Here is a 55,965-nt window from a genome sequence, read left to right on the forward strand (position 1 = left end):
GTTGATTTGGTAAAGGCTCAACACCTGAATCTATTAGGAGTTTGATCAGCGCTCTATTCCCTTTTTGTAAGGCGTCAGATAGTAGCTCGGGGTGTTCGCTTAAGCTGATACCGAACTGATTAAATCGATTGAGGTGAAGCATCAGCTGGTCGTTATTCAGATGGAGGGTATGCAGAATGGCCGGCATGCCATTCACCTCTGTGTTAGCAGGAACGCCACCCTTAAATAGTGTGGTGAGCAGTGTTAACGATTCGTTGTTATTAAGTGCGATAGCGACTAACTCTTCGGCACTCTTTTTTGCAGACTCTGGGTAGAGTTTGAGAAGTTGCTCAAGAATTGAAACTCGAGCGAGTTCCGTCGCTTTCTGAAGGGCGTTACAAGACTCAATATCTGAGCTGCTTAGTTTACCTGTAACCCCTTTCAGATCGGTTAATCGATCCTTCTCAATAATGGAGATCAGTTGAGTCGCTGGGCTTTTGAACAGTTTGCTAAGCATTGATGCCAAACATCCATGAATCCATTGCGATTGCGCTGTGGCGAATCTCATCGTTCATGTGTTGGAAATCGGTCCACTGGTCGCCTGCTGCACCCATTGCAAAGTAGAGTGGCAAGAGATGTTCGTCGGTTGGGTGTGCTGCCTGTGCGTAAGGGGCATTGGCTCTGTAATCGAGCAGCTTCGCAAGGTCATGACGTTCAATTCGACTCTTAAGCCACTCTGGAAAAGCGGTGACATAAGCTGGTTGGCCAGGCTGGCGCACATCACGTAGGTTGTGAGTTGTGCTACCAGAACCTACGATTAAGACACCAATCTCACGAAGTGAGCGCAGCGCGTAACCTATTTTGTAGAGCGATTTAGGTGTGCTGGTTCTTGGCATTGAAAGAGCAACAACAGGAATGTCAGTATTAGGGTATAGATGGCGTAAGGGTGCCCAAACGCCATGGTCTAAACCGCGCTCGCTATCGAGTTCAGCAGCTAACCCCTCAAAAGAGAGTAGTGATTGAGCGTAGATCGCCAGCTCTTTGTCACCTTTGACTGGATACTGAATGGCAAAAAGCTCATCCGGAAAACCGTAAAAGTCATGAATCGTCTCTGGCTGTTCACTCGCGGTCAGCTTAAGGCTTGAGGTAAACCAGTGCGGAGACATGATCAGAATGGCGCGCGGTGTTGGGTATGCCGCTAGTGCATCCAAACGCTCCTGTTCGGAACGGCCAAAAACTAGCGCATCCAGAGGTGAACCATGTGATAAATAAAAAGTGGGTAGTGTTTTACTCATTAATCTAAATCTAAGTTCTGGCCAGGTTTACGCTTCATCATCGGTGCATTGCCATCGCCAAGGCTTACAGCAGAAGGTTGACGACGCTTGCCCACATGCTTTTGATCGCGGGCACGATTCTTAACCTTCGGTTTGTTATCGGTCTTCCCTTTCTTGTCATCTTTTTTGCGCTTGGTACCGACACTACGGCCATTCTTACGAACCTTTTCAGGTCCTTTGTAGTGACCCTTTAGACCTTGGATAACACGCTGCTCAAATGTCACACGAAGATAACGCTGTATAGTCGCAGCAAGATTCCACTCGCTAGACATGATTAGGTTGATCGCCAATCCTTGACGGCCCTGGCGGCCACTTCGGCCAATACGGTGAACATACTCATCGCCCTTACGTGCCATATCGAAGTTGATGACCAGATCGACACCTTCGATATCTAGGCCGCGTGCTGCAACATCTGTAGCGACTAGGTGGTTGATTCGTCCCTCACGGAAGAGGTTGAGAATGCGCTTACGCTCTGGTTGCTCTAATTCACCATGTAGAACGCCGACACGCATCCCTTGCTTCATCAAACGCTCGCCAAGCTCCTCGGCGAATACGCGCGTGTTACAGAAGATAATGCCCTTGTCGTACTCTTCGTTTTCAGTAAGCCAAAGCACAATGCGCTCTTTGTGAGCAGGGTTGTCCGCCAGAATCATCTGTTGAGTAATAGTGTCGACGGCATCTTGTGCAGTAGCGAGTTGCAGTCGCTGTGGATCGTTCAAACCTACCTTGATGATTGATTCAAGGTTCTTATGGTTAAGTGTTGCTGATAGCAAAAGGGTCTGACGCTTCTCAGGACAGGCATCGATGATGTAGCCCATCTCATCTTTGAAACCCATGTCGAGCATACGGTCCGCTTCATCAAGCACTAGAAACTCAAGATCATCAAAATCCATCGTGCCTCGTTCGAGGTGCTCTTTAAGACGACCAGGTGTGCCAACAATAACTTCTGGGTTTTTGCGAAGGCGAGCCGTTTGGTTGCTCCAGTTCTCGCCACCACAAACGCTCTGAATTTTAACCTGAGTAAACGCGGCAAGATCTGAGAACATCTTCTCAACCTGCTCAGCAAGTTCACGCGTTGGTGCAAGTATCAAGCCACGTGTGCCAGAGCTCGGCTTTGGATTATCAATCAGCTTTTGCAGCATCGGAATGACAAACGCCAGTGTTTTACCACTACCTGTCTCAGCGCCGACAAGAAGATCTTTACCGGCAAGTGCTGCAGGGATGGTCTCTTTCTGAACGTCGGTTGGTTCGGTAATGTTAAGTTGATCGAGCGCCTTTAAAAGACGGTCGCTGATTTTTAATTCGTTAAACACTGGGTGTCCTCAATATTCTGTATGCGCGCATTTTATCAGAAGGAGGGAGTGTACGGCTTGAAAAATCTTGTAAATAGCTAAAGCAAATTGAACGATTAGTTTTAATTAATTTTATTAAAAGCATGTATTTCGATATCTTTTCTCTATCAAATGAATAAACGAGCTACAGGCTCACAGGAGTAAGAGATGAAAAATCGTGAAGGTTTAAATGTTCCAGAGGTGACGTTCCCAATTCGAGTGAATAACGAGTGGGCTAAAGTGACTTCAAGTGATCTTTTCAAAGAGAAGACTGTTGTCGTATTTGCGCTGCCAGGTGCGTTCACGCCAACCTGCTCAAGTACCCACTTACCTCGTTATAACGAGTTAGCACCTGTGTTTGCAAAAGAGGGTGTGGATAGCATCATCTGTCTATCAGTGAACGATCCCTTTGTCATGGATGCCTGGGCGGGTGATCAGGGTGCTGAGAATATCTTAATGCTTCCAGACGGTAACGGAGAGTTCACTGAGGGAATGGGCATGTTGGTTGATAAAGCTGATCTTGGCTTTGGCAAACGCAGCTGGCGCTACTCGATGCTGGTTAAAGATGGCGTCATTGAAAAGATGTTCATCGAGCCTGATGTGCCAGGCGACCCATTTAAAGTGTCTGACGCTGACACCATGTTGAAATACATCAATGCGAATGCAGAGCAGCCAAAACGCGTAACTGTCTTCACCAAACCGGGTTGTCCACATTGTTCGCGTGCTAAAAAAGCATTGAGTGAGGCTGGTTTCAGCTACGAAGAGATAAACCTAGGTGCAAAAGGCCTAAGTTACTCAACGCTAGCGGCTGTCACGGGGCAGGGAACCACCCCTCAGGTATTCATTGATGGTCAGCGAGTGGGTGGAGCTGACGATCTAGAGTCTTGGTTGGCTAATCGTTAACTGTCTCGCTCTGTGTTAACCACTCAGCTCATCAGAGCTGAGTGGTTGTTTTTTATGAGGAGAGTCCCAACTCCAACTCAGCCCCTTCAACCTGTTGCTCGATAGAGAGTGCGTTGTTGTAAAAGACTTTTAAGAATTGATCATGTTGAGTTTTTTCTACGATGCATGCCTGTTTAGCAGCCACAGCAGGGTTTGTGGTTTTGGAGATAAAGTGAATATCTCCAAAGGCGTAAGGTAATGCGGTTCCACAGGCTGCAACTGCATCATTGAATATAGATATGCTCGTTTCAGAGCCCGGAGTGCTGTTAGTCGGGGCAATAATCAACATGACGCTTCGGTCTGTTAATACCCCAAAATGAATCACCTTTGCGCGGGCTTCGATTTGTCTGTTGCCGAGTTGTCCTTTAACGAGCTGTTCTCTGCCATCAGCCATCAAAAGTCGCATCGGTTTGGATTTTAAATTGGGCGCGGCTGTGAATCGCTTTTGATCTGTAACCCATGTGAACCAGCCATCTTTTTCGGCATAAAATTTTGAGGCTTGTTTAACATCCTCGGCCATTTCTGAGTTGCGTTTGCGATTCCGCTCTTTTTCAGCTTCTCGTTTCGCTAGTTGCTGTTGTGCAATGCTCAGTTTGGGTTTTAATAATTTGGCATCGACAGGGTATCGGTGAATTCCCTCTTGATAAGTTTGCGACTCGATTTTAATTCGTTCAACAGAAACGGTTCCGTTGGGTTTTTGTGGTGCTGATTGGCATCCAGCCAGCATAGCGGTAATGACCACCAGATAGGCTAGCTTCATAGGTATATCCTGTCGGTAACTCGTTTTAGGTTGGGCTCAAAAAATACGCGTTCCGCGATTTCATCATGCTCAAGGCCAAGTGTGTGTTCTAGTGCTGCTGCACACAGGCTTCTTGAATCCAAAGTAGCCATCAGGTCGCGCCGCTCAAATAGGTCGCTCTTTGCCAATCCGGGCCAGTCAGCCAGTACCGCGCCACCATTAACGGCGCCACCCCCAATGAACATGCAGGTGCCGTAGCCATGGTCAGAGCCGCTGCTGCCATTCACTTTGACGGTTCTTCCAAACTCTGTGAGAGTAATAAATGTCGTGTTATCCCAGGCCTCACCGAGTGAATCTTTTAATGAACTGATACATAGATCCAGCTCAGTTAGCTTAGATCCTAAACGAGATCCTTGTCCTGCATGAGTGTCATACCCCCCTAGTCGAATCAATGCGGCGATGGGGCCATCCTTTTGTGATAGTGCTTTGCCGGCTTCTCGCGCTAACGCATTCGGGCTTCGATCATTGGATTGGTAGGTGTTTTTAGTCACCCTAGCGATCAGTTTTTCATTGGTGGTTTGCCACTGTTCTGAAAGACCTGAGTGAATTCTTTTTAAGAGATCGGAAGAGGGGTTGTAGGCGCCCTTTACATGAGCCGGATAGTAGTTGTCGATGCTGGTCGTTCCTCTTAGTAGAAGAGGGGTATCCAAGCTCATCGCCCGTCCACCGTAGTTGACTAAATCTAAGCCTCGACCTATCCAACCAGTGCTCTCAGTAAAGGGGGCTTTGCCAGCACCCTGTATGAAGTTTTGCCCCTCAAAATGGGAACGTTTGGTGTAAGGGAAACTGGTTGCATGGACTCCAAGTATGTCCTGACTCAGCATCAGTTTGTGCGTATTACGAAGCGATGGGTCTAATGCCCAATGACTATTGAGATCCAGAAGTGAGGTAGGTAATAACGATTCCCTGTGGCTCTCCAGAGCGCCTTCAGCTTTGGGTACTAATGCACTTAGGCCATCTAGACCGCCCTCCAGCAAGAAGACGACTAAGCGTCGATTTGGGTTGATGGAACGCGCCCAGGTTGGGACAGACGCAAGTGCTAATGAACCGCCTGTCAATTTCAAAAAGTCTCTACGTTTCATGTTAGACCTCCATCATCCAGCGGTTCACAGTTAACGCAATGAATTGCTCATGTCCCTGACCAAATTCCATCACCTTTGATTGATAGCTCAGAGGAACCTGTAGGTGATCCATAATCTCTTTAGGTTTGGCGGTAACAAAAGCTCTGTTCCAGACGGATTGAGCAAATCGCACACGCCTATCAAGGTGCTCTAGGCTTATCCACTCTCTAGATTTGAGAGGGAAACCGTTCGGCTGGCGCTCTTCCCAAAAACTGTTGCCGAGCTCTCTCATCGGTTTAACCACCTCGCGCCCCATCTGCCAAGAGGTAATGTCTTGGTGACTATCAAAATAGTGGGCATCAGCGGCTCTTACAATGTTGAATAGCCAATGGCTAGGCCATAGGACTTTGTTTTCTCCTTCACTCCAGGCTAGCTCTAAGAGTGTTGTATGTACTGCAAGCAGGTTGCCATTGGAGTTTTTCCAGCTATTTTCTAGTGCTTGAGTGACCTTTTTACTGGGTTCGTCACTGATAAAGTGCAGTGCCAGTTTATGACAGATGTACTCGCGCGTTTTATCCAGAGCGGCTAGGTCATTAGTAAACTCTTTAAGCGCAGAGCTGCCACGACCATATTTCTTACCCATAACCACTTTAGTTCCAGTGTCGGCTCGTTTTTTAATGTAGGGGTAATCAGCACTTTTCCACTCTTGATAGGCCCAGCGTGGGTTAAATGCATAGTCTCCCCATCCGGCCAGTATTCTTGCCGCGTTGTGAATGTCATCTTCTGTATAGCCTTGAGCAGGAGAGCAGCTATGCAGCTCCATGATTTCGCGGGCTAAATTGTCATTAAGACCGACCTGTTTGCCTTCTTGTCTTCGATGGCGTCCTTGCTCAGAATTGGGTGATACGTTATCGACATTATCGAGATAACGTAGCATCGAGTAGTGCGTGGTCGCATCATAGAGTAGATCAGCAAAGCTACCGTTCAAATTTTCTAAAATACGATGCTCGTAAAAATCACCCGCTGTGTAAAAAGAGTCATACGAGCCAATTGTGAAATGGTTGAACCAGAAGTGCCCAAGACGTTGTCTAACGGGGTCCTCACCGTATGCTCCATAGTGATTAAATTTGGCTGCATCAAACCACCTGAGGTCATATTTGAACTGAGCCTCATCCAACTTCTCTCTTAAAAGTCGCTCCTCATTTGCATGCTTTTTTCTGAGCGACTCCCTTGCTTCGTCCCAACGCCATACATTGATTAAGCGCTCTTTTAATCCTGGATCTAAATGGGCTGGCCACTCTTCGAAGGCTGGATCTGTACTCCGATTTGCAGCCGGCGATTTAAGTGGTTTGTTGTAACTCAGTTGATCAATTGCCCAATTAACGGGATCGTTGGGGATTGACGAGCCGAGGCGAGGGATAAACCCGACCCGCATTGTGTAGTTTAGTTCTGGTGATTTGGCAGACATAGTAGATCGCTCTTTTCATGAAACTTTAGATTAGTACATTTTCTGAGAAATAAAAGTAGAAGAAATCTATTGCTAGCTCTTACTCGATAGACGGGTCAGACTACTGATGGTTACAATACTTATTCAGTTTAGAAAGGTATGTTATGCAGCGATCAGTCGTAATTACAGGTGGTGCTTCGGGGATTGGTTTAGCGATTGCTGAGCGCTTTACTAAGCTGGGTGATAGGGTCTTTAACCTAGATATCAGCCAAGGTTCAGTGGGCGAGACGTTGATCTGCGATGTGACCGATCATCAAGCGGTAACTAACGCTGTTAATCAAATCGCTGCTAAGCACAGCATCGACGTTGTTGTCTCTAATGCTGGGCGTCACCTTTCGGCTAATATTGAGAATACGACCGAAGCGGATTTCATTTCGATGTTTGATCTGAACGTGAAGGGCGCTTTCTCCCTCGTTCAGGCTGCTGTTCCCCATATGAAAGCGCAGGGTGGCTCGATCATTTTTGTCGGTTCAGATCAATCTTCAGTCGCTAAATCTAACTCCTGTGCTTACAACATGACTAAGCACGCTCTGGCTTCACTCGCCAAAACCACTGCTATCGATTACGCCCAGTTTAATATTCGCTCCAATATTGTCTGCCCAGGTACGATAGAGACGCCGCTCTACACTAAGGCGGTTGAGGCATATTGTGCTCGCTCAGGTGCAGATATTGCTGAAGTGCATCAGGCTGAGGCAAATGAGCAGCCTATCGGGCGCATTGGGCAACCCAATGAGGTGGCTGCAATGGTCGCTTATCTTGCCAGTGATGAGGCTGGATTTGTTACTGGCGCTCTGCTGCCGATTGATGGCGGATATACTGCACGCTAATGATCAGAATTACCGATCCGCACCTTCATCTATTTAATCTTGTAGCGGGTGAGTATGGTTGGTTACAGCCAAACTCAGCTCCGTACTGGCCTGATAAATCAAAACTACTCAGGAATTTTGGTGAGTCTGATCTGTTGCTCTCTGATGGACTAAGCCTATCTGGATACACTCATATAGAGGCGGGCTTTAATAATTCAAAATCTTGGCTGGAAGTGGATTGGATTGAGTCCCAAGCAACTTTGCCTACCAAGACAGTGGGTTGTGTTGACCTCTGTGTAAGCCCTGATCAGTTTAATCAGCAGCTATCTGAATTGTCTAAACGCACTTCTCTTGTGGGTGTTAGACATATTTTTGATGATCAGATTGATACGATTCTTAGTAACCCAAATACGCAGCCCAATTTGCGAAGTTTAGAGCAGGCTGACCTTATGTTTGAACTGCAGTTTGATGTTGCTCATGTTGATCATGTTGAGCAGGTATTAAATCTATTTAAGCAGTTTCCGACCCTTGCAGTTGTTCTTAACCATCAGGGTTTCGGTTCATCTGCTTTGCCTGATGCAGAACGAGAGCATTGGCTTGCGGGGCTTGAAAGGCTCTCGGGATTAGCCAATCTAAAAGTTAAATGCTCTGGTTTTGAGATGCTAGATCGATCGTTTAGTGCTTCGACGGTTAAGCAGACAGTTGAATTGGTTGTTTCTATTTTTGGTGAGAGTAGGGTGATGGTCGCTTCCAACTTTCCGCTGATTTCGCTCTCTATGAGCTATAGCGACTATTGGTCGATGGTTGTGCGAATGTTGCAAGAAGCAAGCTTGCCAATAGAAAAACTGGTAGATCTCAACGCGCGTGAGACCTACCGGTTCTAGTCTGCTATTCGATTACTTAACCTTCACATTCGGTGAGCGGTAGACAATCTCATCGTTTAGTTCAATGCCGATACCAGGAAGGTCTGGAACACTGAACTTACCGTTTACTGGCTGATAATCCTGAATACAGAGCTCACGGTTCCATGACTTGATGGCATAGGTGTGGTGCTCGTGTATTAGGAAGTTAGGAATGGCCGCTTCGAGTTGCAGTGAAGCTGCTGTTGCGACCGGTCCACCACAGACGTGTGCCTGAATTCGAATGTCGTAGACATCTGCATAGTCACACACTTTCTTAGCTTCAGTGAAGCCTCCACAGAGACCAACATCTGGTTGAAGCACATCAATTGATTGATCTTCAAAGTACTGGCGAACATCCCAGCGATGGTAGAGGCGCTCGCCACCCGCGATTGGTACGTTAACGCCTTCGGCTACTTTTTTGTGCACTTTAGAGTTGAGGTAGTTAACCGGCTCTTCATACATCATACAGCCGACCTCTTCGATTACCTTGCCCATCTGAATTGCCGAAGCAGCACCCATAAGGGAGTGGGATTCAAAGATGATATCGACATAGTCACCCACCTCTTTGCGGATAGCGCGAAGTCGATCACCAAATAGTTTCATTTGAGTAGGAGTAAATAGCTTTGTGCGGTCAAAGCTAGAGTCACCGTTTGCGTCATAGACGATTGGGTCAACCTTCACGGCGTCATACCCTTCAGCCATCGCTTTGGCAGCAGCACGAGCATAATCGTCTGGGGTTAGCATCTTGGTGCAATCTTTGTCCCAGTCGAACTGAAGCTGACTTGCGTAGGTACGCAGGTTGTCATTGGTCTTACCGCCGAGTAGCTGGTAAACAGGTAGGCCAAGTGCTTTACCTTTGATATCCCATAGTGCCGTATCAATAGCGCTCATAGCTGCATATAGAACAGGACCGCCACCGAGTCCCCAGAAGCTTTCACGTAGCATACGTGACCAGAGTAGTTCGGTTTTGAATGGATCAAATCCGATTAGAACCGCTTCGGCAATCTCTTTGATCATCGCCGCCGCAGCGCTGTGTCCCCAGTCATAAGCAAGGCCCGCTTCGCCAAGACCGTGGATGCCCTCGTCGGTGTGAATGCGCACAAAGACCGGATTCCAAGGTGGACGCTCTGGGCAGTGGATATCAAAAATCTCTACTTCGGTGATTTTCATTGCTTAAAACTCTAATAATTATTGATCAAATTCTGGGTAGGCTTGTTTTACTTTGCGAAGCATCGCTGGCCAAGCTTTTTGGCCGCCGGTTGTACCTGTGTGTACGACATTCGCTTGCGCTTTGATGCCATCAATCACACTTTGCGGAACGGGGATAATGCCATCCGAGTTGTGTTGCATCTTAACTTGGACTTCGCACGCCATGATCAGGTCATACATGTGCATGAAGGCGTCGCCGATAGTTTTGCCCATCGTCAACGCGCCGTGGTTGCGCAGCATAAAGAAGTTTGCAGTGCCTAGATCATCCTGCAGGCGTTTTATCTCTTCAGGATTAACAGCCAACCCCTCGTACTCATGGTAAGCGATACTTGCGAGGGCGAACGCGGAGTACTGGCTTAAAGGCAGAAGTCCCTCTTTGCGGGTAGCGACTGCAATAAGATCGGGGTGGTGAAGATGGAAGGCGCACTGATCTTCGTGACGTGCTAGGTGAACTGCACTGTGAATCGTAAATCCCGCCGGGTTAATGTCGTACGGAAAGTCGGGATCGATCTTGTTGCCTTCAATATCAATTTTGACCAGATTGGATGCAGTTACCTCATCGAATCGCAGCCCAAATGGGTTGATTAAAAGCTCTTCAGTGCCGGGGATGCGGGCTGAAATATGGGTATAGATAAGATCATCCCAGCCGTGCAGAACAACCAGTCGGTATGCAGCAGCTAGAGAGATGCGTGTTTGCCACTCAATATCAGAGACTTTGCCGCGCAGATTCACTTGCGGAATGTTGTACATAGAGTCACTCAAATAGTGTTTTTCGAAGATCAAATCCTATCACAGAGATTTCATCTCAGGCACTGACAATAATCATGAATCCGTATTCTCCTGCCTGCTTAGCTTAGATCTTCAACGATTGGTCATCTGCATTTAATTGATCTACTGAAGTTAACATTGATCGAATAACAACCGATTTGATCTTGAGTTGGTTGAAAACTGATCAACTGGACCATTTTTCTTACTTTTTTGTTAAAAAAGAGTCCTTAATAGTTGACAGAAAAACTGAGCAAGGTAACATCTGCGCCCATCCTAACGGAGGGATGGCTGAGTGGTCGAAAGCACCGGTCTTGAAAACCGACGAGTCGAGAGGCTCCCAGGGTTCGAATCCCTGTCCCTCCGCCATTAGGATACACCAGGTTTATTCCTCGATAGCTCAGTTGGTAGAGCAGTAGACTGTTAATCTATTGGTCGCTGGTTCGAGTCCAGCTCGAGGAGCCAAACCAGAGTTCGGTGTGGGTCGTTAGCTCAGTTGGTAGAGCAGTTGACTTTTAATCAATTGGTCATAGGTTCGAATCCTATACGACCCACCATTCTCACCTTACTCACATTACCTATTCAGGGTCGTTAGCTCAGTTGGTAGAGCAGTTGACTTTTAATCAATTGGTCATAGGTTCGAATCCTATACGACCCACCATTTTCCCTTTACACGTAACGAATCGCTAAGATCTCAAACCAAACTTCTTCACCGTTCGGTTTTGTAAACTCTATCTCGTCACCTAACTCTCTTTTCAGCAGTCGTTTAGCCATAGGAGAGTCGACACTGATGTAACCCTGTTTGGGATCTATCTCATCGGCTCCGACAATACGGTAGGTGATCTCTTTCTCATCTTCGTCGAGTAGCGTGACCCATGCGCCAAAAAAGACGGTGTCGCGATTCTCAGGTAGATGCTCAACGACTTTAAATTGATCCATTCGCTTTGCTAAGTAACGAACGCGACGGTCTATCTCTCTTAACTCTTTTTTGCGGTAGATATATTCTGCGTTTTCAGATCGATCCCCTTCAGCAGCAGCCTCTTTGAGGGCTTGGGTGACCTCTGGGCGACGCACTTTCCAAAGATGCTTCAGTTCAGCGTTAAGGCGGTCAAAGCCCTCCTTAGTGATGTAGGGAGAGCTCTTTTCGGCAGGCGGGCGCCAACGTCCCATGGTTTAGAGCCAGCCTTTGCGTTTAAGCAGATAGACTAGACCAGCTGTCACTACCGAAAGTCCGCCAAGAAAAAGAGCAAAGGCAGTATCGCTCTCTGCCCCAGGTATGCCACCAAGATTGACGCCAAGCAGGCCTGTTAAGAACCCCAATGGTAGAAATAGACCGGAGATGATAGCTAGAAGGTAGAGGCGCTCATTGAGCTGCTCCGAGAGCTTAGTCATGATGCTGTCTTGTGCTGCAACGGCACGTTCACGAAGCATATCTAGATCTTCTATGTGGCGTGTTAAACGTTCGTTGATCTCAAAAAACTCGACACGTTGATGGTTGCTCAAAATCTTTGATTCAATCACGCCTAGTTGGGATAGAGCATCACGCTGTGGGCCTAGGTATCTTTTTAAACGCGCATTGGTAGCACGAGTATTCGCGAGCTGCTCACGAAGCGTTTTGGACTCATCACGCTCTAGCTCCTCTTCGAGGGACTCTAGGTCGATATCCATCTCTTCGACTAGGTTGCCAATTCGATCGGTAAGGCCGCTAGAGAGCTCTATTAGAAGCTCAGCAAGGGTATTTGGGCCTTCACCTTGGCGAAGGGATTCAATCATGCGGATGACTGATTGCAAACGGCGTTGGCGGGAGGAGATGATCCGTCCTGGTTCGATAAACAGGCGAACCGAAACCATATCCTCTGGATCGGCATTCTGGTTGAGGTTGACGCCTCTCAGAACAATCATGAGTGACTCATCCGAGGTTTTAATAACACGAGGGCGAGTCTTCTCTGCAACAAGCACCCCAACACCAACACTTGGAATAGACGCTTGAGACTCAAGCCACTCCTCTACACCTGGTTGCGTGTAATCGAGATGCACCCAGAGTTCACCATCGCTATATTGCCAGTTTGACAGCTGTTCGAGCGTAAGGTCTCTAGCCCCGCCTTTACCATCAAGAAGGAGTGCGTGTAGAAGAGCATCTGAGGTTAGTTCGTAGCCCATACGATCTTCTCCTCATTGCCATTGTGAACCTTCCACCACTCATCAGGGTCATCTCCCTCTTCCCAGCCACCCACAATACAGCGGGTTTGAGTATCTAGATCCGCTGCAATCTGTTTTGCGCAGTCTAGATCTTGAAGCCAAGGTGTTTCTGCTGAGTCAAACCAGATGCTTGTCCATGCTTTCCCGACAACGCGCTCTTGAATCAATACATCAATCTCAACCCCATGTAGGGTTGCGGTTAACTGAGTGGTATCTTTACTGATTTTGGGTGTGCTGAGGTTCTCGGCAATGGATGCTAGCCACTCGGTAAGTTGCTTGCCGTTGCACTCTTTTACATACACCTCTATGTCGGGATGGCGTGTTTCGCTCATCACTGCTCCTTATATTCGGTAGCTCTATAGAGGTAATTTAGGCTTTTTGCTTGAAAACTGCGAGATGAATATCGACTTCAGTGGTGAATTGCTTGATTTCACCCAATTTAAGAGCGGCGCGTTGCCCATGGGGTGTCATCATTAGCAAGTTGTTCAGTGCATCGCCCGATGGCAGGGTGAGGGGGAAGTTAACTCTCACATCTTCAATAAGCTCATAACCTTCACCCAGCTCTTTGCCAGGGTCAGAGATTTTCTCTCTAACGGTTTCATAGATCGCTTCGCGCAGTGAGTAGAGGTGTTTAACGCCAGGGTAAGCGATGATGACTACGCCAGTATCTTTAAGAATCTTAGCCATCGGTTCGCCAAGCACGCGGCTAAATACAATAACGGCGAGGTCGATCGACTTTTCCGGCACTGGTATCTGCGCAGAAGAGGCGACAGTCCAAGTAATATCTGTGCCTCGCTTGCAGGCACTTTTGATCGCATGCTTTGAGATATCCAGACCTAAAATATCTGGACTCTTAGCTTTTAGAGCGTTTGCAAAACGTTCTGTGTAGTAACCTTCGCCACAGCCAAGGTCGACAATCTTTGGATGCTCTTCTGTATATTTGTCTGCCAGTGAGGAGAGAGTGTCCGATACAGGTTGATAGTGGCCGGCACTAAGAAACTGCTGACGTGCCAAGATCATCTCAGGGTTATCGCCAGGATCTTTACTACGTTTGTTTTGAACCAGCAGTAGGTTCCAGTAACCCTGCTTAGCTCTATCAAAGCTGTGTCTGTTTTCGCAAGCTAGGCTACGCCCATCATCAGTAGGGGTTAGTTGCGCGCTACAGACTGGGCAGATCAGTTGCATCTTAAGCGTCAGCTAGAAGGTTGATCAGTATCTGCTCGTAGATATCTGAAAGTGTATCTAGATCAGCGACTGAGACATTTTCATCGATCTTGTGAATGGTTGCGTTAACAGGACCTAGCTCAACAACTTGAGCACCTGTTGGCGCGATAAAGCGACCATCTGAAGTGCCACCACTGGTAGAGAGTTCGGTTTCTCGGCCTGTTACTGAGCGAATAGCATTGCGTGCTGCATCAACAAGATCACCAGCAGCAGTTAAGAACGGCTGGCCTGATAGACTCCACTCAATCTCATATTCAACCTGATGCTTATCTAAAATAGCTTCAACTCGATTGCGAAGTTCAGTGTCGGTCACTTCGGTTGAAAAACGGAAGTTAAACTTAACATCCACTTCGCCTGGTACAACATTGGTAGCACCGGTGCCTGAGTTGATGTTTGAGACCTGGACGCTGGTAGGTGGGAAGAAGTCATTTCCCTGATCCCATTCGGTTTGTGATAGCTCAGCAAGGGCTGGGGCAAACTCATGAATTGGGTTTCGAACTAGGTGAGGGTAGGCAACATGCCCTTGTATACCTTTCACCTTGAGAGTTGCGCCTAAAGAGCCGCGGCGACCGTTTTTGATCACATCACCTACCAACGTGGTACTTGATGGCTCACCTACAATCGCCCAAGTGATCTTCTCGTTGCGCGCCTCAAGAGTATCGATAACCCGAGTTGTACCGTTAACATAAGGCCCCTCTTCATCACTCGTGATAAGCAGTGCGATAGATCCTTTGTGGTTTGGGTGTTTGGTAACGAATCGTTCCAGTGCTGTCAAAAAAGCAGCGATGCTACCTTTCATATCTGCAGCACCACGACCATATAGAAGACCATCTTTGATGGTTGGTTCAAACGGAGGTGTTTGCCACTTATCGACAGGGCCGGTTGGCACAACATCGGTGTGTCCAGCAAAGCAGAGCAAAGGACCATCTGAGTTACGACGAGCCCAGAGGTTGGTCACCTCTTCAAACTGCATGGTTTGAAGATCAAACCCAAGAGCTTTCAGACGTTCACCCATTAGCGCCTGACATCCAGCATCCTCAGGGGTAACTGAACGGCGGCTAATAAGTTCGCAAGCGAGTTGTAAGGTGTCTGAAAGCTGGGTCATCTTCTATCTACTTTTTATCTTGAACTTAGTTGTGCGCGTGAAGTTCTGCGTTGAGTTCAATCGCAGATTTGTTTGTCTTAACTTCAATGCGGCCAGTCTGCGAGTTGCGACGGAATAGCAGGTCAGATTTACCTGCAAGTTCCGAAGCTTTAACAGTCGCAACTTCACTGTTCTGATCATCAAGGATGGTCACTTTAGAGCCACCAGTAATGTATAGACCCGCTTCAAGCGTACAGCGATCACCTAGAGGAATGCCTAGGCCGGCATTAGCACCGAGTAGCGCGTTTTCACCTACAGAGATAACAACGCTGTTACCGCCAGAGAGAGTTCCCATTGTTGAACAGCCGCCACCTAGGTCTGAGCCATTGCCTACAACAACACCTGCAGAGATGCGACCTTCAACCATGCTCACGCCCATAGTACCTGCGTTGAAGTTGATGAAGCCTTCATGCATGACTGTCGTGCCTTCGCCAACGTGTGCGCCTAGACGAACGCGTGAAGCAGCCGCTACACGAACACCGGTTGGGACGACGTAGTTCGCCATCTGTGGGAATTTATCAACAGAGTTAACGTGGATGACACGACCTTGAGCGCGTGCAGCAAGCTGGCGCTGAGATAGCTCATCAAGCGCGATAGCGCCTTCGCTGGTCCAAGCAACGTTTGGCAGTAGACCAAAAATACCGCTTAGATTCTGACCGTGAGGTTTAACAAGGCGGTGCGAAACTAGCGATAGCTTCAGGTAAGCTTCCGCAGTTGTCGTTGGTGCTTCATCGCTTGCAAGAATACAGACAACAAGTGGCTGAGATGTTCCCTCAAGAACCTCAACGATCTGCGCTTGATCTTCAGCATCAACGCTCAGAAACGCAGCTTCTAGTGATTTAAGCTGAGCCGCTTCAATCTCAATAGCTTGGTTTCCGCCAGTGTAACCAACTGCTTTTGCAACAGCTTCGATCATCGTCGCATCGGCATTAAGAATCGGCTGGTTGTAGTAAACTTCTAGCCATTCGCCTTTCGCTGATTTAGTACCGACACCCAGGCCGAACGCAAAATTAGTCATTATATTTCCTCGTATTAACTTTTAAGTGCCGCTTGTACGTCAGCAGTAAAACCAACTTCAATACGGTCTGAATCTTCAATAATTGGGCGTTTGATAAGCGATGGTTGCTCGCTCATTAACTGAATTAGCTGTGTCTCATCGGTGATCGCTTTAGTGGCATCATCTAGCTTGCGCCAGGTCGTACCGCGCTTGTTGAGCACTTTGTCTATGCCGGCTGCATCTACCCAGGTTTTGATCAAAGATGGGGTAGGCGGGACCTTTTTAAAATCGACAAAGTCGAATGCAAAGCCTTCGCTGGTCATCCAGGTACGCGCTTTTTTAACCGTGTCGCAATTGGGTATTCCGTAAACCTTCATGAAAAACCTTATAGTGACTCGATGTAGCGACGGATGCGCCACGCGGCTTCAACACACTCTTCAACGGTTGCAACCAACGCCATACGAACATATCCCGATCCAGGGTAAAGTCCGTCAGTGGTTTCGCGTGATAGGTAGCGACCTGGAAGAACGGTGAGATGCTGTTGTTCAAAAAGACCAGCAGTGAACTTATCATCATCAATTGGTGTTTTGGCCCACAAATAGAAGCTTGCATCAGGCATTTTTACATCCATGACGGGTGCTAGTATCTCAAGTACCGCAGCAAATTTAAGACGGTACTGTTCACGGTTCTGTTGAACGTGTGCCTCGTCATTCCACGCTGCAACTGACCCTTTTTGAACCTGAATTGGCATCGCACAACCGTGGTATGTACGGTATAGCAAGAAAGGTTTCATCAAAGCTGCATCGCCTGCAATAAAACCAGATCTTAAACCAGGAAGGTTTGAACGTTTTGACAGGCTGTGGAAAACCACACAGTTTTTATAGTCGTGACGGCCAATTTGTTGGCACACTTCAAGCAGTCCTACCGGTGGATTAGCTTCATCAAAGTAGATCTCTGAGTAGCACTCATCAGAGGCCAAAATGAAGTCGTACTTATCTGCAAGTTCTATCAGTTTTATCAACTGCTCACGTGAATGCACCGCGCCACTTGGGTTGTTTGGTGAGCAGACAAATAGAAGCTCACAACGCTGCCAAATAGCTTCAGGAATTGCATCGTAGTCTGGAATGAAACCGTTCTCTTCAAGTGTTGGCATGAAGTAAGGCTCCGCACCTGCTAGGTAGGCAGCACCTTCATAGATTTGGTAGAACGGATCCGGAGAAAATACCAGTGCACCCGGTTTGCGCTCAACAGCGCACTGGGTAAAAGCAAAGATCGCCTCACGTGTCCCCATAACAGGAAGTACGTGGTTGTCTGCAGTCAATGAAGCAGCTTGTAGTCTAAAACGACGAGTACACCAGTCAGCGATCGCTTCTCGCAGCTCCTGGCTACCCTTGGTGGTAGGGTAGTTGGCCACCAGATCAACAGATTGGCGAAGCACATCTGTCACCAGTGACGGTGCCGGGTGTTTTGGTTCACCAATACCAAGTGAGATATGTTCTAACTCTTTTGGCGGATTGAGATTACCGAGAAGCACAGCCAGCTTTTCAAAAGGGTATGGCTGCAGTAGCGATAGATCTGTGTTCATTGAGTGTCCTGTTTGTGCTCAGCACGACCAAAATTTAGGCGCAAAGTATACTGTATCGGCCAGCCTGAATCGACAGCGCGATTTATTGCCCTGCTAACCTTATTAGGGGTGAGCAGGGTTTGTTGCTAGGGAGTATCCACTCCGTGAGCAGTGATTGGTTTGAACCCCATCTTGTCACGAGCACCTTCAATAATCGTCAATAGTGATGGCACGACGACAAGAATCAATAGTGTGCCGTAGCCAAGACCAAAGACAATTGAGGCTGCCATTGGTATCAAGAATTGTGCCTGCAGTGAGGTTTCAAACAGGATAGGAGTTAGACCGCCTATCGTTGTTAGTGAAGTTAGCATTACCGCGCGCAAACGCTGGCAGGCTGCTTCAACAACTGCATCATGGGTGTTATATCCCTGCTCTTTAAGTTTCTTATAGAAGGTGACTAGGACGATCGAATCGTTAATGACGATGCCCGACAGACCAAAGAAACCAAACAGCGAAAGAATCGTAAGATCTAGCCCCATTAGGAAGTGTCCTAATAGTGCCCCAGTAAGACCCAAAGGAATGGTCAGCATGATGGTGATTGGCCAGCTGTAAGAGGCGAATACCCAAGCGAGTATTACGTAGATCAACACAAGTGCTATCACGAGACCCGTTTTCATATCGCCAAGCGTCTCGCGCTGATCACGGTTCTTGCCTTCAAAGCTTGCGTTGATGCCATATTTTCCAAGCAGAGCTGGCATCACGTTTGCTTGCAGATCAGCAATGATCTCATTGGCATTGCCGACTGTCTCATCAAGGTCCGCTGAGACGTTAATAGAGAGCAATCCATCAATGCGTTGTAGTGAATCAAAGCCCTGCTGCGCTCTGAATTCAAGTACGTTGGAGATCGGTGTTACGCTACCGTCGGCAAGTACGATAGGCAGCTGACTGAGAGAGCTGAGGCGATTTCGCTGCTCGTCACCCATCATTACCCTTACTTTGATCTCATCGCGGCCCTGATAGAAGCTCTGTACTTCGATACCATCAAACGCGGCACGAAGTTGGCGGCCTACCTGTTCAAGACGTAAGCCAGCAGCTTCGCCTGCAGGGGTCAATTTATAGATCAACTGCGACGTTCCATAGGGAAGGTCATCATCGATGTTGCTCAAACCCGAGTAGGCTTTTAACTTCTCTTGTAGTTCAAGCGAAGCAGCTTTTAGCGTATCGATATCACCGCCTGTTAATTGCGCTTCAATTGGTTTGCCTGGAGGTCCGCCTTGATCTACATCCATAGTGAACTTTTCAAGCCCTGCGGGTTGGATGATTCGGCTACGGAGCTCTTTTATAAACTGCGATGTCTTTACCTCCCTATGGTCGCCAGGGAAGAGCTCAACAGCGATCGAACCATAGGTTTCACCCACTGAAGGCGCTGCATTTCGGCTGAATTGAACAGTATTTAGGCGGATCAGGCTCAATTTAAGATTGTCGCCGCCCAGTGCTTGGTCAGTCTCAACGATTTTAGAATCGACATATTTGAGGAACTGCTCGACATTCTTGCCGTCGGTGCCCGAGACAAACTGGGCATTCACTGTGAAGGTGTCCTGCTCAACGGACGGGAAGAAGTTGAACTTGATTCGCCCGCCTGCCATCAGACCAATCGCGAAGATCATGATACCGAGCGCGGTCGCTATAGAGGCCCAGCGGAAAGTGATCGCTGTCTCAACAAACGGACGGAATATGTCGTCACGGAATTTGTTGAATCCAGCGTCTAGCTTAACGCGAATTTTTGAAGGGTGAACCGCGTCTGCATTCACCAGAGCATGGTGAAGGTGACCTGGTAGAACAAAGAAACTCTCAATCAGTGATGCGATGATGACACAGATAACCACGATTGGAATGTCGACAAGGATGTTGCCGATAATGCCACCAATCATCATTAGCGGTAGGAATGCAGCGATGGTCGTCATTGAAGATGCTGTAACCGGAGCTAGCATGCGAAGCGCGCCACCAACCGCTGCTCGTTTTGAACTCTCACCCATTTGCGCGTGGGCAAGGGTATCCTCACCAACCACTATAGCGTCATCGACAATGATACCCAGCGCCATGATTAGTGCGAAAAGCGAAATCATGTTGATGGAGCCGCCAATCAAATAGAGCACTGCGAGTGTTGCTAGGAAGGAGGTTGGTATCCCTACTGTCACCCAAAATGCGACGCGACCATTGAGGAATAGATAGAGAATTAAAACAACCAATACCAAGCCGCTCGCACCGTTCTCCATTAGAAGATTGATGCGGTCACGAATCAGGGTCCACTGCTCATCAAAAGCGATCAGTGAGACACCTTCAGGGGTTGTTGGGCGAGTCTCTTCGAGCCAGTCGTTAAAGATCTTTGCGGCAGTCAGACTGTTCTCAGTCTCGGTGCGTTTTAGATTTAAGACAATAGCTGGATTGTTCTGGTAGAAGAGACGAACCTGTCCCTCTACATCGCGTTTTTCGATCAGTGCGATATCACCTAGGCGAACCAGTTTGCCCTCTTGCGCGGTGATCAGTGGCAGCTCTTCAAATCCCGCTACATCACGTTGTTGGCCAAGGCTGCGGATACGGCGAGCGCCGTCATCCTGTGCTGCCATACCTGCTGGCAGATCAACGGAGCGCTGGCGAATGATGTTCGAGATGTCGCTTAGGTTCATGCCCAGTTGGTTTAAGCTATCTGGGTTGAACTCGATAGCGATCTCCTGTTCGGGCATGCCCTGGAAATCAACTTTTCGAACGCCGCGAGAGAGTAGTTGTTGTTCGTAACTGCGTGCCAGTGTTCGAAGCTCCTCGAGTGAGGCGCGATCACTGGTGACGATTAGATCGGCAATGTCGTCGTAGCGAGTGATGATTTGGACAATCGGTTGCTCTGCATCAGAAGGGAGGGAAGGTGCTACAGAGTCCATCTTCTGTTTCGCTTCCGAGAGTGCGTAGTTGATGTCAGCACTCTCCTCCATCTCTAGACGGAAGCTGGCCATGCCATCACGTGCAATGGCAAAAGAGCGTTTTACGCCATCTAGAGCACGAATCTCCTCCTCTACGGGAAGAATGATCGAGGTCTGAACATCCTCAGCACTGGCGCCACTCCAAGGAACAGAGATCGTAATGATATCGAGCGTAAAGGTTGGAAAAAACTGAATGTTGAGGCGGTTGATGCCAAGCAGACCCGCTGCAAGCATCAATAGCATCAACAGATTGGCTGCAACCCTGTGGGTCGCAAAGAGGTTAACGAACCCCTTTAAACCACTGGTAGTTTGGCTCACTGTTTCACCTCAACAAGCATGCCGCTGACCGCATTTGGTAATTGTGTAGTGATGATCAAATCGTTATTCACAATTTTATCGCTACGAACCAGAACTAAGTGCTCACCTGACTCACTTTGACGGTTTCCCAAATGCTCAACTGTGATTGATTCAAGGCGAGAATCTACGACGCGGTAGATACGATCCGTTCCGTACAGTGCAGCAGGCGGCAGGGCAACCACTGAATCGATCGCCGGTAGCTCAAGCGAAATGCTAAGAGTTCTACCTGGCTCTGGGATGTAGTTTGATTCACTGAAGTGGAACAGTCCGTCCACGCCTGTAGCGCCTTTCGTGACTTCAGCGCCTAAACGTTGTAGTTCAAGTTTAAGTAGTTGATTGTCTACCTTCGCAGTTGCTACCAACTCTAAATCACCCTCGGCATCGCGTTTGATCAGCGGAAGTGTTTTGGCTGGCAGCTGAGCACGTACCTCTAGATCAGAGTATGGGTAGATTCGAGCTAGGGCATCGCTTAGGCGCAATCTATCACCAGTTGCTACCGCGACGCTGGTAATGCGGCCATCGAAAGGAGCTTTGACAGAAGCGCGGTCACGATCGAGTAGTGACTTATCAAGGGTTGCCTGAGCCTGCGCAATAGATGCTTTAAGCTGTGCAACACGATTTGGGTGATCTGCAATCGACTGTTCGCGAGCGACAATGCTGAGCTGGCGCTGTTGTGCATTCATCTCTGCATTATCAAGTTGCTCTTTGCTTGCCAGTTTGCGATCTGAAAGGTCTAGTTGACGTTGACGCGAACGGGTAGCAATCTTTGCCATCTCACGCTCGATTTCAAGGGCTTTTTGGTCAGTTTCAAATCGGAGGTTTTCAGCAGATAACTGCGCTTTTAGTGCGGCAATTTGCGCACGCTGTTGAGCTATCTGAAGATCTAAATCTCGCGTATCCAATTGAATGAGGAGCTCGCCAGCTTTAACTCGCGCACCCTCTTTAGCTACAACTGATGCGACATCCGCTGCGATGGGTGACTTTAAAGTAACCATCTTAGGCGTCTCTACTTCTGCATAGAGTTCAATTTGTGGGGCAACAGCAGCTGGTTGTGCGGTGATCGCATTCACTGTCCAAGAGCGCTCTTTCGCAGCCTTAGGTGGTATCTGCGGTTTACTCGCTTTAAGCATTGAAAAGATAGCGATAGCTAGCGCCAGAATGGCGATTGGCAAAATAAACTTTAGGAGTCGTTTCACGACCTTATGCTCCTGAAGATGAAAAAAGAGACTTATTGTATATCAATGCACTCAATCAATCAGTACAGGTAATTGCCCCTGTTTGATATATTGCAATCTTAAACGCAAATTCATATCAGTCAGATTAATACCAAGAAAAACAGATGCAGCAGAGATCAATTCAATACTCGCTTGGTGATAGAGAGTACCGTCTAAATTACTGGATGGACGGTTCAGAGGGTGCGCAGGAGATAGTTCTCTGTGTTCACGGCTTGTTGCGTCATTCGCGCGATTTTGATGAGTTGATAGCTGAGTTAAGTGACCATTTTTTTTGTGTCTCTGTCGATTTACCGGGGCGAGGGCAAAGCGATTGGTTCGAGGAAGCTGCTAGTTACACTCCAGAAAACTACTTACCTGCACTGCTTAGTCTGATCGCCACACTTCCTGATAAACCGATTATTTGGGTTGGAACCTCGCTGGGCGGCATCATGGGTATGGCTTATGCAGCGACGCCCGAAAATAGGTTGGCGGCACTTGTCGTCAATGATATTGGTGCTGAAATTCCAGGTGCAGCGCTAACCCGTATTGGCAATTACATCACAGCGCCTCAATTTTCAAAACTGGAGCAAGTTGAAGGGTTTTTAAAAGAGACCTATCCACATTATCAGGGTTTAACAACTGAGCAGTGGTCTCGTCTTGCGACGTATGGAAGTCGCAGTGAGGACGGTAAGATTTTTCTTCACTATGACCCTAATATTGCTGTGAATACTAAAGCGGCCAGTGGTGAAGATATATCACTTTGGCCCTTGTGGAATCTGCTCACTGTGCCTGTGTTGGTGGTACAAGCTCTAGAGTCTGATCTGCTAACCCAGCCTATCTTAGAAAAAATGAGAGAATCCTCAGTGCAATTTGATCTTCAGACCATTCAAGGTGTTGGGCATGCTCCGTCATTGATGAAAAAGTCTGAATATCTGCCAATCGTTGAATGGATAAAAGCGAGGTTTGTCTAAATGGCTTTAACACGCTGGCCAGCGAACCGTATGCCACTTGATGCTGAACAGCGCCAGTTAGCCTTGGATGCCGTTAAGCGTGAGTTTGCCCCTGCTATTGCAAACCTTAAGGTTGACCTTGGACTCGACGCTCTATTTGAAGAGATCTACGTTCCATTGGCCTGTTGGATTGTTGAACGTCACACAAAAGGGACGCCACTGGTCGTGGGTATTAATGGTGCCCAAGGCGCCGGAAAGGCAACGCTTTTTAATATTATGGAAGTCATACTTGCAGAAGGGTTTGGCTTAAAAGTAGTGGGTTTCTCGATTGATGACCTCTATCTAACTCGAGCTGAGCGCGAGCAATTGGCAGCGGAGGTTCATCCACTTTTAACAACGCGTGGAGTGCCTGGGACACATGATGTAAATCTTGGGTTGCGCCTGCTGAATCAGCTTAGAAATGCAGGGCCAGATGAGCAGATTCGTATTCCTATTTTTGATAAATCTACGGATGAGCGGTGCCCCGTTGATATGTGGCATGAGTGGAATGGTGGGGCCGATATCATCTTTGTCGATGGCTGGTGTATAGGTGCGATACCTGAACCTACTGAGGCGCTTGATGAGCCTGTAAATGAACTTGAGCGTGAAGAGGATCAAGAGGGTGTCTGGCGTCAGTATGTTAACAAACGCCTGGCCGGCGACTATCAAACCCTGTTTGATGAGCTTGACCTGCTAGTGATGCTTAAAGTTCCGTCTATGCAGTCGGTCTATGATTGGCGAGCAGCGCAGGAGCAGAAGTTACAAGAGCGAGCTGCTGTTCTGTATGATGATCGACCGCCTAGTGATCCTCTGCGTATCATGGATGAAACGCAAATATTCCGATTCATTGCCCACTATGAGCGTTTAACTCGATGGATGCTGGAATCGCTTCCTAAGCGAGCAGATGTGACGTTTGAGTTAAATGAAAACCATAAAATCGCCGAGATTCGCTTCAAAGCGTAAACATTAAAGTTGTCTAAGTTTGGCAATTAAGATTGGATAGTTAGATAGGCAAGAAAGGCGCTGTCGCTACCCCTTGTACGATCCTATTGATGGTTCTGTCCGTCGATGTCGCAATGATTTCAGCTAAATGGTCCTGGTTAGCAATCATCTTGCCAAACAGTCGTTCGTAACTGAGATTGATTATCCCCTCGTTCATGCTGTCACTTAAGATAAACAGCTCGCCTTTTGAGTCCTTAAGGTTGTGTAACTGCCAAGAAATTTTCTCGAGGTTGCGTGCACTATTGTAGAGGCGTTGCTGATCAATCTCATCCAACATAAAAAACTCGTCTCGATAGTTGTACGACGCGTGGACCATCCCCGTAACAGCAACCATAAATGCAAACACTCGATCACCTTTATAGTTCTCATCGAAAGCTAAAGGGAGTGCTTTTAAACCATATAGGTTATTGAGCTCTTTATGTTGTATGGGTCTTGGTTCTCCGAGCAGTTGCTTGAGGCGTTTCTCTATCGTAGTGCCAGGTGCGGCTTTAGCTAACTCACGGGGATTGCGCTTATAGAGTTTGATGGTGAGTTCACGGGAGTATTCATTGATCGTTTTAATGTGCCCATCGACGATCATATCGACTTGAGATTTGGCGAGGTTCTGAATGCGAAGCTCTTTACCCTGCATAGGTACACAGCCTTGTAGCAAGGAAATAGCAAAACCAATAAGAATTAATCGTTTTATTGATGTAAACACTGTGAACCAATGAGCTAAACAAGAATAATAGGCACTAGTATATATTGCCCCCTGACGAATAACAGGATTTTAAAATGTCGTTGGAAAAGTTGAGTGATGTTAGGCGTGAATACCGTCTAGCGGGTCTTCATGAAGAGAATCTGTTGCATAATCCATTTAAGCAGTTCGAGGCTTGGATGGAGGATGCATTAACTGTCGATGCGAAAGATGCGACCTCCATGACGTTGGCAACTGCCTCGACTGAGGGGATCCCATCAGCTCGCATTGTTTTGCTCAAAGGGTTTGATGAGAAAGGGTTTACCTGGTTCACCAACTATGGAAGCGAAAAGGGCGAGCAGCTTCAAGCTAACCCAAATGCAGAGTTACTCTTCTATTGGTCGGCTCTAGAGCGACAGGTACGTATTCAGGGCAGGGTAGAAAAGGTGTCACGTGATGAGAGTGAGAGCTACTTTCACTCCCGCCCTGAAGGTAGTCAAAAAAGTGCAGCTGTCTCTTCGCAGACTCAGCCTGTAGAATCGCGAGCAGTTTTAGAAGAGCGTCTGGCCGCGTTACCTGAATCTCAACAGATTCCCTGTCCCGATAATTGGGGAGGATTCAAGATGGTGCCGACGCGATTCGAATTTTGGCAGGGAAGAGAGAGTCGTCTACATGACCGCTTCCGATTTGAAATTAAAGATGGTGAGTGGCAGATCAGTCGCCTTCAGCCCTAGGGATTTACGTATGAAAATTGAAGAGAATGCTTTTGTAACCTTCCACTATGCGATTGTAATGGATGATAGCGAAGTGAAAGATGGGTCTCGAGATGATGATCCGCTCACCTACATTCATGGTCACGGTATGCTTGTTCCGGGGCTTGAGAGTGCTCTCCTAGGCCGCGAAGCGGGTGACAAGTTTCAAGTTCTTGTTGAGGCGGGCTCTGGCTACGGTGAGCGTGATGAAGCGTTATTTGAAGTGCTACCGCGCGAAGCCTTTGCAGATATGCCTGGCTTGCATAAAGGCATGCTAGTCCAGCTTCAGGATGAGCAGGGTACGCCACGTTTAGGTCGGGTTGTTGATCTTGATATTCGTGAGGTTAAAGTTGACCTGAACCATCCGTTTGCTGGTCAGGATCTTAATTTTGATGTTGAGATCATTGATGTTCGAGCGGCTACTGCTGAAGAGCTCGAGGAGATTAGTCTGGCTGATTAAGCTGCCAGCTAAAAGATAGTTTTTTAAATCCAAGAGTCGCGCTCTGCGACTCTTATGAGCTGTTGCTTAAGGAGAGTACTTAACTCTTAAGCAACTCGCTCCTGCCAGTCTAAATCACCCACTTTTACATTTAACCATTCAAAGCCAATGCGCTTAGCAACAGCTGCTGCGCCATCTAGGCTTTTGAACTCACGTTCGCCTTTCGAACGCTGTAAGTTCAGCGTCACGATCTCAGTATCCCGTGTAATAAATTTAAGTGCCCAACCCCGTGTCATTGATACTGGGATGGCCTGGCATGTCTCAAAAACGCCTGCGTTAAACAGTAGTCGAATCTCTTTCTCTTGCATACGAAATCCACTTAAGAAATATCGTTATTAACTATCAACTTATTATAGTTATTTTTTGAATTATTTAAAGCTATTTTTGAGTATTCATATTTTAATAACTATATGTTTTTATTAGTTTTTTACAATTCATTATAAATAAATAAATTTTATCAATAGCTTTTTGATGAAAAATCAAAGTTTAAAATTGACGTGTCGGGCCGATTTTTAATTTGAAAGGGATGGGTTGATTTGGGATATAGAGTCGTTGAAATTAGATTTTGATAGTTCGAAATGGCAGGTTTTTTAATGCGCTAACGACAGTTAATGATGGAGTGGTGCAAATTTGAGTTGTATCAATACTTTTCTGAAAGCGACGGGGTAAAGTTCTGAAAAAGTAATCCACTAGGAGATTAAAACGATGTTTGGTATTGATGCTTACACATTTGAAACTGTTTGGCCGAGTCTACTAGGTGTAGCTGCGATGGCAGGTGTAATGACTTGGGCGTTCTTCAAGGTTAAAAACCTGATGAATGACGACGGTAAAAAGTAATTCAGGTCTAACCTTTACTTACATATCTGAGTAGGTAATCTGTCATGCACTTATGACAGATTACTTTGCCCCTCTAAATCAGTTTCAGCTCGAAACTGAGATCAAGCGAAGCCGATTTATCGCGACGCTCATACCTCTTTCTCAGGTCGCTTCTCTACATGAGTTGCAGGCCCAATTGCGTCTTCTCCATCCCAAAGCGAACCACCACTGTTTAGCCTATGTTCTGGGTTCTCCTCAGATGCCTAGTGCTGCTGGTTCGAGTGATGATGGGGAGCCAAGTGGCACTGCTGGCAGACCGATGCTTAATATCCTTCAGAAGCGCTCTATCGGCGATGTTGGTGTTGTTGTGACTCGCTATTTTGGTGGCATAAAATTGGGGGCAGGTGGGCTTATTAGGGCGTATGGCGCTTCAGTATCGGCTGCGCTTGATGAGATGGAGTTGGTTGTTAAAAGTAAACAGCACCTCTTTTCTCTTCGTTACCCCTATGAGCTTGAGACTGAGATGCAAAAGCTGATGATCGGTTTTGAGTGCACAATGGTTGATGAGAAATTTAGTGAAGTTGTCGAACGGAACTTAACTGTCTCTGATTCTTCGTGGGCAAAATTGCAGTTAGCTCTAAACGAACTTAAATATCGAGGTCTTGAGCTTACCTCTGATTAAAAAGCTGATCGACATGAGGCCAAAAAAAAGCGGAGTGTTTAGCTCCGCTTTCTGTTCGTAGAGATTTTTTACAGAGCTTTGATTGACTCTATCTGTTGCTCTAGCTGTGTTTTAGAACGTGCTGCATCATCTGCTTTTTCACGCTCTTTTATAACAACATCTGCCGGCGCATTTGCTACAAACTTCTCGTTCGAGAGCTTTTTCTCAACACGATCTATCTCACCCTGGAGGCGATCGATCTCTTTCTGAAGTCGTGCAATCTCTGCATCCTTGTCGATAAGATCTGCCATCGGTACAAGAACTTCCATCGCACCAACCAACTGCGTTGCCGCAAGTGGCTTCGCATCAGATGAACCAAGCACGGTGATTGATGTAATACGTGCCAACTTCATAAGGAAGGTTTTGTTTTCAGCAAGACGGCGCTTGTCATCGTCGCTGCAGTTACCAAGAAGTAGTTCAAGGTCTTGCGAAGGGGCAATCTTCATTTCGCCACGAATGTTTCGTACGGCAGTAATTACACCTTTCAGCCACTCAATGTCGCTGTCAGCCGCTGCATCCAACTTGCTTTCATTTGCTTGTGGGAATGGCATTAGCATCAATGTGTCGCCAGTGACGCCCGCTGTCGCTTTGATTGCCTGCCAGATCTCTTCGGTGATGAAAGGCATCAGCGGGTGATTCATGCGCAGAATAGTTTCTAGAACGCGAACTAGAGTGCGACGGGTGCCGCGTTTTGCAGCATCTGAAGCCTGTTCATCCCATAGTACTGGCTTAGAAAGCTCTAAATACCAGTCACAGTATTGGTTCCAAACGAAGTCATAGAGTGTCTGCGCTGCTAGGTCGAAGCGGAACTCATCAAGTTGTTTGGTAACTGTTGCCTCAGTGCGCTGTAGTTGGCTAATAATCCAACGGTCGGCAAGTGAAAGTTCAACATCGTTGCCGTTCTGGCCACAATCTTCATCTTCAGTATTCATAATCACGTAACGAGCCGCATTCCATAGCTTGTTACAGAAGTTACGGTAACCCTCTAGGCGCTTCATATCCCAGTTGATATCGCGGCCTGTTGACGCAAGTGCAGCAAGTGTAAATCGAAGGGCATCTGTTCCGTGCGGAGTTATACCCTCAGGGAACTGCTTCTCGGTTCGCTTGCCGATCTTTTCAGCCAGCTGTGGCTGCATCATGTTGCCGGTACGTTTTTCAAGCAGCTCTTCGAGAGAGATGCCGTCGATCATATCGAGTGGGTCTAGCACGTTACCTTTCGATTTCGACATCTTGTCGCCGTTTTCATCACGGATAAGACCCGTGACATAAACATTCTTGAAAGGTACCTGTGGTTTGCCGTTCTCATCCTTCATGAAGTGCATGGTCATCATAATCATACGGGCAACCCAGAAGAAGATGATGTCGAAACCCGTTACTAGGGTGTCGGTCGGGTGGAAGGTCTTCAGTCGTTCTGTGTTCTCTGGCCAGCCAAGTGTGCCAAAGGTCCATAGAGCAGAACTGAACCAGGTATCCAATACATCGTTGTCTTGGTGAAGTTCAAGATCTGCAGCTAGGTTGTACTTTTCACGGGCTGCTTCAGCTGAAGCTGCAACGTAAACATTACCCTGTGCATCGTAGAACGCAGGGATGCGGTGTCCCCACCAAAGTTGGCGAGAAATACACCAGTCCTGAATATCTCGCATCCAAGCGAAATACATGTTTTCGTACTGCTTAGGTACAAACTTGATGTCACCATCTTCAACTGCTTTGATCGCAGGTTTAGCGAGCGTTTTAGCATCACAGAACCACTGGTCAGTTAGCATTGGTTCAATAACAACGCCACCACGGTCACCGTATGGGATAGTCATCGCGTTCTCTTCGATCTTCACTAGAAGGTCGAGCTCTTCAATGGCTGATACGATTTGACGACGTGCTTCGAATCGCTCTAGTCCGCGGAACTGCGCAGGGATGGTTGGGTCAATGTCGTTGTTTACACTGCCATCTGTATTGAATACCTGAGCCTCATCACGAATATCTGCGTTAAGCGTCAATACATTGATCATTGGAAGCTTGTTGCGCTTTCCAACTTCATTATCGTTAAAGTCGTGCGCAGGTGTGATTTTTACACAGCCAGTCCCTTTTTCCATGCTGGCATGTTCATCAGCAATGATAGGGATACGACGGCCAACCAGAGGAAGAATAATCTCCTTGCCTACTAGATTGTCGTAGCGTTCATCTTCAGGGTTAACCGCCACGCCTGTATCACCAAGAAGGGTTTCTGGACGAGTAGTACCCACCACGATGTAATCTTTACCATCTTTGGTTTTTACACCGTCAGCGAGTGGGTAGCGGATGTACCACATTTTACCTGTCACTTCGCGGTTCTCTACCTCAAGGTCTGAGATAGCAGTGTGAAGTTTAGGGTCCCAGTTTACTAAGCGCTTACCGCGGTAGATTAGGCCGTCATCAAAGAGGCGGATAAAGACCTCTTGTACTGCATGATAGAAGCCAGAGTCCATAGTGAAACGCTCTGTTGGCCAATCCACAGAGTTACCTAGGCGACGCATTTGGCGAGTAATTGTTCCACCAGACTCACCTTTCCACTCCCACACTTTCTCGATGAAAGCGTCACGACCTAAATCGTAGCGGCTCTCGCCTGTTTCTGCAGCGAGTTTGCGCTCAACAACCATCTGAGTTGCGATGCCGGCATGGTCGGTACCAACCTGCCAAAGTGTATTGCGACCCTGCATGCGGCGGTAACGGATAAGGGTATCCATAAGCGTATGCTGAAATGCATGGCCCATGTGGAGGCTGCCAGTGACATTTGGTGGCGGGATCATTATTGAGTAGGCATCACCTTCACCTGAAGGGGCGAAGTAACCTTTCTCTTCCCAGTCCTGATACCACTTCTGCTCTATTGCTTGCGGTTGATACGTCTTATCCATGGGTCGCTGTGTTCTCTTAAAACTTGGCCATAGTTGCCCACAACACTCGACTGTGGACAACAACAAAAACTAAAGCGGCAAAGTATACCTGTTGCGGCGCCGCTTATACAGAGTGGAGGGGGCGTTAGTTATTCGTTTTGAAGGGCATCAATTGGATCGATTTTAATCGCTTGGAGTGCCGGCAAAAGACCACTCAATGCACCTGTAATAGCTGCCATGCCTAGAGCTAGCAGTAGATAGTTAAATTGCAGCGCTACTGGGAGGCTTGGTAGCACGATATTCAGAAGCGTAACTGTTGCTAGAGTTGCGAAAACTCCCAGTAGGCCTCCAAACAGTGAGAAGATCGTCGCCTCGGTCAAAAATAGTGAGAGGATGGTTTTTTTATCGGCTCCTAGAGCTCTCATGAGTCCGATCTCAGCTTTGCGCTCCTGAATGTTGGTAGACATGACCGTTAAAATACCAATTGAGCCCACCAGTAGTGAAATGCCCGCCAGCCCGGCAATTGCGAATTTAAGTACCGACAATATTCGATCTAAGGTGTCGAGCATTTGATCTTGGCTCATGAGGGTAAAGTCCTCTCCCTTATGGCGCCGTATCAAGGTCTCTTTTATCGGTTTGCTGATCTGTTCTGAGGTGTAGTTGGCAGCGAAGGTGATATCAATCTCCATAACCCCATCGCGATTGAACAAATTGAGTGCTCTCTCAGTATCGATGTAGACGATGTCATCAAGGTCAAATCCTAGCATCTGTCCTTTACTTTCAAGTACACCAACAACCCGATAACGCTCACCGCCAGCTCGAATAAACTCCCCAAGAGGATTGTTCTCTCTAAACAACTCCAGGGCAACCTTGCTGCCTAATACAGCCATTGGTTTCGGGAATGAGCCGTTTGAGTTGGGAAGAAAGGCGCCTTTTTCTACATTGAAATTCCACGCTTGTGGCATAACTGAACTTACACCAAGGATATCAGTGTGTCTGGTGCGGTGATCAAACTCTATCGCACCGCTGCCTTGAATGATCGGGACTACATGCACAACACCTGGGACTCTTTGAAGTGCCAATGAGTCATCAATAGTGAGTGGTTGAGTGTTGGCGAGTATCCCGCCTAAACCGCCTACTTGGCTCTTGCCGGGTGTGACAGCAACAATGCGCGTACCAAATTGAGAGAATGTATTCAAAATGTAACTTTGCACACCGCTACCTAAGCTAGTGAGTAGCGTAACTGCAAAAATCCCAACAGCGATCCCCAATGTTGTTAAGAGTGTCCGTTTTGGTTTGTCGCTGATGGTTCTTACAGCGAGCTGGATGAGGTCGCTAATCCGCATGAACTTGCCCTCGTAAAGCATTGACAGGGTCGATGCGAGAGGCTTGGCGAGCAGGAAGCCAGGCAAACAGTGTGGCAAGTGTTAAGGCCAGCGCTATGGCACCTGCAAGTGCGTAGATGGGTGCAGAGAAAGGAAAGGTTGGCCAGAGTTGATGGATAATGGTTAAACCTATAACTCCCAAGGCAAGTCCAGCTATAGCGCCAAAAAGTGTTATCAAAAGGGCATCTAATAGAAAAAGCGATAACACAGTTTGCTGTGATGCCCCGAGTGCTTTAAGTAGACCAATTTCAGGTACTCGCTGTGAGACGCTGATGAGCGTTATATTCATAATCAGTATCCCAGCGACAACAAGGCTAATAGTTGCTACTGCTAGGACTACAAGTGTGAATGTATGGATGATTTTTTCAAAAGATTTCAGCAGGGCGTCTTGGGTAACTAGTGTGATATCTCGCTCTCCAGCGTGACGAGCGGCAATTAGATTTTCTACAGCGATCTTGGTGGGCTCAATTACCTCCTCACTTTTAAGTTTGATAATCATTCGAAACAGGCCCGGGGTGTTAAATAGGGATTGAGCACTGACCACGGGAATCAACACGATATCACTCATGTTGGTGCCAAAGTTAATCCCCGCAGGTTCCAAAACACCAATAATGCGAAAACGTCTGTCGCCGAGTTTTAGCCACTCCCCAAGGGGGGATTTATTTGGAAATAGATCCTTGGCAACTTGATCTCCAATCACCGCTATCGGATCGTAACTGGCAAGGTCTGACTCGGGAAGGTTGTGTCCCAATCTTATAGGGATTCCAAACAGAGGAAGGAGAAAGTTGTTGGCACCCATGACCATAAGTTCACGACTGAGACCGTTTGCATTGCCTTGGGTCAATCCTGCGATGATAGGTATCACCTCTTTGACATCAGAGAGTTGATAGAGTGCCTTGGCATCTTCTAACGTTAGGTCACGAGTCCCCTCGCCAGTCAGAGGTGGAATCCCTCCTTCAGTCTCTTTCCGTCCCGGTAGTACCACAAGCGTCTCTTTACCCAGTAAAGAGAACTCTCTTAGCACATACTGTCGGGCACCATCTGATAAACCTGTTAAAAGAACAACAGACATCACGCCTATACTGACGGCAAGCAGTGTCATAACTGTTTTAAAGCGCTGGCGGGTATAGAGCTGAAAGCTAAAGATGAGTTTATCTACTAAGCGCATCGCGACTACGCCTCAATAATCTCTAGTAACTGGCCATCAACCATTTTGACCTGTTTGCGCGCGCGTGCCCCTAGTTCTGAGTCGTGGGTTACGATCACCAGGGTAATGCCATCACCATTGAGTTGTTCTAATAACTCAACCACCTTTGCGCCCGATGCCTGGTCTAAGTTTCCGGTAGGCTCATCGGCTAATAGGATTTCAGGGTGAGTAATGACCGCACGTGCAATAGCAATACGTTGTCGCTGACCACCAGAGAGCTGTTGTGGTCTTTGGTGAATATAACGACCTAGTCCAAGTCGCTCCAATAGTTCAATCGCCCTTGCTTTTCGTTCAGTGGGATCTGTACCAATAAGCGTTAGCGGAAGTTCAACATTCTCCAAAGCCGTGAGTCGATCAATTAGATGATAGGCTTGAAAAACAAAACCAATTTTCTTGTTTCGAAGTTGGGCACGTTCAGCCTCGCCCAGCTGGGTGGTTTCAAGATCGTTAATCTTATAACTGCCGCTGTTAGGTGTATCCAACAAACCCAATTGATTGAGAAGGGTTGATTTGCCTGAACCCGATGGACCCATAACACTCAGGTAGTCGCCACTTTGGATCTCTAGGGTGAAATCCTTAAGCGCGTTAACGGTTTCGCTACCGACCTGGTAGTGCCTCGATATCTTTTCGAGCCTAATCATGTCGAACTAAAACCTGTTTTCCGACAAGGTTATTGGCATGGGCAGTATCTAAAAGAATTTGATCACCGACAGAGAGTCCTGTTTTGATCTCAGTCCAGTTCCAGTTGGATTCACCACTTGTCACCGCTCGATACTCGATAGTTTGAGTGGTTGGGTTGTAAGCGAGTACCTTTTGACCAGCAATCAAAGCTTCAGAAGGGATACGCACTACATTTTCTGCGGTTTTGGTAATGATCTCTGCGTCTGCACTGTATCCAACCAATAGCATAAGTTCAGCGGGTGGGTTCACAAATTGCGCTTCAATTTCTAGGGTTCGCGCCTGCTTCTCGTTATCAGTAACAGTGACCGCTTTTTTGCTAATCACTCCGTGAAATGTTGTACCTCGAAATGCATCAAGAGTGAGCCGCGCATTTTGACCGATTTGCACTCGTGAAGCCTCTACCTCATCGATAGGTGCTGAAACGTAGAGACAGCTATCGTCTATGATTTGGATGGCAGCGGGAGTGGCTACACCAGATGGAGATGGGGTTAGATACTCCCCAACTTCACCATTTACTTTGCTTATCACGCCGTTAAATGGGGCGGATAGCTGGGTTTGTTTGAGTTGGATTTGTGCAAACTTAGTCTTTGCTATAGCTGCATCAGTAAGTGCTTTTCGCTGTTTACAGAGAAAGTTTTGGCTAGCGGCTTCGCTCTCGAGCTGATCGACCCGCTCATTTGAAATCAGTTTTTGATCGAGAAGTGATTTGCTGCGTTCAAATTCACGTTTAGCTAGTGCAGAGAGTTCGCAGGCTCGTTCAGTCTCAATTTGTGCTGCACGCTGTTCTTTCTCAGCGAGCTCAACCCGGGCTTCATCTAGCTCATTATCCAAGGCAATCAATAGCTGGCCTTGAGTAACAGAGTCACCCTCGTCGACAAGAAGTTCTCCAACTCGGCCACCAAGATTTAAAGAGAGGTTAGCTGATCGGCAAGCTTTAATAGTGCCAGCTCGGCTGTTTGCAGCGATCTGCTCTACATTGCCTTTTGTAACGCTGTGCAAAGCTATGGTGAGGGGAGGTGTAGGCCAAAATTGAACAGCTGCATAAATGCTACCGGCTAGAACTGGAATCCAAATCAGTCGCTTCATGCAACCTCCCAAGTGAAATGACTTAACCTCGTTTTCTTAGATCATTCATCCTAACTTGCCATCCAGCCGTTCGGCGTTCTGCAAAGGATTGACGAGTCATCGTGAGGATCTTCTCCTCCTGTGAAACAATCTCTGCAACTCTATCGAATTCACCTACATCGCTAGGTGTGTCAGTCGCTAAATTGATCAGAAGACCTGTTTGGCGGCTAGGAACGACTTGCACCCCGAGAGATACCGGAGCAGAGCTTGTCTGATCTCTCTCTATCTTAACGTGTGGTACGAAACTGTCTGCACGAAATGACCACAATTTGCTATCTAATTGATTTAGATCGGCATCATTGTCAACACGGATATGCACTTTTAAGCCTTGCTCTACCGCCTTTTCACAAAGACGGCAGGCAAAGAGTTCACGGCTGTCGTAATCGGCAGCCGCAAGGACGTAGTAGTCAGCTTCAGGCACCTTAGGCCTCTTTCTGCTCTGCGACATCAAGAAGGTATTGCGTCAGCATTGGCACACATCGGCCCGTTGCTCCCTTCGCTTTGCCACTGTTCCAAGCAACACCTGCGATATCTAAGTGAGCCCAACTAACATCCTTAGTAAAGCGTGATAGGAAACATGCTGCTGTGATCGTACCTGCTGGTCGACCACCAATGTTGGCCATATCTGCAAAGTTACTATCTAGTTGAGTTTGATACTCATCCCATAACGGAAGCTGCCAGCCACGATCGCCTGCAAATTCGCCCGCATCTAATAGCTGTGCAGCGAGCGAGTCATCATTTGCCAAAAGACCAGTGGCTTGATGTCCAAGTGCGATGATGCATGCGCCTGTAAGAGTCGCGACATCAATTACCGCTTGCGGTTTAAACTGTTGAACGTAGGTAAGAGCATCACAAAGAACCAAGCGGCCCTCGGCATCGGTGTTTAAAATCTCTACCGTTTGGCCAGATAGGGTCGTGACCACATCACCTGGTTTGCTTGCACGACCACTTGGCATATTTTCAGCCGCTGCAACAACAGTGATTAAGTTGATGGGCAGGCGCATCTCAGCGACAGCCTCAAAAGTCCCTAATACGCTTGCAGCTCCGCACATATCAAATTTCATCTCATCCATTTCTGGACCAGGTTTTAACGATATGCCGCCCGTATCAAATGTGATCCCTTTACCGACGAGGGCATAGGGTGCCTCATTCGCTTCACCACCTTCGTATTTCAGGACGATTAGCCTTGGAGGGATATCACTGCCTTTGCCGACGCTATAAAGTGCGCCCATGCCCATCGATTCGATCTGTTTCTCGTCTAAAATCTCGCAGCTAACTGAGTCAAACTCATCAGCCAGCGCTTTAGCGTGATCAGCAAGGTAGATAGGCGTACAGATGTTGCCAGGAAGGTTGCCAAGTTCTCGAGCGGTTGCTACGCCATTAGCTATTGCAACGCCATCCAAGAGTGCGCCTTCACCATACTCAGTCGATTCTTCATCCAGAAGTAGATGGATGTGTTCAAGTTTTGTTGGAGTGGCTGGTTTGCTCTTAGTTGTGTCGTATTGGTAGAGCGCTGCAGAGCAGGCTTCAACGATCAGGCGAGTATCGCGGTAGATGTCAGAATCTTTACCGCTGCTTTGGTCGAGTGCCAGTGTTAAGGTTTTTACACCCATTTTGTTAACAGTCGCGACAACCGATTTGATAAGCGTTTGCTGTTTAGCAACGCTACGATCACTCTCTTTACCAATACCAACTAGAAGAGTTCGTTTAGCCGTAACACCTGAAAGATTGCGCAGCAGAAGGGTAGTTCCATGCGAACCATCAAAATCTCCCGCATCAATCACCTCTTTAAGGGCTCCTGCTGAGGCGGTATCAATCGCTTGTGCTGAGGGAGTTAATTTACCTGCATCTGCAACAGCTACAACGATGCAGTCAGTTACTAATAATTCAACTGACCCATTTACAATTTCAAAATCCATTCTCTTCTACCTCTACAAGACAACCACTTAAGTTTTAGGTGATAATGCTAACCCTGCAATCTAATTACCAGAGTTCTAGTGCTGATTGTAAACTATGAATCTATTAGGAACAGCCGCTTGATCGTTTTTCGTTACCTTGCGAGAGAAGTTTTACTGACTACCCTAGCGGTTACCGCCGTCCTACTTCTCATTATTACCAGCACACATTTGATTGGTTACCTTGCTGATGCCGCGTCCGGTGAGATCGCTACCTCGGTTGTTCTCTCTTTGGTTTTTAACCGTATCCCTCTTTTTTTAGAACTTTTACTCCCATTAGGCTTCTTTTTAGGGATTTTATTGGCCTATGGTCGACTCTATCTAGATTCTGAAATGGTCGTTTTAAAAGCCTGTGGAACAAGTAGCTGGCGCTTAATCGCATTCACCTATGGTCCAGCACTTCTCATCTCTTTCTGTGTCGCTTTTGTGAGCCTCTATTTAACGCCAACGGGTATGTATGAGGCGAAGCGTATTGTTGCAGAGCAGCGTGCACGTACAGAGTTGGATATGTTAGTTCCAGGAACATTCCAGACTCAGGCATCTAAAAATCAAGTCACCTACACCCGAAATATTGATCGGGCGGGCAAACTTGAGGAGCTTTTTGTCTCTGGTGTAGATAAAAGCGGCTCACCCTATCTCTTGATTGCTAAAGAGGGCGAGCAACGCTTTATGGAGAGTAATGGGCGTTTCTTAGTCTTTAAAGAGGGCTATAGATATGACTTTAATGATCAGGGTCAGCTTGATCAGGAGCTCACCTATGGTGAATATGCGGTGCAGTTGCCTGAGCCTAAATTGACAGCTCCCATCAAACATTTAGATGCTATTCCGACGCTTGAGCTATTTGGTAGTGATAGACCTGATCTAATAAGCCGTCTTCATTGGCGAACTTCACTTCCGTTTTTGCCACTGGTGGTGGTTTTTCTTGCGGTTCAGTTAGCAAGAACAAGCCCGCGCCAAGGGCGTTATGCAAAGCTAATACCAGCGATTATTTTGTATCAGGTTTATGTAGGCAGCCTAACTGCTGCACGCTCTGTAGTTGAACAGGGTTCTCAGGGTGGCTGGCTAATCTGGTTCGTTCATTTTGTTGCCTTAGCTGTAGGCGTTTCGATGGTTCTTTTTGAAGGTGGTTGGGAACGATTGATGAACCGACTGCCGGCGCTGCCCTCTTTTAAGATTAGTCGCTCCAAAGGTGGTATCTAATGTGGTCGCGAATTGATCGTTATATTGCACAGCATATTCTCTCTGCAACAGCGATTGTGATGCTGGTCTTGGTTGGTCTGATGGGTATCTCACTACTGTTAGATGAGCTGGGAGAGGTTGATAAGTTTTATACTTTTGGGGTTGCTAGTCAGTTCACACTATTAAGTCTGCCTGGATTGGCTTATCAACTGCTACCTTTAAGCTGTTTAGTTGGCACTTTGATAGGTCTAGGTATATTGGCCAGTAATTCAGAATTAACGGTCATACGTGCTGCGGGTGTATCAATGAGTCGCTTGATTCTTTCAGTTGCAAAACCCATTGCCCTGGTTGCCGCTTTGGCCCTTCTAACGAGTCAGGTTGGTGTTCCTGACTCGCAACAAGCAGCGCGCGCTGTGAAAGGTATCGCAAAGGCACAGTCGGGTCGACTAGACACGCGTTCAGGAGGTTGGTTCAGACAGGGCGATACCTATCTGCATGTATCTGCTATCGATCCATCTGGAACAATTTTTGGTATTACCCGTCATCGTTTCGATGTGAACTTACGATTAGTTGAAACCAGTTACGCTGAAAGAGCAAATTACGACTTTGAAAAAAGAGAGTGGGCTCTCTCAAATCTGCAGGTGACAACTGTTTCGGACGATCGAGTAACTCGAGAAACTATTAAAAAAGGTTTTTGGCCTACTCAATTAGATCCAGCGCTTTTATCTGAGATTTTGGTTCCGCCATCAGACCTCCCCCTACTTGGGTTAAGTAGCTACTCCAGCTATCTGGAAAATCAGGGGGTAGATGCGACGCCTTATCTACTGGCATTTTGGGGTAAGTTATTCCAGCCACTTGGTATCGTAGCTTTAGTCCTTATTGGGGTGGCGTTTGTTTTTGGTCCGTTACGTGGTGTAACAGTGGGGCAGAGAATTATCACAGGCGTAGTGATAGGTTTAGTCTTCAAATTTAGTCAGGACCTATTAGCGCCTGCAAGTCAGGTGCTGGGATTTTCACCGCTCTTGGCGGCATTGATTCCAATTCTGATAAGTCTGATGGTTGGTCTCTGGCTACTAGCGAGAGTTCGTTAGTTTTTGGTGATTCTCACCGTCACGCTATTTGACCAGCGTTCATGCCAGGTGACCTTCTGATCCGAAAAAATTGTAATCCAGTAGCCTAGCCCGAAAAGTGCAATAGAGAGCATTGCCGCAAAGAAACGGATCATCGCTTGTGTCCAGCTTAATGAAAAGCCCGTTTCACTTTGAGCACGAAGGCGCCAAGCCATCATGCCAAGGGTTTGCCCAGAGCGTGTCCAGAAGAAGCCAAAAAATAGAAAGGTTGTTATCAGAAGAAGAGATTTAAGGGTCGCAAGACCTAGAGGTGAATCAATTGCCTCGCCCTGGTTCAAAGCAACCGCTACACCGCCTATCAACATCCATATCGCCAACACGATCAATGTGTCGTAAACCATCGCAAGAAGTCTAACGATCAGTGTTGGTGTGCGAAGTCGACTTGGATCGTCGTTAAATTGGCGAGGCATAGTGTTTAAGTACCCTTTAAAAAGCGTTTACGTGCAGTCTCTAAATTAAAGGGGATTTTAAGCTGCGCCTCTTCTTGTCGCAATCCAACAACGAGATTTCCCCGCATGTTCATATGATACATACAGGGAGAGAGGTTTAGATGGGAGGCTTAAAGACGAAATAGTCCCTTGAGTTTCAAGCCAACAATACAACCTAAGAGTGCTGATATGATCCAGAGCCAGCCATGAAGGCTGCCTGACACCACACCGCCCACGAATGCACCGATATTACAGCCGTAAGCAATGGTCGCGCCGTAACCGAGAAGTACGCCGCCTAGTAGTGAGAAGGTGAAGTTTCGAATAGGCATTTTAAACGACAGTTTGAACTTGCCAGAAAGAGTTGCTGCAATAAATGCACCTAAAATCACGCCAAGATTCATTAGTGAAGCTTTGTCGGCTAGTAGTGGGTCTACCAGTGCTTCATCACGACCCGGTGCCATCCAGTATGTCCAGAAATCCAACTCTAGGTTGAGGTTCAGAAGCTCGGCAGCTTTAGCGCCCCATACCGGATAGGCAAGGGCTACCGCCCAAGGGCGCCCAAGCAGAGATAGGGTGGCGAAGTTGAGGACGGTAAGTCCAACAGCGCCCCAAATGAGTGGCCAGGGACCCTTGATCAAACGTCTCCACAAAGGCTGCTTGTTGTTCGCACTCTCTTCATTCTCTAATGCGCCATGTTGGCTCTTTTCTAACTTAACTGTGAATAGATAGATTGCTGCAAATAGAGCTAAATTAAGTGCGATTGCGCTAACTACCCCCAGGGTTTCAATTAGGCCCACAGGAGCAAGTTGCGGCAGGGTAGTCCACAACTCATAGTCCGCCGTTGCCCAAAGAGCACCGCCTGCAAAACCAATAATGGCAGGTAGGGCTCTAAGTTGACCGCCGCCAAGGTGATAGAGATTACCGGAAGCGCACCCGCTTGCTAATTGCATGCCGATGCCAAAAATGAAAGCTCCAAAAACCACTGAAGGGCCGAGTGGGCGGACAAATCCAGTGACTGAATTGCCGAACAGTTCACCCGAAGCGAGCGTTGGGAAGAAGATCAATACGCTTAGGGAAAGCATGATTAGGATCGCTCTGATACCTGCGCCACGTTTCTCTACAATCATTCTTCTAAACGCTGTTGTAAAACCAAATGATGAATGAAAGAAAACCAAGCCTAATGCTACACCTAGTGTGAGAGCTTGCAGTTCATACTGAGAGTGCTCTACCACAAGACTAACGGCGAAGATGGCAAAAAGAGTGGCAGCAACCACTAGACTGAAAGGCTGTGTTGATAGCTTTTCAACAAGAGGGCTTTCGCTAATTGTGTTGTCGCTTTGGATAGTCGATGTAGTCATGATAAACACTCATTTCAATTTGGGTTGCAATTTTAGTGCCTATTTTTTATCCAATCAAAGAATATTAAAAAATTTTAATATTTCTTTTTGGAATATAATGGCCAATTAAAAAGCACACCTAAGTGTGCTTTTCATAATGCTTTGATTAGCGTTTTACGTATTTTCCTACAAACTCATCCGCTAGATGCTTCGCTTCTGTTAGCTCTGATTCATTCAATTTCATTAGGAGTCGATCTTGAATGGTTCTTGCTGTAGCTGAGCCTGCTTCAGATGCCGCATGCATCCAAGCATAGGCTAGGATGTCAGGGTTGGTCTGCTTATTTTGGCCATTATGAGTGGCATACATAGTGCCAAGGAAAAACATTGAGTCAGCATACCCTTGGTTTGCAGCCTCTAGGTAGAGTGATTCAGCTTTTGCGAAATCTTGTTTTGTTCCTGAACCAAAATTGTAAGAGCGCGCAAGGTTATGGCGGCCTGCTAGAAGACCCTGCTTAGACGCCTTTTGGTACCAGTTAAATGCACTGTCCAGATCGCGTTTAACACCCTGGCCATACTCATTCATCTCGCCAATTCGGTTCTGTGCGTTGGCATCGCCTTGCTCTGCGAGTGGTAAAGTTTTGTTGTACTCAAGAAGGTAGACTTCGTTCTTCATAGCGCGAAGTGCTTTAACACTATCTAAGTGTCCTTGGCGAGCAGCGCTGCCGAAATATTTTTCAGCTTCAGTGCGGTTTTTCTCAACGCCCTGACCGTCACGGTAAAGCGTACCCAAAAGATAGTAGGCATTTGGGTCACCATCTTTTGCCAGTGGGCGGAGTTCATCCAGTGCTTTTGAGAAATCTTTTGATTGGATTGCGCGCTCAGCAGCAACAATCGAGGCTGCTTCAGCCTGTGCTAGTGGCATCAAAATTAGAGCCAGCGATAAAAGTCGAGCTTTGGTCAAAACTGACCTCCTTGCCTAAATTTAATCTATAGCTGGAAGACTAGCAGTTTCTAGTCCATCCTTAATTGCGGGATCGCAATCATAACCTGTTCGCAACACAAACCACAGTTAAAGCTCCCAAAAAGTTAGTTCTCTGGTATAAAGTTTGATTTAAGGCACTTTATTGACTATTACTTCTAGTGTCATCTTTCAAACTTAAGGAGAAACCTATGTTTCAGGATATGAATCAACTTTTACAAGAGAGTATGGCTCCATTTAAGAAGATGATGGAGATTCAGCAAGAGATGCTTGAGCGTATTACGCGCCAGCAGATTGAGTGTACTCAGCAGTGTATTGAAGCAACGATGGCACAAGCTGCTGCCCTTCAGAAAGCGGAAAATCCTCAGCAGTTCATTGAGATGCAACAGGATTACACTAAGCGATTAGAAGAGGCTTTGGTCGCCGCGCGTGATTCAAATGTTCAGACTGTTCAGCAAGCTCAAAAGGCAGTTCAAGAGTTAACGGCTGCGAGCCTTGGAGGTAAATGATGTATTTAAAGAGCTGTGTTATAGCCTCTGCAATGTTGTTCGGCTCGATGAGCGTTAATGTTCATGCAGATATGGCTGAAGATGCAATTCAGTATCGTCAGTCGGTATTTCAAACCTATAAATGGCACTTCGGTGCTATGGGTGCGATGGTGCGAGGTAAAGCACCCTATGATGCTGCAAAATTTAAGCATCATGCCGAAGCTTTAGCCGCAGTGGTGCCACTTGCAGCTGAAGGGTTTGTTGAGGGCTCGGATATGGGAGATACCGCAGCAAAAGATGAGTTGTGGGAGAATCTTACCGATCTCAATAAGCGTTTTGATGAGCTTGCCCTTGCTGCTTCTGAACTCGCTGCTGCCTCTGGCGGTGACCTAGATGCAGCTAAAGCTGCTTTTGGTGCGGTTGGTAAAGGGTGTAAAGGTTGTCACGACAACTATCGTGAAAAATAAGCGTGAAAAATAGGCGTGAAAAGCAAACGTTAAAACTTTGCGTTCAAACTATTCAGTTAGCCTACAATAAACAACCAAACTACCACCGCTGCAGCTGTCGCTAAAGCAAAATAGAGAGGTGCACCTGTAACTAATCGAGGTGCACTCTCCTCTGAATCCTTGTAACCATCAATCATCGGTTTGATAAGAACTTCACCTTTGACTCTCTGATACCAAGCAATCGCCAACAGATGAGTGACGATGACGAGCATCAGAACCTTGAACAGTATGTGGTGCAACTCCGTTGAGATAAGTTGGTTCTCATACGAGATTAAGTAGGCTAACGGGCCTTCAATAAAGATATCGTCATTGCCAAACAGTCCGGTAATCACCATCAATAGAGTGATTGATATCAGTGCCAAAACGCTCACGGCACCGGCTGGGTTGTGCGTGAGGTATTGAGTTTTATCTTTGCCAGCAAGATAGTTTATGACTGCTTTAGGTCCTTTGATAAATGAGCTGAATCGACTCGGGCCGCTACCGATAAAGCCCCAAATGATGCGAAAGATAAGTAATCCTGCAATGAAGTAACCGCTCTGGGTATGCCAAATCATCCAGTTACCGCCCAGCTCGGCAGATATCCAAGAAAAGAGGATGCTTACAACTAGTAGCCAATGAAATAGGCGGGTGCTGATATCCCAAATTACAACTTTTTTATCCATAGTTACTCCCCGATCGTTGCTACAAGCGCTAGATGTGTTGCGATACTCAGACCGTATCCAAGTAATATAGCCCAACTCCAGCGAAGATGAGATTTAAAGGTGTAGATGCCCGCGGCCTGTCCCATAAGGGCAACACCCGCTGCAGAGCCAATAGCTAGAATTGAACCGCCTATCCCTATCGTAAGCGTAACGAGTAACCACTGATCGGTGCTCAATGGATAGTTCATTGAGAGAATGGCGTACATCATGGGAATGTTGTCGATCAGTGCAGAAAGCAGTCCGACTAATGAGTTGGTCGCTAAGGGTCCTAAGCCCCCATAGAAAGTTGAGGAGGCGAGCTGGAGATACCCCAACGTCGCCAATCCTCCAACGCTCAGGACTACCCCGTAAAAGAACATGAGTGTGTCCCAGCTTGCGCGCTCAACGACTCTGAAATTATCAAATCTCATGACCACCTGGCCGTGATCACCTTTTAAATGCTGGGTCGAGCCTGCTGTCTCTAGATGATGGCCACGAAGCTCGTGCTCGTGAGCTAAAGGGTCTCTTCTGCTTAGCAGATAACCATAAATTTTAAGCACCCCAAGCCCTGTCATCATCCCTAGGACTGGCGCGAGTTCAAGATAGCTATGTATAAACACTGAGAGCGCAGCCGTTGAGATGAACATCAATATGACCATCATGCCGCCTCGCTTCATGCGTTGCTGTTCATGCGGTGCTTGTGGTGGGCCATCGGGGATCTTGAGGTGCATCAGTGCAGCAGGTACTAACCAGCTCACTAGGGCAGGGGGGATTAGGTAGAAAAAGTCGAAAAACTGTAGTTTGTGTTGCTGCCAAACCATTAAAGAGGTGATGTCGCCAAAGGGGGAGAATACACCGCCTGCATTTGCTGCAATGACTACGTTGATTGACCCCAGGACTACAAATTTGTTGGTTCTACCTCCGACCGCCATAACAACGGCACCCATTAGAAGTGCCGTCGAGAGGTTGTCTGCGATAGGGGAAAGTAGGAATGTTAGCCCTCCTGTTGCCCAAAAGACTCTTCGTAACGAGAAGTCTCTGGCAATAAGCCAACTGCGAAGGGCAAGAAATACGTGTCGCTCCTCCATCATATGTATGAAAGTCATTGCCGAAAGCAGGAATAGAAAAAGCTCCGCATACTCTAAAACGACTCGTTGAAAAGCAGCGCTGGCGATAGCCTGTTGTCCCTCATACGCATAAGCCAATCCAACTACTATCCAGATCAATCCAGCTGCAACCATCATAGGTTTTGATTTTGCTAGGTGGGTCTTCTCTTCGGTAACGACAAATAGATATCCCAAGACAAAAATCGCGAGAGCTACATAGCCAAAAACGGTATCAGTCATCCCAATGAACTCTCCGGTGTTGGCAAGTGCTTGTGAAGTGGTGATAAGAAGCATGCCAAGAGTGCCAAGCAGGTTTTTGCTAAAGGATTTGAGGTTTTTCATAAGGGTTAAGATCGCTCACAGATCCTTTGGTGACAAGTGATTCGCTTGTTTTAATCGGATTAATTTGTAGCGAGTTAAAGTTTGTCGCAGTTTTAACTATTGGTGATTCAAACTGGAAGGGATTTCTTGTAAAATATTGCCCCTTTTGAACACCTTTGGACTTCAGCTCGACTATGGAAATTAATCCTATCGTAAACCGCATTAAAGAGTACGCGTCGCGTACTAAAGAGTTGCGTGGCTATCTTGAATACGATGAGAAACGCGAACGCCTTGAAGAGGTTGAGCGCGAGCTAGAAGATCCAGCCATCTGGAATAATCCAGAAAACGCCCAGAAACTTGGCCGAGAGCGCTCTGCGCTTGAAGAGATTATCAAGTCGATTGATGAGCTCACGGATGGTTGTAACGACTGTCTTGAACTGCTCGAGATGGCAGTTGAAGAGAACGATGAAGGGACAGTCGCTGAGGTTGACTCAGAGGTGACTCGTCTTGGTGCCATTCTTTCGCAACTTGAGTTTCGTCGTATGTTCTCAGGTGAAGCGGATGCTAATAACGCCTTCCTAGACATTCAGGCAGGTTCAGGCGGAACTGAAGCCCAAGACTGGGCTAGCATGATGCTACGCATGTTCCTGCGTTGGGGTGAGGCGCACGGTTTTAAAACAGAGATCATGGAGGTCTCTGACGGTGATGTGGCAGGTATTAAATCTGCAACTATTCGCTTTGAAGGTGAGTATGCATTTGGTTGGCTACGTACCGAGACGGGTGTGCACCGTCTAGTGCGTAAAAGCCCATTTGACTCTGGTGGTCGTCGCCATACCTCATTCTCATCAGTTTTCGTCTCTCCTGAGATTGATGACAATGTAGAGATTGAGATTAATCCAGCTGACCTTCGTGTCGATGTTTACCGTGCCTCTGGTGCCGGTGGTCAGCACGTCAACCGTACTGAGTCGGCAGTTCGTATTACGCACGGACCTTCAGGTATTGTGGTGCAGAGTCAGGCACAGCGTTCGCAACACCAGAACAAAGATAACTGTATGAAACAGCTCCGCTCTAAACTTTATGAGATGGAGATGTTGAAGCGTCGTGAAGCGGCTCAAGAGCAGGAAGATAACAAAGCGGACATCGGGTGGGGCAGCCAAATTCGCTCTTATGTTCTCGATGACTCGCGCATTAAAGATCTTCGCACCGGTGTTCAGAGTTCAAACTGTGATCGCGTTCTTGATGGCGATCTAGATATGTTTATCGAAGCTAGCTTGAAAGCTGGCCTCTAAAATTTAAGACAGGATAGAGATCAGATGTCTGATAACACACAATTGGATGAAAACCGCTTGATTGCAGAGCGTCGTGAAAAACTAACGGCGCTTCGTGAACAGGGTAACGCTTTCCCAAATACCTTCCGTCGTGATGCATACGCGCAGGAACTTCAGGATGCTCATGGCGAAAAGAGCAAAGAGGAGTTGGAAGGTGCCGGTATTAAGGTCTCTATCGCTGGTCGTGTAATGCTAAACCGCGGTGCTTTCATGGTGCTGCAGGACATGAGTGGCCGTATTCAGGCCTACGTGAATAAAGAGGCTCGTGAATTTGCTAAGACTCTGGACTTGGGTGATATCGTGGGTATTACCGGTGAGCTGCACAAGTCAGGCAAAGGTGATCTCTATGTTGATATGGGCGAATTCCAGCTCCTAACTAAGAGCCTGCGTCCACTTCCGGATAAGCACCACGGTCTTCAGGATACTGAGGTTCGATACCGTCAGCGTTACATTGATCTCATAACCAATCTGCAATCACGTGATGTATTTGAAACGCGCTTTAAGATCATTGCGGCTATTCGTCAGTTCCTTAATGAGCGTCGTTTCCTTGAAGTTGAAACACCAATGCTACAGGCGATCCCAGGTGGTGCTTCAGCGCGTCCATTTGTTACGCATCACAATGCACTAGATATCGGTATGTACCTTCGTATCGCTCCAGAGCTCTACCTAAAACGTCTTGTTGTAGGTGGTTTTGAACGTGTGTTTGAGATCAACCGTAACTTCCGTAACGAAGGCCTATCAACGCGCCACAACCCAGAATTCACAATGATTGAGTTCTACCAGGCATACGCTGATTATAAGGATCTTATGGATCTAACAGAGGCGATGCTTCGCACAGTTGCACAGCAAGTTTTGGGTACTACTACCATCATCAACACTGTTCGCAACGAAGAGGGTGAAGTGCTTGAGACCTTTGAATACGATCTCGAGAAGCCGTTTGCGCGCATGTCCGTATTTGATGCAATCCTTGCATACAACCCTGATATCACAGCCGAAGCGCTATCTAACGAACATGCCGCTCGTCAGATTGCAGAGCGTCTAGATATCGATGTTAAAGATGGTTGGGGCCTAGGTAAGATTCAGATCGAAATCTTTGAAGAGACAGTTGAACACCTTCTTCAGCAGCCAACATTCATTACAGAATACCCAACGGAAGTTTCACCGCTTGCACGTCGCAATGATGACAACCCATTTGTGACGGACCGTTTCGAGTTCTTCGTTGCGGGCCGTGAACTTGCGAACGGCTTCTCGGAGCTTAACGATGCCGAAGATCAGGCAGAGCGCTTCCGCAAACAGGTTGAAGAGAAAGATGCGGGTGATGATGAAGCGATGCACTACGATGCAGACTTTGTGACTGCTCTTGAGTATGGTCTGCCACCAACCGCGGGTGAAGGTATCGGTATCGACCGTCTTGTGATGTTATTCACTGACTCGCCATCGATTCGTGATGTCATCCTCTTCCCAGCTATGCGTCCTCGCAACTAAGCCTTAGCTAAGGTTAGAGAAGCACTACTATGTCTCTACTCTCATCTAGTGTTATTTTCCCTAGAGAGAGTCGAGACTTTGCTGGAAAACGCTACATTAGTATTGGCCTGCGAACACTGCACCTTATGGGAATTGCAGGATTCGCAGGCTTTTTTCTGTTTGCTCTGCCGATAGAAATTTGGCGACCCTTTGCTATTTTGGCGGTGAGTAGCGGCATAGCGCTGATCGGTGTCGAAATATTTAGCGATGGTATCTGGCTGCTACAACTGCGTGGTTTAGCTGTCATTTTGAAGCTGCTTATTCTCGCAATGAGTTTTCTGTTTCCATACCTGGCGTTGTTTGGCTTTTTTATCATCATAGCCCTCTCTGGTTTCTTCTCCCACGCGCCTGCAAAGATTCGTTACTACTCTCCATTTGTCGGTAAGGTGGTAAAAAGCTCCAGTGAGTTAGCACTGCACCACGAGGGGCGTAAAGATGCTTGAGCAAGCGCCATCCTGGCGTGAGGTGCTTGCACCTGAATTTGAAAAGCCTTATTTGCAGGAGCTATTGGGGTTTCTAGAAAAACGACGGACTAAAGGGGCTGTGATTTACCCCGATTCTGATCATTGGTTCCATGCACTAGAGATGACCCCTCTCGATCAAGTGAAAGTGGTTATTCTAGGGCAGGACCCTTATCACCAGCCTGGCCAAGCTCACGGGCTTAGTTTCTCTGTTAAACCTGGTGTCAAAGTTCCCCCTTCGTTGCGTAATATCTACAAAGAGCTCGCAACAGATGTAGGTTTTAAGGTGCCTAATCACGGTTCACTTGAGAGTTGGGCAAAACAGGGTGTGTTGTTGTTGAATGCTGTGCTAACCGTTGAAGATAGTGCGGCGAACGCGCATCAGGGGCGAGGTTGGGAGCAATTTACCGATAAGATAATTGAGCTGGTCAATGACCGTTGCTCGCACTCTGTGTTTATTCTGTGGGGGAGTTATGCGCAGAAAAAAGGTGCCATGGTTGATCAGGAAAGGCATCTCGTGATCAGTAGTGCTCACCCTTCACCACTCTCGGCACATCGAGGTTTTTTGGGAAGTCAGCCATTTTCGAAAGTGAATCAATGGCTGATATCGCAGGGTCAAACTGCTATCGATTGGCAGTTGCCCATAGAGACTTCTGATCCTAACGCTTTGATTCAAACAGCCTTGGATCTAACTCATACGGAAGCGGAAGGTTAGTCAAAACTTCCCCTGAGTCTAACTGCAGCTTCGTTGAGTTCTCAAAAGCAGCCTGCTGCACCACAGCGATTAAAACGCATTTCTCGTTAACGGTCGCAGACATTACAACTTCACCTAGCGACTCGCCCTCTGCGTTTAAAACAGCAGCCCCTTCGCTAATATTGGTTTCGTTAGATGTTTCGTACAGGCGCATCGCACGCTTCAAAATACCGCGGTGCTGGAGTCTGGTGACAATCTCCTGGCCTGTGTAACACCCTTTAGTGAAGCTCACCCCCTGCAGCGCTTGCAAGTTGACCATCTGGGGAATGAAGTGCTCCTGTGTAGCTGCTCGAAGGTCTGGAATAGCCTGGAGTATGTTGGCTGCTATCCAGTTTTCAAGTGGGGAGTCGACTTGGGCTTTGAGTGATGAAGTGACGCTATCAATTGACCAAATTTCCCAAAGATTGTCAGCTAATTTGCACACTGCTGTCGTTTCGGATGCGGCGAAATGATCGATTTCACCACTTAAACCAAGTTGATTGGTGAGTGTGATGGCTTGATCGTTGGAAGCCCCAAAGCCAACCGCATCGTCCAGAAAGCTCATCTCAACCTTGGAGAATATGCTGTATTTCTTTAGGTTGTTGAAGGCGCTGTCGGCAATCTCTTCGTTAACGCGTAACCAGTAGGTCTGCGCATCCAGGCGCATGATGCGGAATAAGCCAACCATGTGTCCTTTGATGTTGCAGTGAGACGCTAGCGAGTGCCCAGTCTTAGCTAACTGTGCGATATCTGCTGTGAGCTGACCCTGCAGAAACTTCTCGGCATCAACACCCTTTACTTGAAAGAGTTTGCTATTGGTTAATTGCGTTGCGAAAGATTGCATCATTCTAATCCAATCAGTTAAAGTGTGGTAGCTATAGCTTCACCCATGCGAACTGGGGTGCCCTGTTTCAGGTGTTCAGACCACTCAATGTCACCTTCAGGGAAGAGCAGGATGACGGTTGAACCTAGTTTAAAACGACCCATCTCACCCCCTTTTTCGAGAAGAAGAGGGATCTCTGCTTGGGTGTTAAATACTTTGATAGGCACGCGCTTCATAGGAGCAACCTGGCCGCCCCATACGGTCTCAATACCTGCAACAATCATTGCACCAACAAGCACCATGGCCATCGGACCCTGTTCGGTTTCAAAAATACATACCAAACGTTCATTGCGGCCGAACAAATTATCTACGTTTTCAGCCGTTGTTTGGTTTACAGAGTAGAGATCACCCGGAACATAGATCGCCTCTTTAAGAGCTGCGCCAATAGGCATATGTACACGGTGGTAATCGCGCGGTGATAGGTAAATGGTTGCGAAAGAGCCGTTGATAAACGGTTTTGCGCGCTGTTCAGAGCCGCCTAATAGTGTCTTAACTCCATAGCCACGCCCTTTTGCTTGAAGAATGCGACCAAACTCAAGTTTGCCAATCTCGGAAATAGCGCCGTCAGCAGGGGAGACTAGAATGTTTTCACCTTCAGCGATGGTTCTTGCACCAGGCTTTAATGCGCGCGTAAAAAAGTCATTAAAGTTTACGTAATCCCTTGGATCAGAACGCTCCGCTTCACTCATATCGACGTTGAAGTGGTTGATGAACTTTTTGATCACCCAATTTTTAACTTTTGGGTTTGTGCACTCGGCAATGCGGCCAACCAATCGTGATAATAGGTGCTGGGGTACGATCTGTTGGAACAGTATAAATAGAGTTTTCTTCACCAGGATCTCCGTCAAACGGTGTATTACAAAGATGTTGCATGATACCCAAGAGTGGGTTGAGTGACTATCTAGGTTACCTAGCTTCCTTCGCTTTGAAGTCCGATTCCAACATCGAGTTTAGAATCTGCTTGTAGCTCAAGAAGCGAGTTTCACTAACCAGTCCTTTATCTATCGCTTCATGAAAAGCACAGCCAGGCTCCGCTTCGTGCTGGCAGTCCCTGAATTTACAGTGACCAGTCACTTCTCGAAGGTCAACAAATCCATCGATTAAGCGAGTCGGTTCAATATGCCACAGGCCAAATTCACGAATTCCGGGTGAGTCGATTAGGTTGCCACCCTCTGGGATGTGAAACAGTCGTGCAGTCGTGGTTGTGTGGCGCCCTTTGCGTGTAGCCTCAGATAGCTCGCCAACTTTGATGTCGACGCCTGGAAGCAGGGTGTTTACCAGCGATGATTTACCGACACCAGATTGACCAACAAAAACGGTAGTGCGATCAGCTAAAAAGGCTTTTAATTCGTCCAGTCCGCTTTTATCAGATGTTGATGCATAGATAATTCGATAGCCAATCTCTCTATAGCTATCAAGCAGCGGTATCAGGCGTTCACGATTATTGTCATTTAATAGGTCTGTTTTGTTGAGAACAATAACAGGCTCTATATCTGACAATTCAGATGCCACTAGGTATCGATCAATTAGGTTGGCGTGTGCGTAGGGTTCTACAGCAATGACGATTAAAATCGCATCAATGTTTGCAGCTACTGGTTTAAGTTCGCCATGGTTGTTGGGACGTTTCAGCTCAGAATCGCGATCCTCAACCGCTACAACCACACCTGCATCAGGTGATTTGCGCCAGATCACTCTGTCGCCAGTGACGAGCTGTCCCAAATGGGTGCGCATGTGACAGCGGATGATCTCACCTGTCAGCTCGCCTTCAAGTACTTCAACGTCAACCTGTTTGCCAAAGTGCGAGATGATAAGTCCATGTTGCTCTGGACCGAGGTCGCCACCTTCAAGCTGAGAATCTATCTGCTCATCACGTTTCTGTGCGCGAGCAGTTCTCTCCTCTTGGATCTTCTGGATTCTCCAAGCTTGACGTCTATTTACTTTACGTTGCGCCATCGGGCCTCGTTTCAAATTGAGCGGATAGGGTATAATCAGTCATTCTACTGTTTTCGCTAGTTGGAAGCGATCCATTCCCCAAGGAGAATTCGATGCTCGATAAAAAATCCGATAAAAATTTAATCTGGATAGATCTTGAAATGACCGGATTGGATGTGGATAGAGAGCGTATTATCGAGATGGCGATTATTGTGACTGATCCGGAGCTTAATACTCTGGCAGAGAGTCCAGTGATTACAGTTCATCAGTCGGATGAACTGCTTGACGCAATGGATGAGTGGAATACCAAACAGCATGGCGGTTCAGGACTGGTTGATCGAGTAAAAGCTAGCGATACGAGTGAGGCTGAAGCAGAACAGTCTATGATCGATTTTTTATCGGCCTACATTCCTGCAGGTGTCTCTCCTATGTGCGGAAACAGTGTTCATCAGGACCGCAAATTCCTACACCGTTACATGCCAAAATTAGAGGCTTACTTCCACTATCGAAACCTCGATGTGAGCACGCTTAAAGAGCTTGCGCGTCGTTGGCGTCCCGATGTTTTAGAGACTCTCAAAAAGCAGGGGAGTCATCTTGCTTTAGATGATATTCGAGACTCTATTGATGAGCTTAAGCACTACCGAGAGAACTTCTTAAGGATGGATTCTTAAGTAGCGTGAGAAGGGGGGGTAGAATGACGCTCCCATCAATCAGGTATTCGCTTTGAATTTGGGTGCTGCAGAAGAGGTAGTGGTTCTGTTTGGGTAGCACTCTCACTCGAGAGTTGATTCAAAGCCCAGAGTAGATGCTCTTGCACCATCGGTGTCTCGGTTTGAGCATTGAGTGCCTCTTTTATCACCCCCACCGCTTTTGCATCGGCACTGTTGCCAAGAGCGATGGCGATATTTCGTCTCCAGCCTTGGTATCCTGTTCTACGAATAGCGGAACCCTCTGTCTTTGTCAGAAACTCCTCTTCGCTCCAGCTAAATAGCTCAAGTAGATCTTGGTTATCAAGCTGGTGTCTTGGTGAGAAATCCTCTTCATTAGTATGTTTTGCAAAACGATTCCATGGGCAGATCAGTTGGCAATCATCGCAGCCAAAAATTCTGTTGCCCATGAGAGGGCGGAGCTCTTCTGGTATTGAGCCTCGATGTTCAATCGTCAGGTAGGAGATGCAGCGTCTGGCATCTAAAACATAAGGTGCCGGGAATGCGTTGGTTGGGCAGATATCCATGCAAGCTGTGCACTTGCCGCAATGGGTTTCACTCTCTGGGGTATCGATAGGCAAGGGGAGGTCTATAAAAAGTGAGCCTAGAAAAAACCAAGAGCCAGCGCTTCGGTTAAGCAGAAGCGTATGTTTGCCTACCCAGCCAAGTCCTGCGTCTCTGGCTAGTGGGCGCTCTAAAATCGGAGCGCTATCAACAAATGGGCGAAATTTTATGCTCTGCTCGCACCTCTCTTCGAGCCATTGTCCTAGATGTTTTAAACGGTTTCTAATGAGTTTGTGATAATCCCTGCCTAACGCATATCGGGCTATATAGCCCTTTTTTGGATTGGCCAATATTGAGGTGAATTTAACATCGCTAGGAAGGTAGTCCATGCGAACCATAATGACTCTAAGCGTGCCATCTACTAGCTGTTTTGGGTCGATACGCTTTTCAAAGTGATCAGCTAGAAAACCCATCTCACCCTGATAATTTTTCTCCAGCCACTCTCGAAGATAGCTCTCTTCCGAGCGCATATCTGGAAGCGTTATTGCACACTGTTGAAAGCCCAGCTCAAACGCCTTCTCTTTAAGAGCGCTTGCTAAATTGTCGAGCGAGCTAGGTTCAAAAGTGGTCATCAGGGGATTTATCTATTCTGTTTCAGCAAAAATTCATCGTCCGCGTTAATATACTGCAATTGTAGATGTGAATCAGGATCTTCAGAGGTTTAAGTGCACTGTTTATCTTGGGAAATAATATGAGTCAGTCAGAGTTACACAGTTTTGCTCCGCGCGCTCGGTCAGCGCACAAAGGTGATTTCGGCGTTGTGCTTGTGGTTGGTGGTGCACAGGGATTTGGCGGTGCCGTTATTTTAAGTGCTGAAGGGGCAATGCGAACGGGAGCAGGACGGGTCGCCTTAGCCACTGGGGCTGAATCTCACGTTGTCGCAAGCCTAAGTCGCATGCCAGAGATTATGGCGCAGTGTGTAAATTCTACGACAGAATTGATCGCCTTAATTGAAAAGGCGACAGTTCTGGTGGTCGGTCCTGGATTGGGTCTAGAGCGCTGGGGTGTAGAGGTGGCGCGTGAGATCTTTAAATCTGACCTGCCAAAGGTGGTAGATGCCGACGCACTTAACCTGATTGCAATGGGGCGATTAACTGCACCTTCAAAAGCGGTTTTTACACCGCACCCAGGTGAGGCTGCACGTCTGCTCGATACTTCCGTTTCTGAAATTGAGAAAGATCGAAGAGCCGCTGTTTGTGAATTACAAAAGCGGTTGAAGGGTGTCGTTGTGCTAAAGGGTGCTAATACGCTAGTGGCTGGTGATAGTGAAATATTTACTTGTCAGGCCGGTAATCCAGGGATGGCCTCGGCCGGTATGGGAGATCTACTTTCTGGTATCATAGCCGCTCTTATGGCGCAGGGGTTTAGTGCCTTTGAAGCGGCAAAGCTTGGTGTTAGTTTGCATGCTGAGGCTGGAGATCTTGCTGCTGCTGACGGCGAGCGCGGATTGATAGCGTCTGATCTGTTGATGCATTTAAAGCCTGTATTAAATAGATAAACAGATTAGTAGATAAAAAGTTAAACACACAGGTGGGTTAAGGTAGTTAAGTGACTGCAGATTTAGTTTGGAATCTTGCTGATGAAGAGGCAACTTTGCGAGCCGGTAAGGCGTTAGGCGAAGTTGTGCTCGCAGGTGTGATCTTTCTTGAGGGGAACTTGGGGATGGGTAAAACAACCCTGACTCGAGGGCTCATTCAAGGCTTGGGTCATCGGGGGGCTGTGAAAAGTCCAACCTATACCCTAGTTGAGCCCTATCTGTTAGATGGTCGCCAGATCTATCATTTTGATCTTTATCGCCTATCTGAGCCCGAAGAGCTCGAATATATGGGAATTAGAGACTACTTCGATCAAGAGGCCCTCTGTTTGGTTGAGTGGGCAGAACGTGGTGAAGGGATGCTCCCGACGCCTGATTTGGAAATCAAACTTGAACCCTTGGAGCAAGGCCGTAAACTATCTCTCTTTGCTATGACAGCTAAGGGGAGAGATTTGCTTCAACAACTTCCCGTTTCTGTCTAATTCACTTTTTAGGGTTCTTATGTTGGGTTTGTTTCGGTTTTGCATAATGAGTTTGGCGATTTCAATCGCAAACCCTGCATTTTCGGCTGCCATCGAGAACCTGCGTCTATGGAAAGCTCCTGATAGTACGCGACTCGTTTTTGATCTCGATTCGGAGGTTAAACATTCACTGTTTGCACTCGATAATCCAGATCGTATCGTTATCGATATTCCCAATAGCTCAGCGACCAAAGATTTTAGTAAGGTCGATTTGAGCGGTAGTCCAATCAAACGCATCCGTACAGGGCTGCAGAGTGATAAGTTGCGTGTGGTTCTTGATCTCTCGCAAAGAGTCGAGCCATCAAGTTTCTCGCTAGTGCCTAACGACCAATATGGACACCGTTTAGTGGTGGATCTCGGTTGGAGCGGTGGCGCAAAGATTGAATCTGAAACCGCCCCCTCAACTCCGGTAGCACTGCCGACTGGAAATAGGGAGATTGTCATTGCGGTCGATGCGGGTCATGGTGGCGATGATCCAGGTGCATTGGGTCCCTATCGTCTTCGTGAAAAAGATGTAGTCCTTGCTATTGCCAAGGAGGTTAAGCGACAAATTGATGCGGAACCTGGTTTTCGCGCAGAGCTTGTTCGTTCCGGCGATTACTATGTCAGTTTGCGTGGTAGAACTCGGAAAGCGCGCAAGTTA

Annotated in this window: 57 protein-coding genes and 4 tRNA genes (2 of these 61 only partly in view); 25 read left to right on the forward strand and 36 right to left on the reverse strand. The window is 47.3% G+C overall.

Going from position 1 to position 55,965, the window contains the following annotated elements:
- The 3 genes in view from HH196_RS00325 to HH196_RS00335 are tightly spaced (each overlapping or abutting the next) and all read right to left on the reverse strand, a layout consistent with a single transcriptional unit that may run on beyond the window.
- Positions 1-496, reverse strand: partial view of a hypothetical protein gene (locus HH196_RS00325; RefSeq protein ID WP_169450129.1) — the 5' portion only. Its footprint begins 80 nt before the window's first position; 496 of the gene's 576 nt are visible here — the first part of the coding sequence; it begins with the start codon at positions 494-496; its stop codon lies beyond the left edge, outside the window.
- On the reverse strand, positions 489-1,274 hold the full coding sequence (locus tag HH196_RS00330) for a class III extradiol ring-cleavage dioxygenase (protein ID WP_169450130.1): 786 nt from the start codon (positions 1,272-1,274) through the stop codon (positions 489-491). The genes HH196_RS00325 and HH196_RS00330 overlap by 8 nt, the downstream gene beginning before the upstream one ends.
- A complete protein-coding gene (locus tag HH196_RS00335; RefSeq protein ID WP_169450131.1) occupies positions 1,274-2,626 on the reverse strand; it encodes a DEAD/DEAH box helicase in 1,353 nt (450 codons plus the stop codon). The genes HH196_RS00330 and HH196_RS00335 overlap by 1 nt, the downstream gene beginning before the upstream one ends.
- 186 nt (positions 2,627-2,812) lie before the next feature.
- On the opposite strand from HH196_RS00335, the gene HH196_RS00340 reads away from it, so the two are divergent.
- Positions 2,813-3,547: a glutathione peroxidase gene (locus HH196_RS00340; protein WP_169450132.1), complete on the forward strand. Its 735-nt coding sequence runs from the start codon at positions 2,813-2,815 to the stop codon at positions 3,545-3,547.
- Between the two features lie 52 nt (positions 3,548-3,599).
- On the opposite strand, the gene HH196_RS00345 is transcribed toward HH196_RS00340, so the two are convergent.
- The 3 genes from HH196_RS00345 to HH196_RS00355 are packed head-to-tail and all read right to left on the reverse strand — an operon-like array spanning position 3,600 to position 6,914.
- On the reverse strand, positions 3,600-4,346 hold the full coding sequence (locus HH196_RS00345) for a hypothetical protein (RefSeq protein ID WP_169450133.1): 747 nt from the start codon (positions 4,344-4,346) through the stop codon (positions 3,600-3,602).
- Positions 4,343-5,467 carry a DUF1501 domain-containing protein gene (locus tag HH196_RS00350; protein WP_169450134.1) on the reverse strand — a complete coding sequence of 375 codons (1,125 nt, stop codon included), beginning with the start codon at positions 5,465-5,467 and terminating at the stop codon, positions 4,343-4,345. The genes HH196_RS00345 and HH196_RS00350 overlap by 4 nt, the downstream gene beginning before the upstream one ends.
- A gap of 1 nt (position 5,468) precedes the next feature.
- Positions 5,469-6,914: a DUF1800 family protein gene (locus tag HH196_RS00355; protein ID WP_169450135.1), complete on the reverse strand. Its 1,446-nt coding sequence runs from the start codon at positions 6,912-6,914 to the stop codon at positions 5,469-5,471.
- Positions 6,915-7,057: 143 nt separating this feature from the next.
- Between HH196_RS00355 and HH196_RS00360 the strand changes: the two genes are divergently transcribed.
- Positions 7,058-7,780 carry an SDR family NAD(P)-dependent oxidoreductase gene (locus tag HH196_RS00360; protein ID WP_169450136.1) on the forward strand — a complete coding sequence of 241 codons (723 nt, stop codon included), beginning with the start codon at positions 7,058-7,060 and terminating at the stop codon, positions 7,778-7,780.
- On the forward strand, positions 7,780-8,643 hold the full coding sequence (locus tag HH196_RS00365; protein ID WP_169450137.1) for an amidohydrolase: 864 nt from the start codon (positions 7,780-7,782) through the stop codon (positions 8,641-8,643). Before HH196_RS00360 ends, HH196_RS00365 begins: the two co-directional genes overlap by 1 nt.
- A 12-nt stretch (positions 8,644-8,655) precedes the next feature.
- Here HH196_RS00365 and HH196_RS00370 read toward each other — a convergent pair whose 3' ends face one another.
- Positions 8,656-9,831, reverse strand: coding sequence for a mandelate racemase/muconate lactonizing enzyme family protein (locus tag HH196_RS00370; RefSeq protein ID WP_169450138.1), 1,176 nt, complete (start codon positions 9,829-9,831; stop codon positions 8,656-8,658).
- Positions 9,832-9,849: 18 nt separating this feature from the next.
- Positions 9,850-10,653: a class II aldolase/adducin family protein gene (locus tag HH196_RS00375; protein WP_371807842.1), complete on the reverse strand. Its 804-nt coding sequence runs from the start codon at positions 10,651-10,653 to the stop codon at positions 9,850-9,852.
- Between the two features lie 263 nt (positions 10,654-10,916).
- On the opposite strand from HH196_RS00375, the gene HH196_RS00380 reads away from it, so the two are divergent.
- From HH196_RS00380 to HH196_RS00395, 4 genes are all read left to right on the forward strand, one after another.
- A tRNA-Ser gene (locus HH196_RS00380) sits at positions 10,917-11,004 on the forward strand.
- Between the two features lie 20 nt (positions 11,005-11,024).
- Positions 11,025-11,100, forward strand: a tRNA-Asn gene (locus HH196_RS00385).
- A gap of 16 nt (positions 11,101-11,116) precedes the next feature.
- Positions 11,117-11,192: transfer RNA gene (locus HH196_RS00390), tRNA-Lys, on the forward strand.
- A gap of 28 nt (positions 11,193-11,220) precedes the next feature.
- A tRNA-Lys gene (locus HH196_RS00395) sits at positions 11,221-11,296 on the forward strand.
- An 8-nt stretch (positions 11,297-11,304) separates the two neighbouring features.
- On the opposite strand, the gene greB is transcribed toward HH196_RS00395, so the two are convergent.
- From greB to HH196_RS00445, 10 genes are all read right to left on the reverse strand, one after another.
- Positions 11,305-11,805, reverse strand: a complete 501-nt coding sequence (greB, locus tag HH196_RS00400; protein ID WP_169450139.1) for a transcription elongation factor GreB — start codon at positions 11,803-11,805, stop codon at positions 11,305-11,307.
- A gap of 3 nt (positions 11,806-11,808) precedes the next feature.
- Positions 11,809-12,795, reverse strand: coding sequence for a zinc transporter ZntB (locus HH196_RS00405; protein ID WP_169450140.1), 987 nt, complete (start codon positions 12,793-12,795; stop codon positions 11,809-11,811).
- Positions 12,780-13,166, reverse strand: coding sequence for a hypothetical protein (locus HH196_RS00410; RefSeq protein WP_169450141.1), 387 nt, complete (start codon positions 13,164-13,166; stop codon positions 12,780-12,782). The genes HH196_RS00405 and HH196_RS00410 overlap by 16 nt, the downstream gene beginning before the upstream one ends.
- A 37-nt stretch (positions 13,167-13,203) precedes the next feature.
- Positions 13,204-14,019 carry a putative RNA methyltransferase gene (locus HH196_RS00415; protein ID WP_169450142.1) on the reverse strand — a complete coding sequence of 272 codons (816 nt, stop codon included), beginning with the start codon at positions 14,017-14,019 and terminating at the stop codon, positions 13,204-13,206.
- Between the two features lies 1 nt (position 14,020).
- The gene (gene dapE / locus HH196_RS00420; protein ID WP_169450143.1) at positions 14,021-15,163 is read right to left on the reverse strand and encodes a succinyl-diaminopimelate desuccinylase; all 1,143 of its coding nucleotides are present in this window, start codon (positions 15,161-15,163) and stop codon (positions 14,021-14,023) included.
- 25 nt (positions 15,164-15,188) lie between these two features.
- On the reverse strand, positions 15,189-16,220 hold the full coding sequence (gene dapD / locus HH196_RS00425) for a 2,3,4,5-tetrahydropyridine-2,6-dicarboxylate N-succinyltransferase (RefSeq protein ID WP_169450144.1): 1,032 nt from the start codon (positions 16,218-16,220) through the stop codon (positions 15,189-15,191).
- A gap of 14 nt (positions 16,221-16,234) precedes the next feature.
- The gene (locus HH196_RS00430; RefSeq protein WP_169450145.1) at positions 16,235-16,576 is read right to left on the reverse strand and encodes an arsenate reductase; all 342 of its coding nucleotides are present in this window, start codon (positions 16,574-16,576) and stop codon (positions 16,235-16,237) included.
- Between the two features lie 8 nt (positions 16,577-16,584).
- The gene (gene dapC / locus HH196_RS00435) at positions 16,585-17,784 is read right to left on the reverse strand and encodes a succinyldiaminopimelate transaminase (protein ID WP_169450146.1); all 1,200 of its coding nucleotides are present in this window, start codon (positions 17,782-17,784) and stop codon (positions 16,585-16,587) included.
- Between the two features lie 125 nt (positions 17,785-17,909).
- The gene (locus HH196_RS00440; RefSeq protein WP_248276862.1) at positions 17,910-21,056 is read right to left on the reverse strand and encodes an efflux RND transporter permease subunit; all 3,147 of its coding nucleotides are present in this window, start codon (positions 21,054-21,056) and stop codon (positions 17,910-17,912) included.
- Positions 21,053-22,291 (reverse strand): efflux RND transporter periplasmic adaptor subunit, encoded by a 1,239-nt coding sequence (locus HH196_RS00445; protein WP_169450147.1) that lies wholly within the window; start codon positions 22,289-22,291, stop codon positions 21,053-21,055. Before HH196_RS00445 ends, HH196_RS00440 begins: the two co-directional genes overlap by 4 nt.
- Positions 22,292-22,434: 143 nt before the next feature.
- Between HH196_RS00445 and HH196_RS00450 the strand changes: the two genes are divergently transcribed.
- Entirely contained in the window at positions 22,435-23,280 is an 846-nt protein-coding gene (locus HH196_RS00450; RefSeq protein ID WP_169450148.1) for an alpha/beta fold hydrolase, read from the forward strand.
- Positions 23,281-24,261, forward strand: a complete 981-nt coding sequence (locus tag HH196_RS00455) for a hypothetical protein (RefSeq protein WP_169450149.1) — start codon at positions 23,281-23,283, stop codon at positions 24,259-24,261. It abuts the gene before it with no gap.
- Positions 24,262-24,301: 40 nt separating this feature from the next.
- Here HH196_RS00455 and HH196_RS00460 read toward each other — a convergent pair whose 3' ends face one another.
- A complete protein-coding gene (locus HH196_RS00460) occupies positions 24,302-25,000 on the reverse strand; it encodes a hypothetical protein (protein WP_248276863.1) in 699 nt (232 codons plus the stop codon).
- Between the two features lie 74 nt (positions 25,001-25,074).
- Here HH196_RS00460 and pdxH point away from each other — a divergent pair, with 74 nt between their 5' ends.
- A complete protein-coding gene (gene pdxH / locus HH196_RS00465; protein WP_211160796.1) occupies positions 25,075-25,710 on the forward strand; it encodes a pyridoxamine 5'-phosphate oxidase in 636 nt (211 codons plus the stop codon).
- A gap of 10 nt (positions 25,711-25,720) precedes the next feature.
- A complete protein-coding gene (locus HH196_RS00470; RefSeq protein ID WP_169450150.1) occupies positions 25,721-26,188 on the forward strand; it encodes a peptidylprolyl isomerase in 468 nt (155 codons plus the stop codon).
- An 86-nt stretch (positions 26,189-26,274) separates the two neighbouring features.
- On the opposite strand, the gene HH196_RS00475 is transcribed toward HH196_RS00470, so the two are convergent.
- The gene (locus tag HH196_RS00475) at positions 26,275-26,535 is read right to left on the reverse strand and encodes a hypothetical protein (RefSeq protein ID WP_169450151.1); all 261 of its coding nucleotides are present in this window, start codon (positions 26,533-26,535) and stop codon (positions 26,275-26,277) included.
- Positions 26,536-26,932: 397 nt separating this feature from the next.
- Here HH196_RS00475 and HH196_RS11590 point away from each other — a divergent pair, with 397 nt between their 5' ends.
- Positions 26,933-27,064, forward strand: coding sequence for a hypothetical protein (locus HH196_RS11590; protein ID WP_256366877.1), 132 nt, complete (start codon positions 26,933-26,935; stop codon positions 27,062-27,064).
- A 52-nt stretch (positions 27,065-27,116) separates the two neighbouring features.
- A complete protein-coding gene (locus tag HH196_RS00480; RefSeq protein ID WP_169450152.1) occupies positions 27,117-27,725 on the forward strand; it encodes a YigZ family protein in 609 nt (202 codons plus the stop codon).
- A gap of 68 nt (positions 27,726-27,793) precedes the next feature.
- On the opposite strand, the gene HH196_RS00485 is transcribed toward HH196_RS00480, so the two are convergent.
- The 7 genes from HH196_RS00485 to HH196_RS00515 all read right to left on the reverse strand — a co-directional run bounded on the left by HH196_RS00485 (position 27,794) and on the right by HH196_RS00515 (position 36,945).
- Positions 27,794-30,649 carry a valine--tRNA ligase gene (locus tag HH196_RS00485; RefSeq protein ID WP_169450153.1) on the reverse strand — a complete coding sequence of 952 codons (2,856 nt, stop codon included), beginning with the start codon at positions 30,647-30,649 and terminating at the stop codon, positions 27,794-27,796.
- Positions 30,650-30,777: 128 nt separating this feature from the next.
- Complete coding sequence (locus tag HH196_RS00490) at positions 30,778-31,974, reverse strand: ABC transporter permease (protein ID WP_169450154.1); 1,197 nt, start codon at positions 31,972-31,974, stop codon at positions 30,778-30,780.
- Complete coding sequence (locus tag HH196_RS00495) at positions 31,964-33,181, reverse strand: ABC transporter permease (protein ID WP_169450155.1); 1,218 nt, start codon at positions 33,179-33,181, stop codon at positions 31,964-31,966. The genes HH196_RS00490 and HH196_RS00495 overlap by 11 nt, the downstream gene beginning before the upstream one ends.
- Positions 33,182-33,186: 5 nt before the next feature.
- Positions 33,187-33,861, reverse strand: coding sequence for an ABC transporter ATP-binding protein (locus HH196_RS00500; protein WP_169450156.1), 675 nt, complete (start codon positions 33,859-33,861; stop codon positions 33,187-33,189).
- Complete coding sequence (locus tag HH196_RS00505; protein WP_169450157.1) at positions 33,854-34,987, reverse strand: efflux RND transporter periplasmic adaptor subunit; 1,134 nt, start codon at positions 34,985-34,987, stop codon at positions 33,854-33,856. The genes HH196_RS00500 and HH196_RS00505 overlap by 8 nt, the downstream gene beginning before the upstream one ends.
- 22 nt (positions 34,988-35,009) lie before the next feature.
- On the reverse strand, positions 35,010-35,447 hold the full coding sequence (locus HH196_RS00510) for a DNA polymerase III subunit chi (RefSeq protein WP_169450158.1): 438 nt from the start codon (positions 35,445-35,447) through the stop codon (positions 35,010-35,012).
- Position 35,448: 1 nt separating this feature from the next.
- Positions 35,449-36,945, reverse strand: coding sequence for a leucyl aminopeptidase (locus tag HH196_RS00515; protein ID WP_169450159.1), 1,497 nt, complete (start codon positions 36,943-36,945; stop codon positions 35,449-35,451).
- 117 nt (positions 36,946-37,062) lie between these two features.
- Between HH196_RS00515 and lptF the strand changes: the two genes are divergently transcribed.
- Both lptF and lptG read left to right on the forward strand, forming a co-directional pair.
- Positions 37,063-38,181, forward strand: coding sequence for an LPS export ABC transporter permease LptF (gene lptF / locus HH196_RS00520; protein WP_169450160.1), 1,119 nt, complete (start codon positions 37,063-37,065; stop codon positions 38,179-38,181).
- A complete protein-coding gene (lptG, locus tag HH196_RS00525) occupies positions 38,181-39,251 on the forward strand; it encodes an LPS export ABC transporter permease LptG (protein ID WP_169450161.1) in 1,071 nt (356 codons plus the stop codon). The genes lptF and lptG overlap by 1 nt, the downstream gene beginning before the upstream one ends.
- Here lptG and HH196_RS00530 read toward each other — a convergent pair.
- The 3 genes from HH196_RS00530 to HH196_RS00540 all read right to left on the reverse strand — a co-directional run bounded on the left by HH196_RS00530 (position 39,248) and on the right by HH196_RS00540 (position 42,016).
- Positions 39,248-39,700: an RDD family protein gene (locus HH196_RS00530; protein WP_169450162.1), complete on the reverse strand. Its 453-nt coding sequence runs from the start codon at positions 39,698-39,700 to the stop codon at positions 39,248-39,250. The genes lptG and HH196_RS00530 overlap by 4 nt on opposite strands.
- 149 nt (positions 39,701-39,849) lie before the next feature.
- The gene (locus HH196_RS00535) at positions 39,850-41,076 is read right to left on the reverse strand and encodes a YeeE/YedE family protein (RefSeq protein ID WP_169450163.1); all 1,227 of its coding nucleotides are present in this window, start codon (positions 41,074-41,076) and stop codon (positions 39,850-39,852) included.
- 145 nt (positions 41,077-41,221) lie between these two features.
- On the reverse strand, positions 41,222-42,016 hold the full coding sequence (locus HH196_RS00540; protein ID WP_169450164.1) for a tetratricopeptide repeat protein: 795 nt from the start codon (positions 42,014-42,016) through the stop codon (positions 41,222-41,224).
- A gap of 209 nt (positions 42,017-42,225) precedes the next feature.
- Here HH196_RS00540 and HH196_RS00545 point away from each other — a divergent pair, with 209 nt between their 5' ends.
- Together HH196_RS00545 and HH196_RS00550 are read left to right on the forward strand one after the other, a co-directional pair.
- Complete coding sequence (locus tag HH196_RS00545; RefSeq protein WP_169450165.1) at positions 42,226-42,543, forward strand: phasin family protein; 318 nt, start codon at positions 42,226-42,228, stop codon at positions 42,541-42,543.
- Positions 42,540-42,989, forward strand: a complete 450-nt coding sequence (locus HH196_RS00550) for a cytochrome c (protein ID WP_169450166.1) — start codon at positions 42,540-42,542, stop codon at positions 42,987-42,989. The genes HH196_RS00545 and HH196_RS00550 overlap by 4 nt, the downstream gene beginning before the upstream one ends.
- 56 nt (positions 42,990-43,045) lie before the next feature.
- On the opposite strand, the gene HH196_RS00555 is transcribed toward HH196_RS00550, so the two are convergent.
- Together HH196_RS00555 and nhaD are read right to left on the reverse strand one after the other, a co-directional pair.
- Positions 43,046-43,690: a cytochrome b/b6 domain-containing protein gene (locus HH196_RS00555; protein ID WP_169450167.1), complete on the reverse strand. Its 645-nt coding sequence runs from the start codon at positions 43,688-43,690 to the stop codon at positions 43,046-43,048.
- Positions 43,691-43,692: 2 nt separating this feature from the next.
- Positions 43,693-45,156 carry a sodium:proton antiporter NhaD gene (nhaD, locus tag HH196_RS00560; RefSeq protein WP_248276864.1) on the reverse strand — a complete coding sequence of 488 codons (1,464 nt, stop codon included), beginning with the start codon at positions 45,154-45,156 and terminating at the stop codon, positions 43,693-43,695.
- Between the two features lie 173 nt (positions 45,157-45,329).
- Between nhaD and prfB the strand changes: the two genes are divergently transcribed.
- The 4 genes from prfB to ung are packed head-to-tail and all read left to right on the forward strand — an operon-like array spanning position 45,330 to position 49,163.
- Positions 45,330-46,424, forward strand: a complete 1,095-nt coding sequence (gene prfB / locus HH196_RS00565; RefSeq protein WP_169450168.1) for a peptide chain release factor 2 — start codon at positions 45,330-45,332, stop codon at positions 46,422-46,424.
- Positions 46,425-46,448: 24 nt separating this feature from the next.
- The gene (lysS, locus tag HH196_RS00570; protein WP_169450169.1) at positions 46,449-47,948 is read left to right on the forward strand and encodes a lysine--tRNA ligase; all 1,500 of its coding nucleotides are present in this window, start codon (positions 46,449-46,451) and stop codon (positions 47,946-47,948) included.
- A 29-nt stretch (positions 47,949-47,977) separates the two neighbouring features.
- The gene (locus HH196_RS00575; RefSeq protein WP_169450170.1) at positions 47,978-48,430 is read left to right on the forward strand and encodes a hypothetical protein; all 453 of its coding nucleotides are present in this window, start codon (positions 47,978-47,980) and stop codon (positions 48,428-48,430) included.
- Positions 48,423-49,163, forward strand: a complete 741-nt coding sequence (gene ung, locus HH196_RS00580; RefSeq protein ID WP_169450171.1) for a uracil-DNA glycosylase — start codon at positions 48,423-48,425, stop codon at positions 49,161-49,163. The genes HH196_RS00575 and ung overlap by 8 nt, the downstream gene beginning before the upstream one ends.
- Here the strand turns inward: ung and HH196_RS00585 are convergent.
- From HH196_RS00585 to rsgA, 3 genes are all read right to left on the reverse strand, one after another.
- Entirely contained in the window at positions 49,108-50,028 is a 921-nt protein-coding gene (locus HH196_RS00585; protein ID WP_169450172.1) for a folate-binding protein YgfZ, read from the reverse strand. The two genes, ung and HH196_RS00585, sit on opposite strands and share 56 nt — an antisense overlap.
- 14 nt (positions 50,029-50,042) lie before the next feature.
- A complete protein-coding gene (asd, locus tag HH196_RS00590; protein ID WP_169450173.1) occupies positions 50,043-50,897 on the reverse strand; it encodes an archaetidylserine decarboxylase in 855 nt (284 codons plus the stop codon).
- A gap of 73 nt (positions 50,898-50,970) precedes the next feature.
- Complete coding sequence (rsgA, locus tag HH196_RS00595) at positions 50,971-52,017, reverse strand: small ribosomal subunit biogenesis GTPase RsgA (RefSeq protein ID WP_169450174.1); 1,047 nt, start codon at positions 52,015-52,017, stop codon at positions 50,971-50,973.
- Positions 52,018-52,109: 92 nt separating this feature from the next.
- Here rsgA and orn point away from each other — a divergent pair, with 92 nt between their 5' ends.
- On the forward strand, positions 52,110-52,667 hold the full coding sequence (gene orn, locus HH196_RS00600) for an oligoribonuclease (RefSeq protein ID WP_169450175.1): 558 nt from the start codon (positions 52,110-52,112) through the stop codon (positions 52,665-52,667).
- Positions 52,668-52,702: 35 nt separating this feature from the next.
- Here the strand turns inward: orn and queG are convergent, their stop codons facing one another.
- Positions 52,703-53,839 (reverse strand): tRNA epoxyqueuosine(34) reductase QueG, encoded by a 1,137-nt coding sequence (gene queG / locus HH196_RS00605; RefSeq protein ID WP_169450176.1) that lies wholly within the window; start codon positions 53,837-53,839, stop codon positions 52,703-52,705.
- Between the two features lie 119 nt (positions 53,840-53,958).
- Between queG and HH196_RS00610 the strand changes: the two genes are divergently transcribed.
- The 3 genes in view from HH196_RS00610 to HH196_RS00620 are tightly spaced (at most 50 nt apart) and all read left to right on the forward strand, a layout consistent with a single transcriptional unit that may run on beyond the window.
- Positions 53,959-54,765 (forward strand): NAD(P)H-hydrate dehydratase, encoded by an 807-nt coding sequence (locus tag HH196_RS00610; protein WP_169450177.1) that lies wholly within the window; start codon positions 53,959-53,961, stop codon positions 54,763-54,765.
- 50 nt (positions 54,766-54,815) lie between these two features.
- Complete coding sequence (gene tsaE / locus HH196_RS00615) at positions 54,816-55,283, forward strand: tRNA (adenosine(37)-N6)-threonylcarbamoyltransferase complex ATPase subunit type 1 TsaE (RefSeq protein ID WP_169450178.1); 468 nt, start codon at positions 54,816-54,818, stop codon at positions 55,281-55,283.
- 46 nt (positions 55,284-55,329) lie between these two features.
- On the forward strand, positions 55,330-55,965 hold the 5' portion of the coding sequence (locus HH196_RS00620; protein WP_248276865.1) for an N-acetylmuramoyl-L-alanine amidase. It continues 681 nt past the right edge of the window; the window shows 636 of its 1,317 coding nt (coding positions 1-636); its start codon is at positions 55,330-55,332; its stop codon lies off the right edge, out of view.

The organism is Marinobacterium sp. LSUCC0821, from assembly GCF_012848475.1.
GTDB lineage: Bacteria > Pseudomonadota > Gammaproteobacteria > Pseudomonadales > Balneatricaceae > Marinobacterium_E.

Excerpts from the sequence above, each read along its gene's own strand:
- lptG (WP_169450161.1), top strand. The coding sequence starts at position 38,181 with ATGTGGTCGCGAATTGATCGTTATATTGCACAGCATATTCTCTCTGCA.
- lysS (WP_169450169.1), top strand. The coding sequence starts at position 46,449 with ATGTCTGATAACACACAATTGGATGAAAACCGCTTGATTGCAGAGCGT.
- HH196_RS00535 (WP_169450163.1), bottom strand. The coding sequence starts at position 41,076 with ATGACTACATCGACTATCCAAAGCGACAACACAATTAGCGAAAGCCCT.
- dapE (WP_169450143.1), bottom strand. The coding sequence starts at position 15,163 with ATGACCCAGCTTTCAGACACCTTACAACTCGCTTGCGAACTTATTAGC.
- HH196_RS00610 (WP_169450177.1), top strand. The coding sequence starts at position 53,959 with ATGAGTCAGTCAGAGTTACACAGTTTTGCTCCGCGCGCTCGGTCAGCG.
- HH196_RS00500 (WP_169450156.1), bottom strand. The coding sequence starts at position 33,861 with ATGATTAGGCTCGAAAAGATATCGAGGCACTACCAGGTCGGTAGCGAA.
- HH196_RS00430 (WP_169450145.1), bottom strand. The coding sequence starts at position 16,576 with ATGAAGGTTTACGGAATACCCAATTGCGACACGGTTAAAAAAGCGCGT.
- HH196_RS00585 (WP_169450172.1), bottom strand. The coding sequence starts at position 50,028 with ATGATGCAATCTTTCGCAACGCAATTAACCAATAGCAAACTCTTTCAA.
- ung (WP_169450171.1), top strand. The coding sequence starts at position 48,423 with ATGCTTGAGCAAGCGCCATCCTGGCGTGAGGTGCTTGCACCTGAATTT.
- HH196_RS00495 (WP_169450155.1), bottom strand. The coding sequence starts at position 33,181 with ATGCGCTTAGTAGATAAACTCATCTTTAGCTTTCAGCTCTATACCCGC.
- HH196_RS11590 (WP_256366877.1), top strand. The coding sequence starts at position 26,933 with ATGTTTGGTATTGATGCTTACACATTTGAAACTGTTTGGCCGAGTCTA.
- HH196_RS00480 (WP_169450152.1), top strand. The coding sequence starts at position 27,117 with ATGACAGATTACTTTGCCCCTCTAAATCAGTTTCAGCTCGAAACTGAG.
- HH196_RS00350 (WP_169450134.1), bottom strand. The coding sequence starts at position 5,467 with ATGAAACGTAGAGACTTTTTGAAATTGACAGGCGGTTCATTAGCACTT.
- prfB (WP_169450168.1), top strand. The coding sequence starts at position 45,330 with ATGGAAATTAATCCTATCGTAAACCGCATTAAAGAGTACGCGTCGCGT.
- HH196_RS00365 (WP_169450137.1), top strand. The coding sequence starts at position 7,780 with ATGATCAGAATTACCGATCCGCACCTTCATCTATTTAATCTTGTAGCG.
- HH196_RS00485 (WP_169450153.1), bottom strand. The coding sequence starts at position 30,649 with ATGGATAAGACGTATCAACCGCAAGCAATAGAGCAGAAGTGGTATCAG.
- HH196_RS00545 (WP_169450165.1), top strand. The coding sequence starts at position 42,226 with ATGTTTCAGGATATGAATCAACTTTTACAAGAGAGTATGGCTCCATTT.
- HH196_RS00490 (WP_169450154.1), bottom strand. The coding sequence starts at position 31,974 with ATGCGGATTAGCGACCTCATCCAGCTCGCTGTAAGAACCATCAGCGAC.
- HH196_RS00370 (WP_169450138.1), bottom strand. The coding sequence starts at position 9,831 with ATGAAAATCACCGAAGTAGAGATTTTTGATATCCACTGCCCAGAGCGT.
- HH196_RS00410 (WP_169450141.1), bottom strand. The coding sequence starts at position 13,166 with ATGAGCGAAACACGCCATCCCGACATAGAGGTGTATGTAAAAGAGTGC.
- queG (WP_169450176.1), bottom strand. The coding sequence starts at position 53,839 with ATGACCACTTTTGAACCTAGCTCGCTCGACAATTTAGCAAGCGCTCTT.
- HH196_RS00455 (WP_169450149.1), top strand. The coding sequence starts at position 23,281 with ATGGCTTTAACACGCTGGCCAGCGAACCGTATGCCACTTGATGCTGAA.
- HH196_RS00530 (WP_169450162.1), bottom strand. The coding sequence starts at position 39,700 with ATGCCTCGCCAATTTAACGACGATCCAAGTCGACTTCGCACACCAACA.
- HH196_RS00355 (WP_169450135.1), bottom strand. The coding sequence starts at position 6,914 with ATGTCTGCCAAATCACCAGAACTAAACTACACAATGCGGGTCGGGTTT.
- HH196_RS00505 (WP_169450157.1), bottom strand. The coding sequence starts at position 34,987 with ATGAAGCGACTGATTTGGATTCCAGTTCTAGCCGGTAGCATTTATGCA.
- HH196_RS00345 (WP_169450133.1), bottom strand. The coding sequence starts at position 4,346 with ATGAAGCTAGCCTATCTGGTGGTCATTACCGCTATGCTGGCTGGATGC.
- dapD (WP_169450144.1), bottom strand. The coding sequence starts at position 16,220 with ATGACTAATTTTGCGTTCGGCCTGGGTGTCGGTACTAAATCAGCGAAA.
- pdxH (WP_211160796.1), top strand. The coding sequence starts at position 25,075 with ATGTCGTTGGAAAAGTTGAGTGATGTTAGGCGTGAATACCGTCTAGCG.
- HH196_RS00475 (WP_169450151.1), bottom strand. The coding sequence starts at position 26,535 with ATGCAAGAGAAAGAGATTCGACTACTGTTTAACGCAGGCGTTTTTGAG.
- greB (WP_169450139.1), bottom strand. The coding sequence starts at position 11,805 with ATGGGACGTTGGCGCCCGCCTGCCGAAAAGAGCTCTCCCTACATCACT.
- HH196_RS00575 (WP_169450170.1), top strand. The coding sequence starts at position 47,978 with ATGTCTCTACTCTCATCTAGTGTTATTTTCCCTAGAGAGAGTCGAGAC.
- rsgA (WP_169450174.1), bottom strand. The coding sequence starts at position 52,017 with ATGGCGCAACGTAAAGTAAATAGACGTCAAGCTTGGAGAATCCAGAAG.
- nhaD (WP_248276864.1), bottom strand. The coding sequence starts at position 45,156 with ATGAAAAACCTCAAATCCTTTAGCAAAAACCTGCTTGGCACTCTTGGC.
- HH196_RS00360 (WP_169450136.1), top strand. The coding sequence starts at position 7,058 with ATGCAGCGATCAGTCGTAATTACAGGTGGTGCTTCGGGGATTGGTTTA.
- HH196_RS00405 (WP_169450140.1), bottom strand. The coding sequence starts at position 12,795 with ATGGGCTACGAACTAACCTCAGATGCTCTTCTACACGCACTCCTTCTT.
- HH196_RS00550 (WP_169450166.1), top strand. The coding sequence starts at position 42,540 with ATGATGTATTTAAAGAGCTGTGTTATAGCCTCTGCAATGTTGTTCGGC.
- HH196_RS00340 (WP_169450132.1), top strand. The coding sequence starts at position 2,813 with ATGAAAAATCGTGAAGGTTTAAATGTTCCAGAGGTGACGTTCCCAATT.
- HH196_RS00470 (WP_169450150.1), top strand. The coding sequence starts at position 25,721 with ATGAAAATTGAAGAGAATGCTTTTGTAACCTTCCACTATGCGATTGTA.
- HH196_RS00555 (WP_169450167.1), bottom strand. The coding sequence starts at position 43,690 with ATGGATAAAAAAGTTGTAATTTGGGATATCAGCACCCGCCTATTTCAT.
- HH196_RS00415 (WP_169450142.1), bottom strand. The coding sequence starts at position 14,019 with ATGCAACTGATCTGCCCAGTCTGTAGCGCGCAACTAACCCCTACTGAT.
- HH196_RS00515 (WP_169450159.1), bottom strand. The coding sequence starts at position 36,945 with ATGGATTTTGAAATTGTAAATGGGTCAGTTGAATTATTAGTAACTGAC.
- HH196_RS00330 (WP_169450130.1), bottom strand. The coding sequence starts at position 1,274 with ATGAGTAAAACACTACCCACTTTTTATTTATCACATGGTTCACCTCTG.
- orn (WP_169450175.1), top strand. The coding sequence starts at position 52,110 with ATGCTCGATAAAAAATCCGATAAAAATTTAATCTGGATAGATCTTGAA.
- dapC (WP_169450146.1), bottom strand. The coding sequence starts at position 17,784 with ATGAACACAGATCTATCGCTACTGCAGCCATACCCTTTTGAAAAGCTG.
- HH196_RS00450 (WP_169450148.1), top strand. The coding sequence starts at position 22,435 with ATGCAGCAGAGATCAATTCAATACTCGCTTGGTGATAGAGAGTACCGT.